Annotated in this window: 55 protein-coding genes (1 of these 55 running past the window's edge); 26 read left to right on the top strand and 29 right to left on the bottom strand. The window is 43.2% G+C overall.

Annotated features, from left to right (window positions below; all coding sequences use genetic code 11):
• Positions 1-602: 602 nt before the first annotated feature.
• The 3 genes from OCU30_RS06330 to OCU30_RS06320 form a co-directional block, all read right to left on the bottom strand.
• Positions 603-2,375: an ATP-binding protein gene (locus OCU30_RS06330; RefSeq protein ID WP_077313018.1), complete on the bottom strand. Its 1,773-nt coding sequence runs from the start codon at positions 2,373-2,375 to the stop codon at positions 603-605.
• A 12-nt stretch (positions 2,376-2,387) separates the two neighbouring features.
• Positions 2,388-3,482 carry an FIST signal transduction protein gene (locus OCU30_RS06325; protein WP_095532895.1) on the bottom strand — a complete coding sequence of 365 codons (1,095 nt, stop codon included), beginning with the start codon at positions 3,480-3,482 and terminating at the stop codon, positions 2,388-2,390.
• Between the two features lie 160 nt (positions 3,483-3,642).
• Positions 3,643-3,999 (bottom strand): hypothetical protein, encoded by a 357-nt coding sequence (locus OCU30_RS06320; protein WP_077313020.1) that lies wholly within the window; start codon positions 3,997-3,999, stop codon positions 3,643-3,645.
• A gap of 467 nt (positions 4,000-4,466) precedes the next feature.
• Here OCU30_RS06320 and OCU30_RS06315 point away from each other — a divergent pair, with 467 nt between their 5' ends.
• The 3 genes from OCU30_RS06315 to ttcA all read left to right on the top strand — a co-directional run bounded on the left by OCU30_RS06315 (position 4,467) and on the right by ttcA (position 7,369).
• On the top strand, positions 4,467-5,216 hold the full coding sequence (locus OCU30_RS06315; RefSeq protein ID WP_077313022.1) for an FNR family transcription factor: 750 nt from the start codon (positions 4,467-4,469) through the stop codon (positions 5,214-5,216).
• Between the two features lie 134 nt (positions 5,217-5,350).
• A complete protein-coding gene (gene uspE, locus OCU30_RS06310) occupies positions 5,351-6,289 on the top strand; it encodes a universal stress protein UspE (RefSeq protein ID WP_077313024.1) in 939 nt (312 codons plus the stop codon).
• Between the two features lie 141 nt (positions 6,290-6,430).
• Positions 6,431-7,369 carry a tRNA 2-thiocytidine(32) synthetase TtcA gene (ttcA, locus tag OCU30_RS06305; RefSeq protein WP_077313026.1) on the top strand — a complete coding sequence of 313 codons (939 nt, stop codon included), beginning with the start codon at positions 6,431-6,433 and terminating at the stop codon, positions 7,367-7,369.
• A 97-nt stretch (positions 7,370-7,466) separates the two neighbouring features.
• Here the strand turns inward: ttcA and OCU30_RS06300 are convergent, their stop codons facing one another.
• Positions 7,467-8,255, bottom strand: coding sequence for a glucosaminidase domain-containing protein (locus OCU30_RS06300; RefSeq protein WP_077313027.1), 789 nt, complete (start codon positions 8,253-8,255; stop codon positions 7,467-7,469).
• On the bottom strand, positions 8,248-9,072 hold the full coding sequence (locus tag OCU30_RS06295; RefSeq protein WP_077313028.1) for a DUF2189 domain-containing protein: 825 nt from the start codon (positions 9,070-9,072) through the stop codon (positions 8,248-8,250). Before OCU30_RS06295 ends, OCU30_RS06300 begins: the two co-directional genes overlap by 8 nt.
• Before the next feature lie 356 nt (positions 9,073-9,428).
• Here OCU30_RS06295 and potA point away from each other — a divergent pair, with 356 nt between their 5' ends.
• From potA to OCU30_RS06275, 4 genes are all read left to right on the top strand, one after another.
• A complete protein-coding gene (potA, locus tag OCU30_RS06290) occupies positions 9,429-10,538 on the top strand; it encodes a spermidine/putrescine ABC transporter ATP-binding protein PotA (RefSeq protein ID WP_077313029.1) in 1,110 nt (369 codons plus the stop codon).
• Positions 10,525-11,385: a spermidine/putrescine ABC transporter permease PotB gene (gene potB, locus OCU30_RS06285; RefSeq protein WP_077313030.1), complete on the top strand. Its 861-nt coding sequence runs from the start codon at positions 10,525-10,527 to the stop codon at positions 11,383-11,385. The genes potA and potB overlap by 14 nt, the downstream gene beginning before the upstream one ends.
• Complete coding sequence (potC, locus tag OCU30_RS06280) at positions 11,385-12,155, top strand: spermidine/putrescine ABC transporter permease PotC (RefSeq protein ID WP_077313031.1); 771 nt, start codon at positions 11,385-11,387, stop codon at positions 12,153-12,155. Before potB ends, potC begins: the two co-directional genes overlap by 1 nt.
• Positions 12,156-12,346: 191 nt before the next feature.
• Complete coding sequence (locus tag OCU30_RS06275; protein WP_077313032.1) at positions 12,347-13,387, top strand: extracellular solute-binding protein; 1,041 nt, start codon at positions 12,347-12,349, stop codon at positions 13,385-13,387.
• 101 nt (positions 13,388-13,488) lie between these two features.
• On the opposite strand, the gene cobB is transcribed toward OCU30_RS06275, so the two are convergent.
• The 3 genes from cobB to OCU30_RS06260 form a co-directional block, all read right to left on the bottom strand.
• Positions 13,489-14,211, bottom strand: coding sequence for a Sir2 family NAD+-dependent deacetylase (gene cobB, locus OCU30_RS06270; protein WP_077313033.1), 723 nt, complete (start codon positions 14,209-14,211; stop codon positions 13,489-13,491).
• Between the two features lie 170 nt (positions 14,212-14,381).
• Positions 14,382-15,599: an ammonium transporter gene (locus OCU30_RS06265; RefSeq protein ID WP_077313034.1), complete on the bottom strand. Its 1,218-nt coding sequence runs from the start codon at positions 15,597-15,599 to the stop codon at positions 14,382-14,384.
• A gap of 310 nt (positions 15,600-15,909) precedes the next feature.
• Complete coding sequence (locus OCU30_RS06260) at positions 15,910-17,358, bottom strand: sigma-54-dependent transcriptional regulator (protein WP_077313035.1); 1,449 nt, start codon at positions 17,356-17,358, stop codon at positions 15,910-15,912.
• Between the two features lie 222 nt (positions 17,359-17,580).
• Between OCU30_RS06260 and mobA the strand changes: the two genes are divergently transcribed.
• A complete protein-coding gene (gene mobA, locus OCU30_RS06255) occupies positions 17,581-18,174 on the top strand; it encodes a molybdenum cofactor guanylyltransferase MobA (protein ID WP_077313036.1) in 594 nt (197 codons plus the stop codon).
• Between the two features lie 97 nt (positions 18,175-18,271).
• The gene (locus OCU30_RS06250; protein WP_077313668.1) at positions 18,272-18,544 is read left to right on the top strand and encodes a DUF2960 family protein; all 273 of its coding nucleotides are present in this window, start codon (positions 18,272-18,274) and stop codon (positions 18,542-18,544) included.
• Positions 18,545-18,661: 117 nt separating this feature from the next.
• On the opposite strand, the gene nagK is transcribed toward OCU30_RS06250, so the two are convergent.
• The gene (gene nagK / locus OCU30_RS06245; RefSeq protein ID WP_077313037.1) at positions 18,662-19,582 is read right to left on the bottom strand and encodes an N-acetylglucosamine kinase; all 921 of its coding nucleotides are present in this window, start codon (positions 19,580-19,582) and stop codon (positions 18,662-18,664) included.
• 39 nt (positions 19,583-19,621) lie between these two features.
• Positions 19,622-20,377, bottom strand: coding sequence for a tRNA-uridine aminocarboxypropyltransferase (locus OCU30_RS06240; RefSeq protein WP_077313038.1), 756 nt, complete (start codon positions 20,375-20,377; stop codon positions 19,622-19,624).
• Between the two features lie 116 nt (positions 20,378-20,493).
• Here OCU30_RS06240 and OCU30_RS06235 point away from each other — a divergent pair, with 116 nt between their 5' ends.
• Together OCU30_RS06235 and OCU30_RS06230 are read left to right on the top strand one after the other, a co-directional pair.
• On the top strand, positions 20,494-21,294 hold the full coding sequence (locus tag OCU30_RS06235) for a sterol desaturase family protein (protein WP_077313039.1): 801 nt from the start codon (positions 20,494-20,496) through the stop codon (positions 21,292-21,294).
• A gap of 129 nt (positions 21,295-21,423) precedes the next feature.
• The gene (locus OCU30_RS06230; protein WP_420856674.1) at positions 21,424-21,948 is read left to right on the top strand and encodes a C40 family peptidase; all 525 of its coding nucleotides are present in this window, start codon (positions 21,424-21,426) and stop codon (positions 21,946-21,948) included.
• A gap of 29 nt (positions 21,949-21,977) precedes the next feature.
• Here OCU30_RS06230 and OCU30_RS06225 read toward each other — a convergent pair whose 3' ends face one another.
• Positions 21,978-22,319 (bottom strand): DUF3802 family protein, encoded by a 342-nt coding sequence (locus OCU30_RS06225; RefSeq protein WP_077313041.1) that lies wholly within the window; start codon positions 22,317-22,319, stop codon positions 21,978-21,980.
• Between the two features lie 331 nt (positions 22,320-22,650).
• On the opposite strand from OCU30_RS06225, the gene OCU30_RS06220 reads away from it, so the two are divergent.
• From OCU30_RS06220 to OCU30_RS06205, 4 genes are all read left to right on the top strand, one after another.
• On the top strand, positions 22,651-23,547 hold the full coding sequence (locus tag OCU30_RS06220) for a fructosamine kinase family protein (RefSeq protein WP_077313042.1): 897 nt from the start codon (positions 22,651-22,653) through the stop codon (positions 23,545-23,547).
• Between the two features lie 125 nt (positions 23,548-23,672).
• Entirely contained in the window at positions 23,673-24,410 is a 738-nt protein-coding gene (locus tag OCU30_RS06215) for a riboflavin synthase subunit alpha (protein ID WP_077313043.1), read from the top strand.
• A gap of 247 nt (positions 24,411-24,657) precedes the next feature.
• Complete coding sequence (locus OCU30_RS06210) at positions 24,658-26,040, top strand: MATE family efflux transporter (protein WP_077313044.1); 1,383 nt, start codon at positions 24,658-24,660, stop codon at positions 26,038-26,040.
• Positions 26,041-26,092: 52 nt separating this feature from the next.
• On the top strand, positions 26,093-27,118 hold the full coding sequence (locus OCU30_RS06205) for a DUF3080 family protein (protein WP_159439102.1): 1,026 nt from the start codon (positions 26,093-26,095) through the stop codon (positions 27,116-27,118).
• Between the two features lie 39 nt (positions 27,119-27,157).
• Here OCU30_RS06205 and OCU30_RS06200 read toward each other — a convergent pair whose 3' ends face one another.
• The 7 genes from OCU30_RS06200 to OCU30_RS06170 form a co-directional block, all read right to left on the bottom strand.
• On the bottom strand, positions 27,158-28,042 hold the full coding sequence (locus OCU30_RS06200; protein ID WP_077313046.1) for a DNA ligase: 885 nt from the start codon (positions 28,040-28,042) through the stop codon (positions 27,158-27,160).
• Between the two features lie 264 nt (positions 28,043-28,306).
• Positions 28,307-29,473 carry a hypothetical protein gene (locus OCU30_RS06195; RefSeq protein WP_420856680.1) on the bottom strand — a complete coding sequence of 389 codons (1,167 nt, stop codon included), beginning with the start codon at positions 29,471-29,473 and terminating at the stop codon, positions 28,307-28,309.
• A gap of 35 nt (positions 29,474-29,508) precedes the next feature.
• Positions 29,509-30,141 (bottom strand): energy transducer TonB, encoded by a 633-nt coding sequence (locus OCU30_RS06190; RefSeq protein ID WP_077313048.1) that lies wholly within the window; start codon positions 30,139-30,141, stop codon positions 29,509-29,511.
• Positions 30,141-30,545 (bottom strand): ExbD/TolR family protein, encoded by a 405-nt coding sequence (locus tag OCU30_RS06185; protein ID WP_077313050.1) that lies wholly within the window; start codon positions 30,543-30,545, stop codon positions 30,141-30,143. The genes OCU30_RS06190 and OCU30_RS06185 overlap by 1 nt, the downstream gene beginning before the upstream one ends.
• Positions 30,542-31,087: a MotA/TolQ/ExbB proton channel family protein gene (locus OCU30_RS06180; RefSeq protein WP_077313051.1), complete on the bottom strand. Its 546-nt coding sequence runs from the start codon at positions 31,085-31,087 to the stop codon at positions 30,542-30,544. The genes OCU30_RS06185 and OCU30_RS06180 overlap by 4 nt, the downstream gene beginning before the upstream one ends.
• 10 nt (positions 31,088-31,097) lie before the next feature.
• Entirely contained in the window at positions 31,098-32,453 is a 1,356-nt protein-coding gene (locus OCU30_RS06175) for a MotA/TolQ/ExbB proton channel family protein (protein WP_077313052.1), read from the bottom strand.
• Positions 32,454-32,457: 4 nt separating this feature from the next.
• On the bottom strand, positions 32,458-33,225 hold the full coding sequence (locus tag OCU30_RS06170; RefSeq protein ID WP_077313670.1) for a DUF3450 domain-containing protein: 768 nt from the start codon (positions 33,223-33,225) through the stop codon (positions 32,458-32,460).
• Positions 33,226-33,416: 191 nt separating this feature from the next.
• Here OCU30_RS06170 and OCU30_RS06165 point away from each other — a divergent pair, with 191 nt between their 5' ends.
• Positions 33,417-33,956, top strand: coding sequence for a lipocalin family protein (locus OCU30_RS06165; RefSeq protein WP_077313053.1), 540 nt, complete (start codon positions 33,417-33,419; stop codon positions 33,954-33,956).
• Between the two features lie 120 nt (positions 33,957-34,076).
• On the opposite strand, the gene OCU30_RS06160 is transcribed toward OCU30_RS06165, so the two are convergent.
• The gene (locus tag OCU30_RS06160) at positions 34,077-35,030 is read right to left on the bottom strand and encodes a lactate/malate family dehydrogenase (RefSeq protein ID WP_077313054.1); all 954 of its coding nucleotides are present in this window, start codon (positions 35,028-35,030) and stop codon (positions 34,077-34,079) included.
• 306 nt (positions 35,031-35,336) lie between these two features.
• On the opposite strand from OCU30_RS06160, the gene OCU30_RS06155 reads away from it, so the two are divergent.
• From OCU30_RS06155 to OCU30_RS06130, 6 genes are all read left to right on the top strand, one after another.
• Positions 35,337-36,629, top strand: coding sequence for an extracellular solute-binding protein (locus OCU30_RS06155; protein WP_077313055.1), 1,293 nt, complete (start codon positions 35,337-35,339; stop codon positions 36,627-36,629).
• A 64-nt stretch (positions 36,630-36,693) separates the two neighbouring features.
• Entirely contained in the window at positions 36,694-37,575 is an 882-nt protein-coding gene (locus tag OCU30_RS06150) for an ABC transporter permease subunit (RefSeq protein WP_077313056.1), read from the top strand.
• A 15-nt stretch (positions 37,576-37,590) separates the two neighbouring features.
• The gene (ugpE, locus tag OCU30_RS06145) at positions 37,591-38,433 is read left to right on the top strand and encodes a sn-glycerol-3-phosphate ABC transporter permease UgpE (protein WP_077313057.1); all 843 of its coding nucleotides are present in this window, start codon (positions 37,591-37,593) and stop codon (positions 38,431-38,433) included.
• Positions 38,423-39,583, top strand: coding sequence for a sn-glycerol-3-phosphate ABC transporter ATP-binding protein UgpC (gene ugpC / locus OCU30_RS06140; RefSeq protein ID WP_420856673.1), 1,161 nt, complete (start codon positions 38,423-38,425; stop codon positions 39,581-39,583). The genes ugpE and ugpC overlap by 11 nt, the downstream gene beginning before the upstream one ends.
• A 23-nt stretch (positions 39,584-39,606) precedes the next feature.
• Entirely contained in the window at positions 39,607-40,386 is a 780-nt protein-coding gene (locus OCU30_RS06135; protein ID WP_205408785.1) for a DeoR/GlpR family DNA-binding transcription regulator, read from the top strand.
• A 12-nt stretch (positions 40,387-40,398) separates the two neighbouring features.
• Complete coding sequence (locus tag OCU30_RS06130) at positions 40,399-41,109, top strand: glycerophosphodiester phosphodiesterase family protein (protein ID WP_077313059.1); 711 nt, start codon at positions 40,399-40,401, stop codon at positions 41,107-41,109.
• 133 nt (positions 41,110-41,242) lie between these two features.
• Here OCU30_RS06130 and OCU30_RS06125 read toward each other — a convergent pair whose 3' ends face one another.
• The 3 genes from OCU30_RS06125 to OCU30_RS06115 all read right to left on the bottom strand — a co-directional run bounded on the left by OCU30_RS06125 (position 41,243) and on the right by OCU30_RS06115 (position 44,934).
• Positions 41,243-42,778 carry a methyl-accepting chemotaxis protein gene (locus tag OCU30_RS06125; protein WP_077313060.1) on the bottom strand — a complete coding sequence of 512 codons (1,536 nt, stop codon included), beginning with the start codon at positions 42,776-42,778 and terminating at the stop codon, positions 41,243-41,245.
• Between the two features lie 172 nt (positions 42,779-42,950).
• A complete protein-coding gene (locus tag OCU30_RS06120; protein ID WP_159439103.1) occupies positions 42,951-44,450 on the bottom strand; it encodes a bifunctional NUDIX hydrolase/phosphatase PAP2 family protein in 1,500 nt (499 codons plus the stop codon).
• Between the two features lie 7 nt (positions 44,451-44,457).
• Complete coding sequence (locus tag OCU30_RS06115; protein ID WP_077313062.1) at positions 44,458-44,934, bottom strand: GNAT family N-acetyltransferase; 477 nt, start codon at positions 44,932-44,934, stop codon at positions 44,458-44,460.
• 532 nt (positions 44,935-45,466) lie between these two features.
• Between OCU30_RS06115 and OCU30_RS06110 the strand changes: the two genes are divergently transcribed.
• On the top strand, positions 45,467-46,717 hold the full coding sequence (locus OCU30_RS06110) for a dicarboxylate/amino acid:cation symporter (protein ID WP_235861824.1): 1,251 nt from the start codon (positions 45,467-45,469) through the stop codon (positions 46,715-46,717).
• Between the two features lie 76 nt (positions 46,718-46,793).
• Here the strand turns inward: OCU30_RS06110 and OCU30_RS06105 are convergent, their stop codons facing one another.
• The 7 genes from OCU30_RS06105 to OCU30_RS06075 form a co-directional block, all read right to left on the bottom strand.
• Positions 46,794-47,270, bottom strand: coding sequence for a DUF2947 domain-containing protein (locus tag OCU30_RS06105; protein WP_077313064.1), 477 nt, complete (start codon positions 47,268-47,270; stop codon positions 46,794-46,796).
• Positions 47,271-47,347: 77 nt separating this feature from the next.
• Positions 47,348-47,908, bottom strand: coding sequence for a ribosomal protein S5-alanine N-acetyltransferase (rimJ, locus tag OCU30_RS06100; protein WP_235861825.1), 561 nt, complete (start codon positions 47,906-47,908; stop codon positions 47,348-47,350).
• A 17-nt stretch (positions 47,909-47,925) separates the two neighbouring features.
• Positions 47,926-49,464, bottom strand: a complete 1,539-nt coding sequence (gene tyrR, locus OCU30_RS06095) for a transcriptional regulator TyrR (RefSeq protein ID WP_077313066.1) — start codon at positions 49,462-49,464, stop codon at positions 47,926-47,928.
• A 111-nt stretch (positions 49,465-49,575) separates the two neighbouring features.
• The gene (locus OCU30_RS06090) at positions 49,576-50,595 is read right to left on the bottom strand and encodes a YcjF family protein (protein WP_077313067.1); all 1,020 of its coding nucleotides are present in this window, start codon (positions 50,593-50,595) and stop codon (positions 49,576-49,578) included.
• On the bottom strand, positions 50,592-51,968 hold the full coding sequence (locus OCU30_RS06085) for a YcjX family GTP-binding protein (protein WP_077313068.1): 1,377 nt from the start codon (positions 51,966-51,968) through the stop codon (positions 50,592-50,594). Before OCU30_RS06085 ends, OCU30_RS06090 begins: the two co-directional genes overlap by 4 nt.
• A 143-nt stretch (positions 51,969-52,111) precedes the next feature.
• Complete coding sequence (locus OCU30_RS06080) at positions 52,112-52,297, bottom strand: hypothetical protein (protein WP_077313069.1); 186 nt, start codon at positions 52,295-52,297, stop codon at positions 52,112-52,114.
• A gap of 128 nt (positions 52,298-52,425) precedes the next feature.
• On the bottom strand, positions 52,426-53,949 hold the full coding sequence (locus OCU30_RS06075; protein ID WP_077313071.1) for a fumarate hydratase: 1,524 nt from the start codon (positions 53,947-53,949) through the stop codon (positions 52,426-52,428).
• Between the two features lie 186 nt (positions 53,950-54,135).
• Here OCU30_RS06075 and pabB point away from each other — a divergent pair, with 186 nt between their 5' ends.
• The 3 genes from pabB to OCU30_RS06060 all read left to right on the top strand — a co-directional run.
• On the top strand, positions 54,136-55,512 hold the full coding sequence (gene pabB, locus OCU30_RS06070; protein ID WP_077313072.1) for an aminodeoxychorismate synthase component I: 1,377 nt from the start codon (positions 54,136-54,138) through the stop codon (positions 55,510-55,512).
• A gap of 27 nt (positions 55,513-55,539) precedes the next feature.
• Positions 55,540-56,157: a CoA pyrophosphatase gene (locus OCU30_RS06065; protein WP_077313073.1), complete on the top strand. Its 618-nt coding sequence runs from the start codon at positions 55,540-55,542 to the stop codon at positions 56,155-56,157.
• Between the two features lie 221 nt (positions 56,158-56,378).
• Positions 56,379-57,671, top strand: the 5' portion of a protein-coding gene (locus OCU30_RS06060; RefSeq protein ID WP_077313074.1) for an L-serine ammonia-lyase. 69 nt of this gene lie beyond the right edge of the window; only the first 1,293 of its 1,362 coding nucleotides appear in the window; its start codon is at positions 56,379-56,381; its stop codon lies off the right edge, out of view.

Genomic DNA, 57,671 nt, shown 5'->3' with positions numbered 1-57,671 from the left:
CATATTAGGCTACTTAACTAACGACTAGCACTGAACCAGCAACGAAAATAGTGGCGCGACAAGCACACCGTTGAGTAGATAAAAATTCACTAATCGCGTAATAATAACTGCAACTGAAAACTACAGTTCAGAAGACTGACATAGAGTCGTGGTAACTGATAGACAAAACCAATCGAATATTTTTTAGGACTCAACCATATTAAGTTTTCGTTCATTAGCTAAAGAACGAATCCTGGAAGATACGGATGCATACGATTTCTTTAGTAAGGGTCATTATAGGTACCAAAAAATTTTAGTTTAAATTCATAGTAAGTAATAAGTTTGAGCTAACGAGTACGTGTCAGTATAGACACCAAAGCTAGTAATCAATAACAGCGCAAATCAACCTAAATCTCTTAACCTGTCTATATTATCTTTAGTTCGCATTATGTATATTATGTTAAATAATGTTGATTTGGACGACATCCTCATGATGATTATTCCCTATTATGGTATTTAATCCCCATGTCTATTAAACATAACTATTTACCATAAAATACCTAATAACCATATTTATCATCTTCGATTAAAAATATGGTTATTAGGAAAACTAAGCACCGAGCTTAATGTAAATATTGATTAAGTATCGTTGTGAGATCTTGAGTACGTATTGGTTTCATCACAAAGTCATTCATACCAACATGCATACAACCGTCTTTTTCTTGGCTCATCGCATGCGCGGTCAATGCAATGATTGGAATTAAAATGTGTTTTTCACGAATCAAACGTGTGGCTTCCATACCATCCATGACTGGCATCGATAAATCCATAAATACTAAATCGTAATCATGATCACTTGATAATAAGTCGACGGCTTCTAATCCATTATTCGCTAAAGAAACCTGATACCCTAAACGTGTCAACAGTAGCTTAATCACCATCTGGTTGGTTTTCGTATCTTCGACCACTAAAATGTGATGCGGTTGTTTCTTGTTTTCAGCAATATCAGAAACAAGTGACTCTATGGAATGATTCGCGCTGGCATTCGGTATTTGACCCATCGTTAGATTATCAAAAACCGCCTCTATCGATGGTTTCTGTGACTGTAATGGAATACGAATCGTAAAACACGTCCCTTGACCAAGGTGACTGTCGATGGCGATGTCGCCGTCCATCATATCCACTAAGTACTTGGTTATAGTAAGTCCTAAACCTGTGCCACCGTAATTGCGTGTAATCGAATTATCCGCTTGAATAAATGGATTGAATAATTGTTCTAATCGCGATTGTTCAATACCAATACCAGTGTCTTTAACGACAATCTCCAAGGTTTCTTGATTATGCGTGGTTAATTGAATCGATACTTTACCTTCAGAGGTAAACTTGATTGCATTGCCGACAACGTTATAAATAATCTGTGTTAGTCGGGTTGGATCAAGCCAATAACTTGATATAGCATCGACAGATTGTTCAATATCAAACTGAATATGTTTTTCTGTGGCAAGCTGCTCGTGATATGACAAGGAATGACGCAGGTGTTTGTCTAGATTTATCCAGTTACACTGTAACTTAAAGTGTCCGAATTCAATCCGACTTAAGTCCAGTATGTCATTAATAATAATTAACAACAGTTCTGCCGAATTTTCCATCTGTTCAAGCAACGTACATTGCTCAACGTTACTTTTCTGCCGGAGAACATCTATCAAACCCAACACTGCATTCAATGGTGTGCGTAGTTCATGACTCATCATGGCCAAAAATTGAGATTTAGACTCATTGGCTTGTTCTGCTTGCTGTTGGGCGATCGATAATTCTCGTGTTTTGATATTAACTAACTGCTGCAACTCTTCTTTATACTCGATATCACTGATGGCACGTTCGAGCAAAGGTCGAAATCGTAATAACGTCGCCTTCGTGTCAATACTGAACTGCCCTTTTCGAGTTCCTGTTAGCAACAATACAGAATCGCTCGCTTCTGCACGAATCCCCGTCATTAATACCGATTTTAGCTGTTGTTGCAGCTCAACACTTAAATAGCGAAATTCTTCTTGCTCTTCGGGCTCAAAAAGAATGATGCCTTCACCATCCAGAACACGTTGAAACTTTTTAGTATGACGCCACTGTTTACCTTCAAAATCCGAGTTAGACGTAAGAAAGGTAAAAAAAGACGAGCAACTTTTACTTTTAGAGATCACGACAAAGTTATCAAATTCAATATAACGACTTAACGACTTTTTTAATTCTTCAAAAATTTGGTACTTGTTGTCGGCATTACTTAGTGCCGATAACGTCGCTAAAATGACGTGATTTTCTTCTGCTAAACGTTGTTCACGCTCTTTACTGCGTTCGAGCTCTAATAAGGTTTCATTAAGTAACTCAACTTTTTCTGAATTCATAAGGCGATTACACTATTCTGAATCATAAAAAATTACTGAAGAGATCATAAGGTTGCCATGAGCGTTCTCTCCACCAATAAAACGGCCTTGCTCACCAAAGGTAAATGGACAAATAAAAGGTTGTCCATTCATTTGGGAAATAAGTTTTTGGTAGACTTGTTGGATTTCATCTCCCAACCGAAGCATCGAGCCAGCACAATGAATAATGATAGCGCCACAAACTAACGATTCGTGATAATTTTGTATATTCGCTTCTTTGACTACCCGTGAGGCTCGGGAGATCAATTGATCAAGTGAGCCAGTCATCAATTGAATTTCTTCGCCAGTTTGCATTTCAGCAAAAACTTCAATCCAACCATCTGGATGAAAACATAAAGGATGAGTAAGTTTAAAGTATGGTTGTTGATGAATAGTACCGGCCATTACCCCGATGGGAAAACGTGCAATATGATCGAAAATATATTGTTCCGAAATATTTTCTCCAGCGTGATCGTTTATCCATTGCTTATAGACATCCTTTGCTGGCAAACCATCTATTTCAAAAATAGTGCGTTCTTTTGCTAAGGTAATTTCACCTTTAAATGTGGTTGGGGAATAGCCTGCACTGAACCCTGTTGTGAGCGGTTTACTGGTAAAGAACAATTGTAGAGCAATCCCATTTTGACTGATTCCTTTATCTGTAATCAAAGACCAGTGGTTTTGAATCTTATTATCCGCAGCACTTCCGCCAATAATTGGGATGTGAGTACCAAATTTTTCATCAATCGCGTCCATATACAATTCTTCATAGCCTGGCGTAGCGTGCAGAAGAATCAAGCTTGGGATTTCCCCTATTCTGTCGGCATCTTTTAGTGCATCTTCGATGAGATTATTGATTAATTTAGGATAATCATCACACGCGTCTAAATTGACCAAAGCCGATCCATAAGCACAGGCTGATTGGTCGTAAATAAATAAGACTCCAACAACCGGCCCTTCATGATACCCCTTATCTGTCATGATACCTTTACATGAAGAACAGCCAATAAAAGGCACGTTCGGCAGCCTCGATGTGAGTTCATTTGCTAACTCTTGAGCGCAATACGATTCGGTATAATAACAAAGCATTGCTGCTGGTTTATAGCTTCCGGTTTGCGCCAAAATAGTCTGTATTGCTACCTTAATATCTTGTGAGTGAGAGAAGGCAGTCAGAAAACGCATAGGTTTGTTCGGTTGCTCAAATAACAATCTTGTTGTCCTCGAAATGATAAATGGTTAAGGTCATTTCTTAAATTGAAATCTGCATACGGGTTGTGTCATTTAAGACAACGTAAATAGGTTGAGCTAATTGATTAGGGTTTATATTCATTGACCACTTTTGTGGCGCTATTTGTGTAAATTCACCTTGCTGTGACGTTAACATCCAGCCTTTGGGTACTTGATTAATCTCATAGCTCGACATGCTGGTTTTGAAGACTTCAATCATTTGAGAATCCACTTGAATACGGCATTGTTCATGGCCTTTGCACGACAGCGTTTTTTGCTCATCATAAGTCCAACTACGCCACGTAAACGCCCCAATGAGCAGTAACATCATTATAACGATTTGCATTAGTCGCTGTTTAGTGAGCTTTTCAGCAGCCATGTTTTATACCCTCGAACTCGTGTATCAATTTATCATTACATCAGTACTATATTATAGGAGTATTCTACTGTAATTAGTGATAATGATACATTGCTGCTAGTAAATAGTTACCATTTACTTTCTAACATCCCTATAACTAATGTGACACTACACAATAAATTGACCAACAATACAGATAACGCTCTCGAATTCGTGAGATCATCAGTTTAAATAATTTACGTACCACTTTTTATCCATTACGGTAGCGATACCAAAATTGTTATCATTTTGTTAATCGGCATCTCATTTATTATGTAATTTTGTGCCAATAGATAGACATAAAAGCTTTGATTTTATAACATTATTATCAATAAGGGTATGTTTAAAAATATAAGTTAACGTCATGTTTTTAAAGGGTTTATTTATCTACCCTTTGTTTCGAATGAGTGTTAACATACTCGCGTACATCAATTTAGTGAAAGGTTATTATGATATCTGACAAACCAGCAGCAAAGCGTATTCAATCCGGTGGTTGTGCTATTCATTGCCAAGAGTGTAGTATCAGCCAACTTTGTATCCCTTTTACGCTGAATGAATCAGAACTCGATCAGCTTGATCAGATTATTGAGCGTAAGAAACCGATTCAAAAAGGACAGGAGCTTTTCAAAGCTGGAGATGAGCTTAAGTCGCTCTATGCGATCCGCTCTGGAACCGTAAAAAGCTACACCATAACAGAACAAGGCGATGAGCAAATTACCGCCTTCCACCTTGCAGGAGATATCGTCGGCTTTGATGCTATCATGTCAGATGCCCATCCGAGTTTTGCACAAGCACTAGAAACCTCGATGGTATGTGAGATCCCGTACGAAATTGTGGACGACCTCTCAGGTAAAATGCCAAAGTTACGTCAACAAATCATGCGTTTGATGAGCAATGAAATTAAAGGTGACCAAGAAATGATTCTGCTACTTTCAAAAAAGAATGCAGAAGAGCGCTTAGCCGCCTTTCTTTATCATCTTTCTACGCGATTTTCCCAACGTGGTTTCTCTCAACGTGAATTCCGTTTGACGATGACTCGTGGTGATATAGGTAACTACTTAGGATTAACAGTAGAAACCATCAGCCGTTTATTGGGGCGTTTCCAAAAATCTGAATTATTAGCCGTAAAAGGGAAATACATTACTATCTTAGATCATGACGCTATCAAAGAGTTAGCCGGCGTTACAGATAGCAATTAAATCGTTTCCAGATGATGTAGCTTCATATCGAGCTACATCATACTTTCTGCACTTCTCTGTTTGACTTACTGTCCCTACCCCTGTATTTGCGCTAGAGTATCTATAGCTCGACGACATTGATAAGGGGTTCGTTTATGAGTATTTACAGTAATATTCTCGCCGTCGCAGACGTTAATCGAGATGAGCAAGTCGCACTTGCTCGAGCGGCGAAATTAGCCGCGCATAGTCGCTCCCGCAGCCAACTCACCTTCTTCTTATCTATCTATGATTTTTCTTATGACATGACCTCAATGCTCTCCTCCGAAGAGCGAGATGCGATGCGCCAAGGTGTGATATCGCAACGAGAGCAATGGATGAGAACAATAGCTCAGCCCTACTTAAGTGATGACTTCGATCTACACATTAAAGTTGTATGGCATAACCGACCTTACGAAGCCATTATTCATGAAGTCTTTGAAGGTCATCATGACATTGTGATCAAAGGGACACGTAAACACGATTTATTAGAATCGGTACTGTTTACCCCGACAGATTGGCATTTATTGCGCAAATGTCCAACCCCTGTTGCTTTAGTGAAAAATGCCCACTGGCCACAGGGAGCTAACATTATTGCTTCTGTTCATGTGGGTTCTGAATTAGAGACTCATCAAGATCTCAACGATCGTATGGTCGAACAAGCCATGAGTATGAGTGAGCGTTTAAATGCGACCCCTTATCTTGTTAACGCTTACCCCGCGACACCCGCCAATATCGCCATCGAGTTACCCGAGTTTGATCCCAGCGCTTACTCCGATGCGATTCGCGGTCATCATTTAACATCCATGAAAGCGTTAAGACAAAAACATGGGATTGCTGAAGAACATACTCTCGTTGAGCAAGGATTACCTGAAGAAGTCATTCCCAAAGCGGCCAGCTCTCTTAATGCCGGTATTTGTGTGATAGGGACAACGGGTCGAACTGGCCTGTCCGCGGTTTTTCTTGGTAATACCGCCGAACAAGTTATTGATAAAATAGGTTGCGACATACTGGCACTCAAACCCGAAGGTTTTGTGAGTCCACTTGCTCCAAACTAAAGTATCAACCTATTGAAATTTAAATCCCTCGTGAATTATCACGGGGGATTTACGTTTCATCGCCCTAAAAACTGGAATATCTAGCATTTATGCGTATCATACGCACTTCATTTTGTTATCAAGATAAAGAGCGCAAGCTAAATGACCGAGCAAACTCAAGAGCGTACCAAAGCGCAACAATACAATTTCAATAAACTTCAAAAACGTCTGCGTCGTAATACGGGTCAGGCTATTGCTGACTTCAACATGATTGAAGAAGGTGACCGCATTATGGTGTGTCTGTCTGGCGGAAAAGACAGCTTCACTATGCTTGATATTCTGATGAGTTTGCAAAAGAGCGCGCCGGTCTCTTTTGAACTAATCGCGGTTAACTTAGACCAAAAACAACCAGGGTTTCCTGAACACGTTCTGCCAGCTTACCTAGAAAGCTTAGGTGTACAATACAAAATCGTGGAAGAAGATACCTACTCGATTGTTAAAGAAAAAGTACCTGAAGGCAAAACCACATGTTCACTATGCTCTCGCTTACGTCGCGGTATTTTGTATCGTACAGCTAAAGAATTAGGCGCGACAAAAATCGCGTTAGGGCATCATCGTGATGATATTTTAGAAACTCTATTCTTGAATATGTTCTACGGCGGTAAAATGAAAGGTATGCCGCCAAAGCTAGTGTCGGATAACGGTGAACATGTCGTCATTCGTCCTTTGGCCTATTGCCGTGAGAAAGACATCATCAAATTTTCTGAAGCCCGTGAGTACCCTATCATTCCATGTAATCTATGTGGTACTCAGCCAAATATGCAACGTCAGAACATTAAAGCAATGTTGAACGGTTGGGATAAACAATTCCCTGGTCGTATTGAAACCATGTTTAAAGCGATGCAAAACGTGGTACCAAGCCATTTAGCCGATCATAATTTGTTCGACTTTAAATCTATCGATAGTGATTCGGGAATCATTGATGGTGGCGACATTGGTTTTGATAAAGATAACTTCCCAACCCAACCTACTGATTTTGATGAAAGTGTAGCGTTTGATGTTGATCCAGCAATGACATTGAACGTCACTAACCTTTCTTAATGTCACTAAGTTACACCGTCACTTAGTGAGTGGGGAAATAAAAAAAAGGCTACGTTACCGTAGCCTTTTTTATGCTCATCTTATTATAAAACAATACTTAATATTCCCAGTATTGCTCGTTATGATTAATCATACCTGAAATAATATTAACGTATTCTTGTCCCCGCTCAGAATAGTTCTTCAAGCCTTGCACTAACTTTAGGGCTGCCGCTGTACTCAAGATTTTCTTATTCTGTTGGCGTCGTTCATACCGAATTTTACGCAATGGCTGATACGCTTTATTACGATTAACATTCATAAAGTAGCGATGGATTGATTCACTAACCGATGAAAACTTAGCGACTTCATGAGTCATGTCCGCCCCTCGCTGTTTGGGGATTAATCCACATCCGGCTTTATAGCACCATTGACCAAAATAGTTATTAGCTTGGCGAGCAAAACGCGACATTCCCCAAGCGGATTCATTGGCCGCTTGTGACAGAGCAAGCGCTTCAGGAATGACATCGGCCCGGCGTAACATATGGTTGACCCATTGTTTGTTAATCGTGTCATCAGTGACTTTCAAATTATACAATTCACCCAATAGCTTGGCTGTTACCTTATTCTCATTAGATAACGGTTTGCCTTTATCTAAGGCTTGTTTAATTTGTTTAAGTTGTTGGCGCTCATGAAGAATACGTTGATTCTCATTTTGAATGCCTTCACGAACGTAGTCGAAAAAACTCGCTTTACGATCAGCGATATTATCAATCGCTGAAAAATCTGGTGGCGGGCCCATACGCTGATAGGCAGCTCCCTTTGATTCACTGCCCTGAGTGCTCGTGACAAATTGATAGCCGCAACTGGCTAAAACCGCTGCGATGCCAGCAATAACAATGTTACGCATTAAATACCTGACTTGGTTTGTCGTTATCACTTTCTCCCCCGTCACTATTATCATTGTCGTCGTCATGATTGGTTGCGACTACTTTGAGGCGTACACCAAACATATTACGATAAATGATCCCTTTAACATGAAAGAAAAAAGGAAGTACTAACACTAAGCCTATGCCATAAAACATTAATGCCGCAAGAAATAAACCCATAATAACGGCATAAATGACGGATAACTGCAAAAGCTTGCGGTTTGCCGCACGTAAGGATAGCCACAAAGCAGTAAAAGGACGCACTCGTTTTTCACATACCAATAAACTTGCATTAGTAAATGCTAACGACAAATACAGTGAAATAACGGGTAGAAGTAAATTAGCGACGCCTTGCAGCACAAGACTGACTAACGTCACGATAATGACTGAAACCGTATATTGTAAACCGCTGCCTATCTGCTTGGTGGTTGTACTCAAACCTGCAGCATGGCTCATCGCCATTAAAGACACACCGGCGTAGAATGGCGCACTCACGACTTCGTAGCTAAAGTTCGCGATATATAAGGAGCGCATAAAACCATCAGGAAATGTCCCGTTCTTCGCAAAGTTTTCAAATATCCCTGTGACATTGGATACTTGAAAGTGCAGTGCAATAAAGAAAATAGCAATCTGCAAAATAGCTAATAAGATGATGGCAGGGCTAAACGACAGGAAGTGCTGAATAGTACAATCCCAAGCTTCTTTAAACACTTTGGTAATGCTCAGTTCGTACTGTCCAGAAAGTGCAGTATCAATACTGCCCCCCAAATTGAAATCTTTTTCTGTTTCGTTATTCATTACACTACTCTAGAAGGCTGAATGGGATTGAAAATCGTCTTCTCTATCAAGATATCTTCAAACACGGTTACGCGTCATTATTTCACAAATATTGTCAGTTATTATACGGTAATGTTTGTTAGTACAAAAACAGTAATGTGACTTGTGTGTTGTTTTCGAATGAATAGTGCACATTCTGCCTAATTGCGGCTGTCCTAGCAGGATTAAATTGTTAGTGTATATTACGAAATTTTTGCCCTAACACGCTAAAATACTTTGACTTCCAGTACGCGATGATTATGATTCGCGACTTAATGTATTACATATGGTCACAATCAAGCAAATTGCGCTAGGCCCAGGTAGGAGAAAAACAGACGTTGAATAAAGAGCATTGCGTTGCAAATACAGTAATCAAACTAACTAACGTTACTAAAAGTTTCGATGGTAAAGAAATAATTTCGAACTTAAACTTAAACGTCAATCACGGTGAATTCCTCACTATTCTTGGCCCTTCTGGCTGTGGTAAGACTACCGTACTAAGAATGATCGCAGGCTTTGAAAGCGTCGATTCTGGCTCTATCTTACTCGATAAGAATGATGTGACAGAAACCCCGGCTGAAAACCGCCATGTGAATACTGTCTTTCAAAGTTACGCTTTATTCCCTCATATGACCGTATTTGAGAACGTCGCTTTTGGTTTGCGCATGCAAAAAGTAAGCAGTACCGAAATCGAATCTCGCGTTATGGAAGTATTAAGCATGGTGCGCTTAGAGCATATGGCGCAGCGTAAGCCCGATCAACTTTCTGGCGGCCAACAGCAACGTATTGCTATCGCGCGTGCGGTGGTCAATAAACCAAAAGTTTTGTTGCTCGACGAATCTTTATCGGCGTTGGATTATAAATTACGTAAACAAATGCAGACCGAGCTTAAGCAACTGCAGCGTAAGTTGGGCATCACGTTTATTTTTGTGACTCATGATCAAGAAGAAGCGTTATCGATGTCTGACCGCATTATTGTCATGCGCGATGGCGTAATAGAACAAGATGGCAGCCCAAAAGCGATTTATGAAGAGCCGAAAAATCTCTTCGTTGCCCGCTTTATTGGTGAAATTAATGTCTTTCCAGCCGTCGCAAAAGAGCGTTTGGATGAAGAACGTATTTTAGTCACTATCCATGGTGTTGCGAATACGGTGTATTATAAAAATGCCATTCAATCAGGCCAACATTTGCAGGTACTACTTCGCCCTGAAGATTTACGTATTGAAGAGATTTCACAAAGTGAATCAAAAGGCTTAGTGGGCTATGTGCGCGATCGAACCTATAAAGGTATGACATTGGATTCAGAAGTAGAAATGGAATCCGGTGACATGGTCATGATCAGCGAGTTTTTCAATGAAGACGATCCTGATGTCGACCACTCTATTGGGCAAAAAGTGTCCATAACTTGGGTCGAAAGTTGGGAGGTGATTCTCGATGATCACACGTAAGTTTAATCTACAAAAAACCATTGTGTTTCTCGTGGTTGGTTGGCTGACGCTATTTGTTTTAGTTCCTAACTTAATGATCATCGGTACCAGTTTTTTAACCAAAGACGACGCCAACCTACTGAGTTTTACGTTTACTTTGGATAACTATGTTCGCTTGGTCGATCCCTTGTATGCCAAGGTGCTTGGACATTCTTTTTATATGGCGATCCTCGCTACATTGTTTTGCCTGCTCCTTGGGTATCCGTTCGCCTATGCTATCACTAAGATGCCAGCGAAATGGCGCAGCTTTATGTTGTTCTTAGTCATTATTCCATTTTGGACGAATTCGTTAATTCGTACCTATGGTATGAAAATGGTATTAGGAACGCATGGTGTGCTCAATTCACTGCTACTATCGCTCGATATTATTGACCGCCCGATTCGCATCATGTATTCAGAAACCGCAGTAATGATTGGCTTGGTTTACATTCTGTTGCCTTTCATGATTTTGCCGCTTTATTCATCAATTGAAAAGTTAGACAAAACCTATTTAGAAGCTGCCAGAGATTTAGGCGCTAATAAAGTACAAATCTTGCTTAAAATCGTGTTCCCATTGACGATGCCGGGCATCATTGGCGGGTGCTTATTGGTACTGCTCCCCGCTCTTGGGATGTTTTATGTTTCTGATTTACTTGGCGGCGCCAAAAACCCATTGGTAGGTAATGTCATTAAGAGCCAAGTGCTGAACGCCCGCGATTGGCCATTTGGCGCAGCAACCAGTATTGCATTGACGATAGTGATGGCCTTACTGATGTATGCATATTACCGAGCAAGTAAGCTACTCAACAAGAAAGTGGAGCTAGATTAATGGGAAAATCAATTAAATTTAGCTTTGTCGGCCTTATATACGTTTTTTTATATCTGCCGATTGTGGTCTTGATTGTGAATTCATTCAATGCAAGTCGCTTTGGTTTACGTTGGCAAGGTTTTACCACCAAATGGTATGAATCGCTGATTCATAACGATAGTTTAATGCAGGCTGCTTGGCATTCACTGACTGTCTCGGTAATTTCAGCGACTGCAGCAACCCTGATTGGCACCTTAACTGCAGTTGCGTTGTATCGGTATCAGTTTAAAGGCAAAGCGATGGTCAGTGGCTTATTGTTTGTCGTTATGATGTCTCCCGATATTGTTATGGCGATTTCTTTCCTTGCTCTATTTCTCGTGTTGGGAGCTCAGCTTGGTCTGATGACGCTTTTGATCGCCCACATTACCTTTTGTTTGCCGTTTGTCGTGATAACCGTATATAGCCGATTAAATGGCTTTGACGTCAAGATGTTAGAAGCAGCAAAAGATTTAGGTGCAGGTGAATGGACGATTCTTAAAAGTATCATTGTTCCTCTCGCTAAACCGGCGGTTGCTGCGGGTTGGTTACTGAGTTTTACGCTGTCATTAGACGATGTGATCATCAGTTCGTTTGTGACTGGTCCAAGCTATGAAATTTTACCTTTAAAAATTTACTCCATGGTACGCATTGGATTGTCTCCAGATGTTAATGCACTGGCTACTGTCATGTTAGTATTATCACTGTTGCTCGTCTTATGTTCACAGTGGCTCGCACGAGATCCCAAACCTTAATCCCTTCCTAATCAACTATAATGATGAGAGTAAGTCATTGGCTCTCATCATTATTCGATACATCTTCATGGCGTGTTTGCGCTGAGTCATTCAGTTAACGCACCGCTATGAAATGATGAATCACAACCCTACTCATCATATGAGTATCATCACTAGGTCAACTAGCAAATACACTAAGACATGGAAACGTAATGAAAAATAAATTATATGCTGGCGTATTATGCGCAACGGCACTATTCAGTGGTAGCGCCATGGCACAAGACGACAATGTGCTTTACTTTTACAACTGGTCCGAATACATCCCTCAAGAAGTTCTACAAGACTTTACTAAGCAAACGGGTATTAAAGTCATTTATTCAACTTATGAATCAAATGAAACGATGTATGCCAAGTTAAAAACCCAGAAAACAGGATATGACTTAGTTGTACCATCCACGTATTTTGTATCCAAAATGCGCAAAGAAGGTATGATTCAAAAAATCGATCATTCTAAGCTTAGCCATTTTAAAGATATCGATCCTAACTACCTTAACAAATCATTTGATCCAAAAAGCGATTACTCAATTCCTTATGTTTGGGGAGCCACTGGGATTGGTGTTAATACTGAATACTATGATAAGTCTAAATTTACCAGCTGGGGCCAGCTATGGAATAAAGACTTTGAAGGCCAGCTGATGCTGATGGATGATGCGCGAGAAGTTTTCCATATAGCACTGGTTAAATTAGGTTATAACCCAAACACCACGGATCCAAAGAAAATTCATGAAGCGTACGAAGAACTGAAAAAGCTCATGCCAAACGTGTTGGTTTTCAATTCAGACTTCCCTGCTCGTCCGTACATGGCTGGAGAGGTATCTCTAGGTATGTTATGGAATGGCTCAGCATATGCAGCGCATAAAGACGGGGCGCCGATTGAAATGGCTTGGCCAAAGAAAGGGGCTATTTTTTGGATGGATAACTTGTCTATCCCAAGCGGTGCGAAAAATGTCGATGCCGCCTATAAAATGATTGATTTCTTATTAAAGCCAGAAAATGCTGCGAAAATTTCAGAAATGACAGGTTATCCAACCCCAGTGAAAACAGCGTATAAATATTTACCTAAATCTTATAAGAACGATACTAATGTTTTCCCACCAGAAGACGTGATGAAAACTGGTGTGTTCCAAGACGATGTGGGTAAAGCCTCTGCGCTTTATGAAGAGCTGTTCCAGAAATTGAAAGTGAGCCAGTAAATGGAATAGTTAAAAACACGCTACTGAGTAGATGTGTTAATGATAAAAACCACTTCTAAGGAAGTGGTTTTTATATTTAGATTAATATGAATAAGAATCTGTTACGGACATTGTAAGTCAAGTAGCTCTGCAACCAGCTTAGGTACTTCCACACTTGCTTTACCATAGCGTTTTTCAGCAAACTCTGTTTGCACTGCACTTGGTTCAAGGTTGATTTCTATCGTGTGTGCGCCTGATAGTTTCGCATCATGCACGAGACCAGCGGCCGGATACACGACCCCCGAAGTGCCGATAGAAATGAACAAATCGGCGTCTTGGATGGCTTGATAAATTTCTCCCATCGATAATGGCATCTCACCAAACCACACAATATGTGGACGCATTTGAGCAGGCATTTGGCAGCAATGGCATAAATCACCAGTATGAATGTCTGTCAATTGTTCAACCGTTTGTTGTGACTCGGTGCAACGCGCTTTAAGTAGCTCACCATGCATATGATAAATATGATGACTTCCACCACGTTCGTGCAAATCATCGATATTTTGTGTCACTATGGTTACGCTTCCTTCAGATTCCTGCTCTAAGCGCCCTAACGCTTGATGGGCAGCGTTTGGTTGAATGTTTGCTTGTTGAATCTCTCTACGACGCTGATTATAAAATGCTTGCACTAAATTGGGATCTCGCTCAAAACCTTCCGGCGTTGCGACATCTTCGATACGGTGCTGTTCCCACAACCCATCTTCACTACGAAATGTTTGAATGCCCGATTCGGCCGAAATACCGGCTCCGGTAAGTATCACGATATTGCGATAAGGGAACTTCATAACTGATCCTTTACTGACAGATTAATGTGCAGGGAATTTATGTGACAATGTCACTAATAATATCGGTTTTATCTATCATTGATACCGATGTAATGCTATGCATCAGTTTAAATAAAAATACGTATAAAAAAAGAGCCATAAGGCTCTTTTTTCACTGTAAAATAATGATGTTAATCTTCATTGGTTGAGGAGATACGATGAATCGTTAAGTCCGCGCCATTATACTCTTGCTCTTGAGTTAAACGTAACCCAGTAACACGATTTAGCGTACCATAAACCGCCCAAGAGCCAAGTAGTGCCACCGTGATGCCAAGTAACGTTCCGAGGCATTGCACGATAAAACTTACGCCTCCTAGACCTCCCAATGCACTTTGACCAAAAATACCAGCGGCTATGCCACCCCAAGCGCCGCACACACCGTGCAAAGGCCAAACGCCGAGTACATCATCAATACGCGTTTTCTGTAATCGAGTGAATAACCATACGAATAAGCCCCCGGCTATGGCACCTGTTATTAACGCGCCAATAGGATGCATTAAATCCGATCCCGCACACACAGAAACTAACCCTGCTAATGGTCCATTATGAATAAAACCAGGATCGTTTTTACCCACAAATAGCGCTGCAAGAATGCCTCCAGCCATCGCCATTAAAGTATTCATCGCAACCAACCCACTAATACCTGTCATGCTTTGCGCCGACATAACATTAAATCCAAACCAGCCGACACATAGAATCCAAGCACCTAAGGCAAGAAAAGGAATGTTGGACGGGGCGAAGTTCGTATGCTTCCCAGCCCGTACGCGCCCTTTACGCATTCCCAGAAAATGAATCGCCACCAAAGCAATCCATCCGCCAACACCGTGTACAACGACGGAACCGGCAAAATCATGGAATTGGGCATCAAAATGTGCCATAAACCATGTTTGTACTCCCCAATTGCCATTCCAAATCATCCCTTCAAAGCAAGGGTAAATGACTCCAACCGTAAAGAAGGTCGCAATTAATATTGGATAAAAACGCGCTCTTTCAGCTATCCCCCCAGAAACAATGGCTGGAATTGCTGCTGCAAACGTTAATAAAAAGAAGAACTTCACTAGTTCATAACCATTATTATTTGCAAGTTCTGTTGCACTACCAAAGAAGGTATGTCCGTAGGCTACCCAGTACCCAATAAAGAAATACGCTAAGGTTGACACGCCGAAATCCGCTAAAATTTTGACTAAAGCATTGACTTGATTCTTCTTACGTACTGTTCCCACCTCCAGAAAAGCAAAGCCAGCATGCATGAAAAAAACCATGATGGCACCAAGCAGCAAAAACAAAGTGTCTGAGCTTTTCGTCAGTAATTGAACTGCACCGCCTACTTGCTCTAAAGTTGAATTCATCCTTGTTGTCTCCTTTACTCTATGCGCACCAATTGAGTGCCACATAATCCTAAACTCACCAATTTGGTGATATTATTGTTATGCGCAGCTTAAGCAAAAATTAGACCAGAAAGATATTTTGAATCGAAAAGCAGTAAAAGGTAAGGATTATCTGAAAATTGGCGGGTAAATGGGTCGATCTGTGCCATGTAAAGAAACAAGGCATATAAAGTGACTAACTGGACATGCACCATAATGATCTTTTTGGTCATATATGGTGCATGGTAGTAATCCACGAAGACCACAATTTTAGAGCAGGTTATCGATACTCTTAATGATCGTCTTCCCATTCTTTAAATTTACGTTCTAGCGTTTTGCGGTTAACCCCTAAGGCACGTGCCGCTGCCGAGCGATTCCCTTCACATTCCATAACGATTTTCTCAATGTGATGACGCTCAATCTGTTTCAACGTCCAGCTGGGCGGATATCCTTGCGTTTGATAGTACGGCTCTAAACGAGGATCATCGTTGAGTGTTGGTATACTTATGCCATTAGACACCGTCACGGTGACCGGCGTTTTATGTTGTATATGATGAGTACGCTGCCAATAGTCTGAAGGCGATTGTTTTAGTAAAATACAATTTTCTACTAGGTTTTTCAGTTCCCTCACATTACCTGGCCACTGATAATCACGGATAATGGTAATATCTTCTTCTGTCCATGTGGGTAATGGTAGACATAAATCACGACATAAACGTTTCGCTAAAAAAGGTAGTAGCATTTTAAGATCAGACTTCCTCTGCCTAAGTGGCATCACCGAGATCCGGTCAGGATATAAACGAGCTAATAATGGCGATGGATTATTGGTCATATGACTCTCATCTAAGAGCGGACGATTCGTTGCCGCAATCACGCGAACATCAATAGGAACATCGTGCTCAGCTGCCACAGGACGAATCTTTCCGGTATCAAATACACTCAGCAAAGTTTGCTGAATTTGAATAGGCAAATCCTCTATTTCATCGATATATAAAGTGCCACCATTGGCCTGCTTAAATAGCCCTGCTACATATTCCCGCCCATTCTCTTTATTCCCTCGCTGTCCATAGAATGTTTTCTCTAACGAATCTTCCAGCGACACGTGCCCACTCAGCGTCATAAAAGGCCCATTACGTCGGCTATGTCGGTGTAACTGCCTGGCAACAAGCTCTTTACCCACGCCAGGCTCTCCTTCAATTAACAGCGGTGTAGTATCATGGCAACGTCGATTAATACTGTTTTTTAGCGCCACAGTGCCCTCTGATTCCCCAATAATTTCATTAGAATGATGACGGCAGAAGTCATGAAGCAGAGCTGAGTTCATATTACGTTGTAACAAATCTTGCATGCTTAGCTGAATGACATGACTAGCTTGCGCACGATCAAGCGGATCAATAATGATAGATAATGGAGAAATATGCCATTGGCTTACCACCGACGGTAGCCTATCATGGTGTACAATCAGTAACACTTGGGATTGTTGCGCCCGCCAAAGCGCAATTTGCGTTAACGCTTCGGTGGTGTTGGGAAAAAAAGTATCATCAATGATAATCACATCATAATGGCTTTGGCTTATCATTCGTTGGGCTTGCTCATAACGGCTGACTTCAACCAATGAGCTAAACCAAGCATCATTAATAAAATATTGACTGAATAACTCTTTTGTCTGTTTTGATTCACAGGCCAGCAGTACAGAATAAGCATGATAGGTGAAACCTTGGTTTACTTCATTTTCCAGCATCAATCGTAATACCTTCTTAAACAGGAAACGCTTCCTGTTTTAAAAATAGAACGGAATAGAGAAAAGGCGAGTTTATGCGATAAGATGGGTGAAAAAATGCCCCAACGGTCGAATAATATAAGGCTCTCGCCTATCGGTTTGCATGAAGTCAGTATGATTTAGGATCAAGGGCGACTTGATCTTAAGCATTCACATAATAGTTTGACTAGTAAGGTCTTAATCATGATTGAGGAACAAGAGATAACCTGGATAATTCTCGCTGGTGGTCAAGCACGTCGCATGCACGGCAGGGATAAAGGGTTAGTACATTTTCAAGGGCGCCCTTTAATTGAGCATTGTCTCTTTCAATTGCAACCACAGCTGTCATCCCCCTTATTGATCAATGCCAATCGTAATATCGAGGACTACCAGCAATATGCGACGGTCATTCAAGATATATGGAAAGATTATCCTGGCCCACTCGCGGGGATACACGCAGGGTTAACTTACGCCACAACGCCATGGGTAGGATTTTCACCGTGTGACTGCCCATTTGTGCATAGTGAGTTAGTACAGCGTTTTCGATCTCATGACAAAGGTAATGATCGCCAATATTCTTGTGAGGCATTGGTAGCTACTGATGGTCATCGCCCGCAGCCGGCGTTTTTAATGCTGAACCGTAATGTTATCCCTAAGCTCGAAAGCTATCTTTCCAGTGGAGAACGTCGCTTGATGGGATTTATAAAACAATTGCATTATCACAGCGTATTACTTGATGATGAGCCACACGCTTTTACCAATATTAATGCGCCGGAAGATTTGCAGGCCTATACGTGAATAACACAGACCGCGATAAGCCCATAATGAATGCGTGACAATTCGCTTACTTCAAGGCAAAATTCGCCGCTCACATCAGAAAGCAAGAGAAACTAACATGTCTCGTACTATTCTTTACACTTTTAACGACGAAGAAAAGACATTAGTCTTCTCTTATCAAGAGTATCGCTCTGCCCATGAAGCCGTCGCGGCTGCAGAAGGGATTGATTTAACGAGCTACCTCAAAATGGAACAGCAGATCGAAGCTATTTCAGATACGAAAGCAATGCGTAACTATCGCGATAACCACTTTCGTAAGCTAGGTTTTAGTCACATTACTCTTAAACCGAAAGAAAACGTCGGTATTGGCAAAAAGCCAACAAAACAATAACACACCAGCATGTAGCTTTAGCTTTTAAAGACTAAGGGGGACGATAACGCTCCCCTTAGTCTGTTAGCGAGAACGGTAGGTCATCAGTACACGCAACGCCTCAACATATCTAACGGGTTAGTCGTCAGTGAGTGGTAAATTAAGGAAAGCCGCACCACGAACACCACCAGAATCACCATAGCGCGCTTTAATGATTTGCGGACATGAGGCGACAGACATGAGATAACGCGGGATACGCTTGGGCAATTCTTCATACAAGGTATCAAAGTTCGATAACCCCCCACCAATCACAACAACCGCAGGATCGAGTGCTGTGAACAGCCCTCCAAAGCACATCGCCGTAAACTCCAAATACCGGTCCACAAACTCCTTCGCTTGCATATCATCACAATGGTAAGCCGTGATAATGTCTTGAGCTGAACATTTCTTATCGTAGAAATGCGTATAGAGTAGTTCAAAGCCGCGTCCAGACAGGTAATTATCTAAACAGCCTTGTTTACCACAACCACAATCAAGTAAAGGTGGGTTATCCCCCAACGCCAACCAAGCATCAATCGGCACACGCGTATGGCCGACTTCGCCAGCAACATGATTACTGCCAGAAATGACTTGTCCATTTATGATAAGGCCCCCACCGAAACCTGTTCCCATAATTAAACCTAGTACGGTACTTTTTCCTTGAAATTCATCATCCCATGCTTCAGACAACGCAAAACAATTCGCATCATTTTCGACACTGACCTTGCGTTTGAGCTTGTCTTGGAGATCTTGGCGTAATGGTTGGCCATTTGCTGCGGGTATATTGACGGTTAACATCGTGCCATCTTTCGCATTTTCCATACCTGGTAGACCAATGCCGATTGTGCCTTCTTCGCCAAATTTCTTATCATGCTGCTCTACCAAATCGACAATAGAATTAATTAGTTGCTCATAATCCTCGGTATTCGTCGCTATACGCTCTTTTGCAACACGCTCTAATTTTTTGTTGAAAGCACCAAACTCAATTTTAGTACCACCAATATCCAATCCATAATACATGAGATATCCTCTTATTATACGTCACGCTATTATTGCAACTTATCTGGTATCGCGTTCATCTGCTCGGGTAATACTGTCTTTCCATTGTAGATATAAGGACAGCTGAGGTCGAGACTCATCCTGCAAACCTCTGCTTTTCGTCATTAAATAGGTTTCTTTAAAGGCATTGAACCAATAACGTAATGTCTTGGCTGCCTCAGCTTCCCCTACGCCTTGTAACACCAATGAAGCGACTTCTGCCGTTGCTAAGTATTGTTCATTTTCCGATTTACGCATAATGTAATCGGAGACCGTTTCAGGCTGCATCGATAATAAAGGCAGTGATTGTAAATATGCAGATTTACGATAAATACGTCGCGCTTCTCGCCAGCTACCATCAATGAAAACCAATAACGGCGTTTTATCGCTATCCGTGACATTTTGCGTTGTTACGACCTTAGCATGATCGTCAGCACTGGTTGCAGGAAAAACCAAAACGGGAGCGTAATTGTGATTCTCAAGTTGTGATAACATCTCTGCCGGAGGATTTGTCCTATGCCACTGGAAGACATGTGTATCTTGAATCGTATCAGCGATTAATCGCCCCGTATTGCTGGGTTTGAATATCTCATTGTCTGATAAGATCAACATTGCTGCGACCTGAGTCTGAATATTGGGTTGATGGGCACACAGACAATAAGCTTTAGCCACACGGCAATATTCACACCGCTCAACCTGAGACCCTCTTGCAACAAAAGGTTTGGTTGATTGTTTGAGCCTTAGTTGATACAAATGATGGAAACCGTGAATTCTCATGAAATGCTTAAATAAAAAAACAGAACGAGAATTCTACGTTCACGGTGTACAGTTCGCTAGTAAAGTTTGATTATTTGCCGAATAAATTCCCTCGGGGCGGCATAAAAGGAACCATTATGAATGACTATAATGCTTGGCTACAGTGGGGATTCTTCTTGCTGGTTTTTTTAATACTTGCAATATGGGAGTCAAATAGACCTCGTCGCACATTATCACAAGTCAAACGGTTACGCTGGCTTAATCATTTCTCTCTGTGCGGTATAAACATTACACTGTCACATTATGTTATCCCGTTTTTTGCTATTAGCTCTGCATTATGGGCTCAAAATCATGACTTTGGTATTTTAGTGACACTCGATGTTAATCACTATATTGCTATTTTTGTCACGATATTAGCGCTTGATTTAGCGTTGTATATTTTTCATGTCTTGATGCACCGTTTACCGGCTTTATGGCAATTGCACCAAATACATCACACTGATACTGATCTGGATGCATCAACCGCATTGCGTTTTCATCCACTCGAATTCTTATTGTTGTTATGGATGAGAATCGGTGTCGTCACTCTGCTTGGGGCTCCCATACTTGGGGTGGTAGCCTATGAGCTGATATTTATTGGCATGCTTGTTTTTAACCATTGTAATATCAAATTACACCCATTACGTGAGCGTCAACTGCGCTGGTTATTGGTCACGCCAGATGTTCACCGCATACATCACAGTCTGAACGAAAAAGAGCACAATAGTAATTTGGGGTTTGTTTTTTCCTTTTGGGACCGACTACTGGGTACCTATATTGCTGAACCATTACTCGGTCACCCAGCCATGCGCTTGGGGCTCGCCTTTGGCAGAAACAGTCGTGAGCAGTGGCTTGATCGTTTAATTGTTATGCCCTTTCGTCGACGACTTAAAAAGTAACGTATTGTCGATAACTTGATGGCGCTTTATTGTTTAACAGCTGACTTAGAGTGGAACGTTTATTGACATACAATCTATTTAGTTATGGTGCACTAGATAATGAGGAATACATCTATCAATAAGGGAACTATGCCAATATTTAGTATGCCACCAGCTTTTACCTCTGTTGCAGGCGAAAAGTGGTCATTGTGGTTATTAACGTTAAGCTGTTTAGCAGGATGTAGTACCTCACCAACACCATCCAATCCACCAGCTAAAACGCTACGAGATCAAAACGGAACATTGAACCAAACACGGCCGCTCAAAGATTTCTACGACAAATGGCAAGGCGTTCCCTATCGCTGGGGAGGAGCTACCCCGACAGGCGTGGATTGTTCTGCCTTGGTGCAAATAGCTTATGCCAACACATGGCAAATTGCATTACCAAGAACCACAACTCAACAAAGTTCAGTGGGTAGACGTGTTACACCAAGTCACGCACGTTACGGTGATTTGGTGTTTTTCCATATCACTCGCCAAGAGAAGCATGTCGGCTTGTATCTAGGCCAGCAGAAATTCATTCATGCATCATCATCCCAGGGCGTTATGATATCGAGAATGGATAACCCCTATTGGGCGTCACACTTCTGGCAATTTCGTCATATCAAGAAGTAAAAGCATAATACCCACTCTCTGCGGGCGTATTAATCGTATGCCGCCACCGCTGAATCAAATAAGTTTTTCAATAATGCTACGTACTCATCAAGAAAAACGATTTGCTCGTTAGTCGCACGTTTCTCCCATACGCCAGCCAAGACTTCGCCTAAATCTTCTACCACCGCATCGGTTTCTTTTAGTAATTTAAAGCGAACACTTGAGTGTAATTCAGGATTTTGCTCAAAAATGGCCATAATGTTACTTGCAACCATATCTGTTACTACATCTTCGATACTTTCTTCACCGATATCCCCATCTTTAGTAAAGATATCAAGGTTAAAAGAAAGGTGTTCGATCAGTGCTAGGTAACCATCGGTATCTACAACCACTTTTATTCTCCGCTTTCAAATGCTTGGACTAAACCATGTTTCAACATACTAAGCGATGACGCCTTGCTGTGACAATGCTTTACATCGCTTTTTATCATTTTTCGCTTGAGCCTCATTCACTTTTTGCATACAGCTAACCGTATTGCTTCGTGTTCGCCATATTATAGTCAAGCGTGACGAGAAATGCCGCACGAATGTCTGGGTCTCAATAAGCAGTGAAATATCGACGATATAGTTGCTGAACTCATCGCTTTTCAACGAATGGGTTTCGGATCACACGCACATTCACTACACTCTCGTTATCATGTCAATTCCAGTTGGAGAAAAGACTATGTGGGCATCCATTAGAGAGCAACTTTCACTCGTTTTAGGGTATTCTTTTACGATTAAGGACAAACAGACGCTAGACGGTGGTAACATCAGTCACGTCTATCTCATTAGTGATGGCATTGAGCAGTATGTGGTAAAAACCAATAGCCGTGATTTTTTGGTGCAGTATTTGGCCGAAGAGCACTCGTTATCGAGTTTGCATCACACCCACACGCTCACTGTCCCTAAAGTCATTCTGACCGGACAAACGAAAAGTCATGCTTTTATCGTCTTACAATATCTACCGACGACACCTCTGCGTGCTGAGCAAACAAGCTACCAGTTAGGTCAACAGCTTGCCCAACTGCATCAATGGGGAGAGCAAAAGCAATATGGCTATGATGATGATAACTTCATCGGAGCGACCCCTCAACCTAATACTTGGACCAACAAATGGCATCAATTTTTTGCGGAGCAGCGTATTGGTTGGCAATTACAATTGCTCAAAGAAAGAGGCATAGAATTGGTGGACATTGACCAATTCGTCGCACTGATCAAGCAACGCTTAGCTAATCATCATCCCAAGCCAGCGCTACTTCATGGCGATCTATGGCAAGGTAACGTCGGAGAAACAGAGACTGGCGCGGTATGTTATGATCCGGCCTGTTACTGGGGAGATCGCGAATGTGATATTGCCATGACCGAATTATTTGGAGGATTCCCGCAATCTTTCTATGCAGGTTATCAGTCTATATGGCCACTTCATCAACATTATGAACAACGCCGGCCAATTTATCATTTATATCATGTCATGAATCACTGTTATCTCTTCGGCGGCGAGTATTTAGTACAAGCTCAAGCGCTTATTGACGAGATCCATCATAACCATTCGTTGTGTGTCGATTCATCCACAAAATAATCGGTAAGATTGGCGCGACTCAGTGTCAGTCAGTTGCCAACCACAACCGCGCACAGGTAATATAGCAGTCATGATTCAGTATTTAACTACATGAGTGGCTTAAGCCATATTGAGGATGACACATTATGTTCACAGGCATTGTTCAATCAACTGCACAAATAGCATCAATTCGCGATGAGAACGGAATTAGAACGTTCGAGATTGAGTTTGAGGCTGGGTTTTGCGACGATTTAACGATTGGCGCCAGTGTTGCCGTTGATGGCGTATGTTTGACCGTCACTGCACTACTCACTCCAACCCTTGTCAAATTCGATATCATGTTCAAAAGCTTAGAAATTACAACATTAAGTGAATTTGAGTCTGGTCAATACATTAATGTAGAGCGCGCCGCGAAAGACGGCGCAGAGATAGGCGGACACCCTTTATCTGGGCATATTGATTTTACGGCCTATGTTCGCGATATCCAACATATCGATGACAACTATCGTATTCGCATTGATGTAACCAAAGAGTGGTTAAAATATATTTTCCCGAAAGGGTATATTGCCCTAAATGGAGCCAGTCTGACCGTCTCAGACGTCAACAAACAAGAGGGTTGGTTTGATGTATGGTTAATTCCAGAAACCCGACGGATGACGACTTTTGAATCTAAACAAGCAGGTTCGGCGATTAACGTAGAAATTGAACGAGGTACGCAAGTCGTGGTCGATACGGTACGCGATGCCATAGACGAAAAGTTAGGGCCAGTATTACCTCTTTTAAATGCTCTATTAGCCGCAAACGGTGAGAATATTGACTCACTTACGCAGCAAATACAACTGAGCGTTAGTCAATCACAAAATAATCATAATAGTAAGACCTAACCATAAAGCCAGACGATAAGCCTCTATTAAAAAGCATCGTCTGACGGTGCTTTTTTTTATGCTATTCATAGTGATTTTTCTTATGCTATGTGGTTCATTACTATTACCACGATGATATAAGCAAAGGAGCAACGAAAGTACACAAATGACTGGCTCTATGAACGACATTTCATTATGATTCGATTCCAAAAATCATCATGAAAAGATTATAGAGATATCCACCTATTAGGTCTGTTGGGAGAACTGAGTGCAGCACTACAAACAAGAAACGTCGAACTTAATCAAGTTAGCATCGCCAATATTGGTCGCTTCGATCGCACAAACGGGTATGAGTTTTGTTGATACGATCATGGCTGGCGGAGTCAGTGCTACTGATATGGCGGCCGTCTCTGTAGCGGCAAGTCTTTGGACCCCTATCATTCTATTTGGGGTCGGCTTACTGATGTCTTTGGTCCCGGTTATCGCGCAATTAAATGGCGCGGCACGACAGAAGAAAATCCCATTTGAAGTTCAGCAAGGGATCGCGATGGCATTGCTATTGAGTATTCCTACCATTTTATTGCTACTTAATGCTGGTGTTGTGGTTGAACTCATGGGCATAGAATCAACCATGCAAGAGAAAACCATCGGCTATCTGTATGCGGTGGTGTTTGCCGTCCCTGCCTTTTTACTATTTCAGGCGTTTCGAAGCTATACCGATGGTATGGCACTAACCAAACCCTCGATGGTCATTGGTTTTCTCGGCCTACTGTGCAATGTGCCGTTAAACTGGATTTTTGTTTACGGAAAATTTGGCGTTCCTGCCTTTGGTGGCATTGGATGTGGCATTGCGACCGCCATTGTTTACTGGATTATGCTCGCGCTGATTGTCTTTTATGTCATCACCTCTAAAAAACTGGCGCATATCAATGTGTTCAGTGAGTTTCATAAACCACAATGGAAAACGCAGTTCAGTTTGTTCCGCTTAGGCTTTCCCGTCGCAGCATCGATATTTTTTGAAGTAACACTATTTGCCGTGGTGGCATTACTGGTTGCCCCATTAGGCCCGATGGTTGTGGCTTCTCACCAAGTCGCCATTAACTTTTCATCGATGATATTCATGTTACCGATGAGTATTGGAGGCGCGGTATCTATTAGAGTTGGAAGTAAGTTGGGGGAAGAAAACTTACGCGGCGCAACCATTGCCTCTAACGTAGGATTAATCGTCGCGGTCAGTACCGCTGTTATGACTGCCGCTATGACTGTGCTATTACGTGAAAACATTGCCGAGTTATATACCGATAATCCAGAGGTTATTACGCTAGCGATGCAGCTACTATTATTTGCCGCGATTTACCAATGCGCAGATGCGGTTCAAGTAGTCGCAGCCGGCGCCCTGCGCGGTTATAAAGATATGAATGCTATCTTTATTCGTACCTTCTTTGCTTATTGGATTCTAGGACTACCGATTGGGTTTATTTTAGGACGTACCGATTGGCTTGTACCCGCGATGGGAGCAAAAGGCTTTTGGTTTGGTTTTATCATCGCCTTGGTCGCCGCAGCATTGTTACTTGGTAAACGTCTACATTGGCTACAAAAAGCTGGGGGCGCTGAAAAAATGGGCTATGGGCGTAATGAACCAGAGTCCTAAGTTTATTGATTGGATTAACCTAGTCTATTGAATGAGAAAGGAGAGCCGAGCCGTGAAATATTCACAACGTATTGTCTGTAGCTTATGTGCTCTCCTACTCTGCGCCTGTCAATGGCAAGATAAGCCCCAGATAAAGGGGCAGTTTGAGACGTACTTAACACGTATTGCGAGCGTGCAAAACGTTCACTCGTTACCCAGCCCCAAGACAATGGCCGTCACTCTTCCAGAAAAACGGCAAACTCACCAGTTGATTCCTTCTGTTTCTATCGGATTACTGGATAGTTATCAGTTTCGCCAATGTGAATTGTTTCATTTAATTGCTGAGCGCAATTCAATATTGGGCAAAGTCCAAGATGAGTTTCGCAACCTCGATTATCAGCTTTTGATTCTGCACGGTTTACACCAATGCCAGACAAACCCGGCCATTACTGATGAATTTCGTCAAAAAATTCAAAAGCTAATTGCATTCAAACAACGTCATATCACACAACACTGGCACAATTTCTTATATACCAGTGAGTCTATGCGACACCAAATGACAACACAACAGTGGTACCAAAGCAATCGTGACTACGGTAAAACCCCTGCCGCACTAGTACGGCTCAATCACATTCACCAATGGATCGACAATAGTCAGTGGCAACGCACACCGGCGATGATCGCACCATATCAAGAAACATTAGACAAACGACCGCTCATTGGCGATTTGATGTTTTCTATGCTCAATGCCACACAGTGGTTAAATATTATTACCGAGCAACTGACACATAATGATGCACAAATTTGGTGTGGGCCCAATACTAACAGAACTCGTTTACAACACTTACGGAATGTTTTTCAACGCTTTTTTATCGGAGATATACAGCCTTACCTTGCTAGTGTTGATGGCGCCTATTTAGAGATAGAGAAACCATTAACGCTATTCGCTCCTCTTAAAAGACCTCATCCTGTTACGGCACAAGTATATCGTCTACCTATAGATACTATTCATCGTAACTTTCGCCAAGCTATTGCGCGGCATATCGCTTATTGGCAAACACTATTCAAACGCTGCTCTGTAAACGTTGGCAACCGTTAGTTTTCTTCGTCTGAGAATCACATATTAGGTATTAGAGTGCTACTCTGGCATGCGTTCTCGCAAAAAGCGGGCAAACCTTGGCGTCCCTTTATAAGTAAATCCATTATGACGAAAGGTGACGGAGCTTCCGATCGCCGGCGGATGACGACGTTGTTGTTCACTTAAGCCACTACCCAGGAAAAACACTTGCCCTTTATTGTCACGCACTTTTAACGACCCTACCATTCCCTTCCATCGCCCTTGTCCAGGTTTATACCCAATCACTGTCGCTTCGGCATCCGCGACGCTTTTTAGTTTTAATAACGCATCACTACGGCCTGCGCGATAATCATCCGTGACTGATTGAAGCATAATGCCTTCACCTTGCTGATCATCAACCTTTGCGAGTGTCGTTAATAATTGTTGATGAGAGACAACTGGCTGATAATCAACAAGCCTTACATGTGAACGTTGAAATACAGTGACCCAATGGGACAACAGTGCATAACGCTGAGGATAGACACCAGCGGCTTTTGGCATATCAAATACCATCCACTGAATGTGGCGCCAAGCGCTACTATCTGGTTGATGATCAAGCACTGTTTTTTGCACTGTATGGAAATTCCCCCTTCCTGCCCATAGTTCCCCTTCAATCCAATCATTAGGCAATCCAGCGGTAAACCATGACGGCGCATAAATGGGGTTTCCGGTTCGCGTTATCAGTTGCTGACCATTCCAAATCGCGCGAATACCATCGTATTTTTCACTAAACCAATAGCGTTTAACCACGATCGATTGACGGTAATCATTAGCCAAGGCGACAGGCGGTAAGCCTTGCTGGTGACCATCTCGGCTCGAATTAGCATAAGCAAAGCTTGGAAACAAAGACCAAAACGATAATGCGAACACCGCTTTTGGTGTCATGGTTGTTATGAAATGTCTCATCTCTATGACCTTTTAATCGGGGTAAAAAGTCACTATATAGATATCGAATTTAACTCCTCGACCGCTAATAACAAGCGCTACGGCGCAGCTCTCGATATCTTTCATTACATGACACGCCATCACCTCGTATTTTGGGGGCGACTTCGCATTAATGACAGCGCAAATATACCCCTATAAAAAAAGCCAATCACAAGTAAGCGATTGGCTTTTTAACATCTATCTCATTACAGGGACACATTCATATTTCTGTATGCTATTTTCCCCTTAAGAGGTGCGTTTTTTCGTCATGCGTTGCAGTTGTTTCAGGTATTTTATCCAACTTTTCGCCTCTGCTGAAGGCTGTAAATGATTCGCATAGTGTGCTTGTTTGAGCGCGTGATCGACTTTATCTAACTGATAAAGAGCACGCGTTCTCGCTAATGCCACATCCACTTGGCGACTTGGATCCTTGATGTTATCGAGTACGTGTAATGCGGCGCGATATTGTCCTTGCTGTAACATCAATTGTGCGACATTCCAATGGTACTTCTCATCGTGCTGCGCGGCGAGTTGCCAAGTATCAATCGCCTTATCCCATTCTTTAGCGCGCTGCCAATATTGCGCTTGAGAGACCAACAATGCCTTATCATTCTCAGCACCTTTGAGTGTAGACATCACTTGCGCTGCACGCTCTGGAATACCATTTTGTGCATAAAGTTGCGCTAATAATCGTGTTTCTTGCTGGTTAAATTCAATGCCCTGTAATTTTGCTAACGCCAGCGAGTCTAACGCATCATTTTGACGCTTCACGCGCATTTCAAGATTGACTAACTGCATCCACCAGCGTTTTTTTTGCGGTTCAAGCAACAATAATTTTTTCAGCGTCGGAATCGCCGATGTCCATTGAGACAATTGTAACTGCGCGCCTACTTTTAGTGAGAGCGGCTGTACCGCATCCGGCATCCCCAATTGGTGATAGCGCTGTATACTCGATAAGGTTTTAGACCAATCTTCCAATTGATAATGAATTTGACTGATACGTAACCATAACTCTGCTTTATCCTCGTGACTTTTTGACTTTGGCTGCGCCTTAACGAGTTGAGAATACTCAGTTAATGCCGGCTTATACTGCTGATTCATCAATAGGATATCCGCGAGCATACGTCTGGTTGACCAAGCTTGTTCCGGTTCGAGTTGATCGCCGCTGACGGCTAAGCGTAGCGCTTTGATTGCTGGCTTAATTTGCTCATTTTGCCAATAAAAAATACCCAACATTCTCGCCATATACGCTTTATCGTAGGCTTGCTTTGGTAAAGGCGTCAGTACTTCAATGGCTTTATCGTAATGCTTCTTGTCGGCTAACTTTTTCGCTTTTAACGCTTTCGTCGCAACCGCTGGGCTCAATGTCCCGGCCATCACTGGCATTACTCCCACCAAACTGGCACTGATCATTAGTAAAGTAGAGCGTAACAATCTATATGATTTCATCATTTCGTTAACCTAAATTCTAACTTAACCGTTTGTCCAGGCTGAGAAACGGCCTGACCCCCCACTTCCTTAGGCTTATATTTCCAACGCCGTAATGCGCGGCGAGCTTCGCGCTCAAACATATGTTTAGGCTTCGCTTTGATTATCTCAATATCAACCGGATGTCCCGATGCATCAATCGTAAACTTAAGGACGACAAACCCTTCAATGCCACGACTTTGCGCTCTTGATGGGTAACGAGGATTAACTCGATACATCGGCATCGCTTGTTGATTGGCCTTTATATCACCAATCGATGGTGCATCCACGTTAATCCCTGTAATAGCCGTATCCAAACCCAGTGATTTGACCGATACAGGAGACGCCTGAGGGCTGACATCAGGCGAAGATGCGGTTTGCTTTTGATGCGTCATTTTTTGCTGTTTGGGTGGCGTTGGCGCGTCGGGTTTTGGAGGTGGCGTGCGATCTCGGCGATGCACTTTTTGTTCTTTTTCCACCATCATCATATTAAACCGTACAGGGTCACTTTTTTCGGGTGCTTGTGCGCCATTATGGATCATCCATGCCATCAGCATGAATAATCCAAATGCTATCGTTAAGGCAACGGGTATCGCGATAAACAGTCGACGCATTATTTCTTCTCCGCGGCCAACGCTATCTGTTTAATCCCCGCACCTTTGGCTGCATCCATCACTTTGACAACCGTACCGTTGTACGCATGCTCATCCGCTTGAATCACCAAAGACGCCTTGGGCTTATCAGACCGTAATTGCTCAAGGGCGGCTTGTACCCGTTCAATATCGACTCGGCGCTTATCAATAACCACATCATTGGCATCGGTGATCGCAACAAATATCCCTGCACTCTTCTGACTCGCAACATGCGAGGCGGTTGGTCGATTCACTTCAACCCCAGACTCAGTGACAAAAGAGCTGGTTACGATAAAGAAAATGAGCATGATGAATACGATATCCAACATCGAGGTCAAATCAACCTGTGCTTCTTCTTGCTTAGATGGTCGTCGACCCAGTCTCATCGTTGACTCCTTAACGCCTTTTCTAATTTAAATTCTGTCAGTTGACACTTTTTCACTAATCGCGAGTGAGCAAATAGCCCAGAAAGTGCGGCAACCATGCCAGCCATCGTCGGTAACGTGGCAAGAGAAATTCCTGACGCCATAAGTTTAGGGTTGTTACTACCAAGATTTGCCATGACATCAAACACAGAAATCATTCCGGTTACGGTACCAAGCAAGCCAAGCATGGGACATAACGTGACTAGCACTTTAATAAAGCTTAAGTTTCGCGTCAGAGCGATATGTGCTTTATCTAGCCATGCGGTGCGGATAGCTAATGCATACCAAGAGTCGTGATCCTGACGTTGCTGCCATTGTTCAATCCATTGCTGACGTTGCTTAGGGAAAGCGCACAGTAAAAACACCACGCGCTCCACCACAAGTAACCAACAAATGACGACGACTGCAGCTAGCCACCACAACACCACCCCACCTTGAGACATAAACTGGTCGAGCGGTGCGAGTAGGTGCTGAACAGATAACAAGATATTGTCGTTCTCCATATCTGTTTCCTTACGCTGTTTGTGCCGCAAGACCGTCTTTTTCAGCTTGCTCAGCTACCATGCCAATCCCTTGTTTTTCCAAGATATTTCGAATAATCTCAGACTGAGAACTTAACACATTATGACTAAGCAGCAACGGTATTGCCGCGACCAAACCAAGTACAGTGGTAATCAATGCCATTGAAATACCTCCCGCCATCACTTTCGGATCGCCATTACCAAACTGGGTAATCACTTGGAAAGTTTCAATCATGCCGGTAACGGTGCCTAATAATCCAAGCATCGGCGCTAATGCTGCCAGTAGTTTCAACATCGATAAACCACGCTCTAGCTGCGCTTGTTCATCGACCACGACTTCCAACAGACGTAGTTCCAGCGCTTCAACACTGCGTTGTTTCTCTTTGTTGTACACAGACAACACTCGGCCCAATGGATTATCGGTTAATGTCTCTGGATGCTGCAGCTGATGATTAATTTGTCGACGAGCAATAGTTAACAAAATACCGCGGTAGCCGGCAATCCCAAGACCAATCACAAGTAACGCGATAATCACATTACCGACTGCGCCGCCTGCTTTGATACGATCCATAAGCGTCGGTTCATTCGCGAGCTGTTTAATCAAGGTTCCTTGCGAAGGATCTAAGGTCATCATATTAACGTGACCCTGTAACACATCATCCGCTGAAGATAATGTCGGGCCGTTTTCTGGCTGACGGTCATAACCTAGGGCATCGTGCTCGGTATTATTCCAATTCACATAACCTTGATCAGTGAGCAGCGCGAGCGCTCCCAAACGCACCGCTTTGGTTTTGACGGTTTTCCCTTCGCCATTAACATAATCAATAGTGACTGGAGCAATATGGCCACTGGCCTCAATTTGCGCTTGCATCGCATGCCATAGACCGGTTAATTGCGGCATTGATGGCAGTGATTTTGCAGCAACAATGGCATCGACCAATTGCGCGTTGTGTTGTCCATCAACTCCTGTCACTGAGTTGGCAAGATCTTGCTGAACTTCTTTGGCATTTTGTCGTACAACGCCAAACACTTCACCAAGTGAGCCTGTCGCTAAACGGAGCTTTTCTTCACGCTTTGCAAGTTTGTCTTCATTTTGGCTAAAGGTTTGCGATAAATTATCAGCTTGCTTTTGTAAGCGATCGCGTAAAGCCGCCAATTGCAACTTTTGCTTTTTCAGCTTTCGCTCTTGCGCTTTAAAGTCATGCTCACGGTGCTTATTATGAGCCTGTTGTTGACGCTGCTCAGTTTTTGCTTTAACTGATAAATCGTCTGCTGCTTGTGTTGTAAAAGACGCTGTGGCAGTAACACCTGCTAGCGTGATTAACGTAATCAATGATTTGACTGTCATAAAATTACTTCGCCTCCGCAGGAGTTAATGAAACAGGTAACGATAAAAATGTTGGCGCTACTTTCTTATTTGCAACGTCAAAGGCATTATCAATGCCTTCTTTGGCATCACTATCGAGAACCTGCCATTGGTGTGAGTGCGCATTCCAAGTCCAATATTGGCTACCGGCTAAATTACGGGCAACGAGAGAAACGCGGCCAAGATACAAGATTTGCGCTTCAATTTTCGTGTCATCGTTTAACGTAATACGCCCTTGATAAGTTCCCAGCTTGGTCCCGTAATCCATTTCGATTTGATACGCTTCTAAAATACGTCGAAACTTCTCAGCATCTGAGACATCTGCTCGCGGCATGAGTTTTTTCAAGGCATCAACGCGTTGCACACGAGCGTGACGGCGTAAGGGTTTATCGTGCTCAATCTGGTGTTCCAGCGCCGCTAGCATATCGTACATCAGTGGTACTATACCTTGGCGCGTCGTTTTAATTTCTGCAATCTGATTATCAAGGCTCGTCATCTCCTGCTGCTGGCTCTCGACCATACTATTTAGGTGATCACGATATATTCGTAAGTTTTTCGTCTCTTGTTGCAGTTGCTCAATTTGAGCTTTCAGTTTGATCGTCGCTTCTGCGCTACGGTCAATATGCTGCTGACTTTTAGCAGAGGCGCGGTTCGTATGGTGCTCAATTGATTTGGCACTATCAATGGAATTAGCCAAAGAGGGAAAGGCATAGGCTAGCGCTACAATGGCTAAAGTCGGTTTCATCATGGTCATCATTTGGTTGGTTACCGTGTCAGTCCTTTCTATGTGATATTGATAAACACTCTCATTATCAACTGGGTTTCGATTCTAGCGTGTTTTAGAAAAATCTACAATAAACCTTTATACATTCGTATTTCTATGCCGCAGATCGCTTGAAAACTTGCCCAACTCGTTGATAATGGCTGAAACAAAGGAGCTCTACGATGAATGTGTACAAGACGATCAGCCTTACCCTATTTAGTCTACTTTTACTGGCTGGATGTACCGGGAAACCCGATAACATCGATCCCGTAACCAATTTCCAGTTGGACCGTTACTTGGGACACTGGTATGAAATCGCACGACTCGATCATAGCTTCGAGCGTGGATTATCGAATGTCACCGCGACTTATCGTATCAATAACGATGGCAGTGTCGGGGTGATTAATCGAGGTTACAGTAAAGAAGATCAGGAATGGCAACAAGCGATGGGAAAAGCCAAGTTTGTTGAAAGCAAAGATGTAGCGCACTTAAAAGTGTCATTTTTCGGGCCATTTTATGGCAGCTATATCGTGTTTTATCTTGCTCCCGATTATTCAATGGCCTTGATTACGAGCTACAACCGTGATTACTTTTGGCTGTTGTCACGTACCCCGACTCTATCAAAAGAAAAAATGGCCAAAGCACGTGAGCTTGCAGAACAAGCCGGCTTTGACCCTAGTCAGTTTATTTATCCATCACAAACCCCGATTACTGGCCAATAACAAGTAATCGTAGATCAATAAACAACAATACCGAGTGCCAAGGCACTCGGTATTCCTGCAACAATCAGCGGTATAAGTGACTCAGTCTAATCCGCTATACGTAATGATGTCTCTCTATCTCTACATCGCAAGACCGGTGTTTTTCGCCACCAGCAGCATGTTCTCGTGCATGTCTTGGGCAATTGCCAACATGGTTGCGTTTTCTTCCTCAGTAAACGGATGGATCAAGATTTTTTCAATCCCTTGTTGACCGACAATAACGGGTAAGCTCATAACGACATTATGAATGCCATACTCTCCCTGCAAAAAGGTGCCAACAGGCAACACAGAACGTTCATTAATGACAATCGCTTGAATAATCCGAAAGACACTCGCGGCTATTCCATGCGTTGTATTGTGCTTACGGCGAAAAATCTCATACCCAGCTTGTTTGACTGACTCCAATAATTCCTCTGCATCAATCCGGCTAAGATGATTGGCATCACAATAATAATCGGCCGGTTGCCCCGCGATACTAATGAGACTTTTGGGAGCAAAACAGCGACTGCCATGTTCTCCTAGCACATAACCAAACACGTTTTTTGGATCAAGGTTGACGCGCTCTGCAACAATCGTCATCAAACGGGCCGTATCCACGACACATCCAGCAGAAATTACCCGCTCTGGAATAAAACCAGTGTTAGTGATGATGCTATGAGCCACAATATCACAAGGGTTAGACACAATAATCAACACGGCATTAGGCGCAACACGCTCAACTTGTCTGGCGATATCCACACCAATCTTGCTATTAACGTCGGCTAAATCACTACGGTTCTGTCCCTCTTTGATTTGTGCTCCTGCGGTAATGACGACAATGTCCGCGCCAAGAACATCCATATAATCATCACTAGGCGTAATGTGGGTATTTTTGGTAAACGTCAGAGCTGCCGTATGGCGAAAATCGAACACTTCCCCTTCAGCTCGAGCTATATCTCTATCTAATAAGACCAACTCGCTAATACTGCCAAGCGTCAATAAATAATTACAAATCCCAACCCCAACAGCTCCAGCACCAATAATCCCTATTTTCATGTTTCACTCTCCTTTGCGAACGATTCCTTCTTGTATAAGGATAGCCTGTAACTCCATACTACACCCAACGAATATCTCAATTTATTACAATATTTCAGTGTTTTATTTCCATAAAATGCATCGATATAGTGCGTTATATCCATGTGACTCACCAACACAGTGCAATACGTGGTTTTTAAATATCATGTATTACGCACTGTCACGATTTAGACATATTTCAGCCATAGAAGCGTCATGTTGTTGCGTCATTGTAGGTAAGAACGAAACATAATCGTATTCGATCGAAACTTAATAAGGACGCAAGTTATGAACAAGCTATGGGTAGCCGGATTACTCTCTACTATGGTGTCAGCACCAACGTTTGCCACAACCAACATTACTTGGTGGCATGCCATGGGCGGTCAATTGGGCGAAACCGTCAATAAAATCGCGCATGATTTTAATGACTCGCAAGATGACTATAAAATCACGCCCGTATTTAAAGGTACCTATAACGAAACGTTAACCGCAGGGATTGCAGCTTATCGTGGTGGAGAAGCACCCAATATTCTTCAAGTATTCGATGCAGGCGCCGCCACCATTATGAATGCCAAAGGCGTTGCCATTCCTGTTCAAGACATCATGACTCAATCGAGTTATCAATTTAATAATCAAGATTATATTGCAGGTGTGCGTAATTTTTATGCCAATGACAATGGTAAAATGGTTGGCATGCCATTTAATAGCTCCACCCCGGTTTTGTACTACAACAAAGATATTTTAGCCAAGGTCGATGCTAAGCCACCAAAAACTTATGAAGAACTCGAGACGCTTGCGAAACAACTAAAAGCCAAGGGATACGCCACTTTTTCTGAATCTCTTACCCCCTGGACAATGTTCGAAAACTTTAAGTCACGCCAAAACTTGCAATTAGCGGACAAAGACAACGGTTATACAGGACTCTCTACTAAAATCATGATCAACAGTAAAGATGTCGTCATGCATTTTACTAAATTGCAGGAATGGGCGAAAAAAGGCTATTTCAAATACTACGGAACAGATTGGAACGCTAACCAAACGCCGTTTGAGCGCCAAAAAGTGGCAATGTGGGTCGGCTCATCAGGCTCTTTTGGTGGCTTACGTGAACGTGTCAAATTCAATATGGGCACAACCTTCTTACCTTACTGGAAATCGATTACGTCGAAGGGCTACCATACGTTTATTGGTGGTGCGGCATTATTTGCGCTCAGTGGCCACGATAAAGCGCAAAATAAAGGCGTGGCCGCTTTTTTCCATTACCTCACTAGTCCAAAAGTACAAATGTACTGGCACAAAACAACTGGCTATGTACCGGTAACCAAAGCGGCATATCAAATGACTGAAGATTCTGGCTACTATAAAACAACGCCAGATGCTCAAGTCGGTGTCGAGCAGCTGTCTCTACCGTCAGGTCAATGGACAAAAGGCTATCATTTAGGATTTTATCCACAAATTCGAACTGAGATGGAAAAACAGTTTGACCTGATTTTCTCTGGTAAAGCCGATGTGCAAACTAGCCTTGATAAAGTAGAAAAACAAAGCGCTGCATTATTGAACCGTTTTAAACGTACCGTTCAATAAGTATTCTCCTCAGCCCAGTGTCGCTAAGACGCTGGGCTTTATTTATGCGTTAAGGACAATGCCCGTGGCTCGACGTCAACAATTCTTTCATTCACCACTGCCTTATTTACTGCTCCTGCCACAAATCGCGATCATTATTGCATTTTTTGTGTACCCAGCAATTGAGGCCATCTATCTTTCGTTTCGCTTAGAAGACCCTTGGGGACTGAACTCAAACTTTGTGTGGTTTGAAAACTATGTTCGCCTTTTTACCTCTTCAGATTATCTCTCTTCATTAAGTTTTACTCTGATATTTTCTTTCTTCGTGGCCTTATTTTCTCTCAGTATCGCGTTGCTGCTGGCAGTGAAAACCAACAATATTTTACATGGTAAGGGCGCATATCGAACGACCTTGACTTGGGTCTATGCCGTAGCACCAGCCATCGCCGGGATTATAGGCAGTTTTATGTTTGATCCTAGCATCGGTATTCTTACCGATTTCTTACGCCATTTAGGGTGGGAGTTTAGCTTACAAACGGATCCTTTTGATGCCATGTTTGGCCTGATACTTGTTTCGGTTTGGAAACAAGTGCCGGTCAATTTCATCTATTTTCTGGCCGGCTTACAATCCATTTCGTTAGCGATCAAAGAAGCCTCGTTACTCGATTGTGCCAGCGACACGAAACGCTTTTGGACCATTACCTTTCCTTTACTTGCCCCTACAGGATTTTTTCTCCTCGTGATCAACTTAACTTATGCCTTCTTTGAAACCTTCGGTGTCATTGACACCATGACCGCGGGTGGCCCAGGTGGCAGCACCACATCCTTGGTATATAAGGTCTATCAAGACGGTTTTATTGGCGCAGATCTAGGCGGCAGTTCCGCTCAATCAGTGGTTTTGCTGCTCCTCGTTCTGATCCTGACCATCATCCAATTTCGCGTTGTTGAAAAACGCGTCCACTACTAAGACACGGAGGACAATATGCGTAATAAACAATGGATGGATCATCTCATTTTAATCTTGGGCGTGCTGTTTATGCTCACCCCTATATGGCTGGTCTTTGCCAACTCCACTCATAGCCCCAACGACATATTAACTCATGGGCTGCAATGGGGGCTTGGCGATAACTTTATTCAGACCTATTCCGAGGCATGGGATCGCACACTAGGCTTCACCGGTGGGATCACGGCGAAATCCATGGTGATTAACTCGCTTATCATGGGACTGGGGTTTTCTCTTGGCAAAATTTGTATTTCGATGCTCGCGGCCTATGCCTTAGTCTACTTTCGTCTGCCCTATGCCACTGCGTGGTTTTGGCTTATTTTTGTCACGTTACTTTTACCTTTGGAAGTGCGTATCATTCCGTCTTATGAGGTGGTGTCAAAGCTTGGTTTACTCAATAGCTATACCGGGCTTATCGTGCCGTTAATCGCTTCCGCGACCGCGACTTTTTTCTTTCGCCAATATTATAAAACAATTCCAGATGAACTACTCGAGGCGGCGCAACTTGATAATGCCGGCCCTATGCGCTTTTTTATCGATATCCTTGTTCCACTATCGCGCACTATGATGGCCGCTATCTTCATTATTATGTTTGTCGTTGGTTGGAACCAATATTTATGGCCAATTATGATCACGACCAATGAGGATTACTACACCATCGTCATGGGCATCAAACAGCTATTGAATAACATTTACGATACCAGCACCCCTCGATTCGACTACGCGTTTGCTATGGTTATTATCGCCATGTTACCCCCTATGCTCGTCGTCATTATATTTCAACGTTGGTTTGTTAAAGGACTCGTAGAAAGTGAAAAATAACGCAACTATCACCACGCACATGGAGAGTGGAAATATGCTCGAACACAACACAGCCGAAGCGAAGTTAGACATACGCCAGTTAGTAAAAACGTATGATAACGGGCACCAAGCGGTCAAAGGCGTTGATTTAGCCATCCAACCCGGCGAGTTTATTGTATTAGTGGGTCCATCTGGCTGCGGTAAATCATCGATATTACGCTCGATTGCTGGCTTAGAAAGCTTAACATCAGGCGAGATTCATCTGGCGGGACGTCGCGTGGATACCGAAAAACCATCACAGCGTGATATCGCAATGGTATTCCAGAACTATGCCCTATATCCACATATGTCTGTGTATCAAAATTTGGCCTATGGACTAAAAAATCGCGGGGTCGATAAAGCCACGATTGATGCCAAAATTCAACATGTCGCCACCATTCTAAAAATCGATGAGTACCTTGATAGAAAGCCCGCTAAATTATCCGGCGGACAGCGGCAGCGTGTCGCCATGGGTCGAGCCATCGTGCGAGATCCACAGTTGTTTTTATTTGATGAACCGTTATCCAACTTAGACGCCGCTCTACGCGCACACATGCGTTTAGAGATCAAAAAAATTCAGCGGGAGCTGTCTGTCACGAGTGTCTATGTTACTCATGATCAAGTAGAAGCGATGACGTTAGCGGATAGGATTGTCGTATTACGCAGTGGCCAGATTGAACAAATCGGCGCACCATCTGATGTCTACCACTACCCCGCGAGCACCTTCGTTGCGAGTTTTATTGGTAGCCCGGCCATGAATTTTGTGCAAGGCAGTATTGTCTCCGGTACATTACACTTGTGCGGTCACAGTGTGTATCTTGCAGATTACGCCCACTTAACATGTGACAACGTCACAATTGGTATTCGTCCAGAGCATGCGCTTCTAGCCAGTGAAAATAAAACCGGTTTATCGCTCCCTATAGGCGTCAATGTAGTTGAACCTCTTGGTCCTAATCAATTGGTACACGGCGTCTTAGCTGGGCACGAGAGTTCACCATTTATTGCTTTGACACCAGAAATGCCCATCACAATTGGCAGCCAATTGTTGCTCAGTGTGTCCGCTAACCACATTCATTTATTTGATCAACACGGTAAGCGTATTGCGAACGCGCCAGAGCGTGTCGTGGCATAAGGGATAGTATTGCATAGGGAATCATCGTGAAACTCACTCAAAGACAAAAGCACATAATGCAATGGCTACAAACGTCCAATAGCATATTGCCGAGCGGTTTAATGGCCGAGCATTTTGGTGTTTCAGTGCAAACGATTCGTAAGGATATGAATGAAATGAGTGATCTTGGACTCGTACGGCGGGTACATGGCGGTATCCGTTGTCCCAGTGCCAACGATAACCTGTCATTTACTAATCGCGAGCTCCTGCACTTTGCTGCGAAGGAAAACATTGCTTTGCAAGTCGCGAAAGCACTGCCAGCTAATACGAGTGTGTTTCTAGGCATTGGCACCACGCCCAAACAAGTGGCTCAAGCGTTAATCGATCATGTGGGCTTAACAGTTGTCACCAATAATATTAATGTGGCTTTGATACTCAGTAGAAACCCAGAAATACAGGTTCACCTCGCAGGTGGATTAGTGCGCTCGTCAGATGAAGATACCGTCGGTGAAGAAAGCACGGCTTTTTATCGCCGCTTCAATATACAATATGGTATTTTTGGTGTCGGTGGTATCAGTCATCATGGTCGCTTATTGGATTTTTATCCAGAAGAAGCCCATCTCAACCGAGCGATCATTGAACACAGTCAGTACTGTTGGTTAGTGGCCGACCAGCATAAATATCAACGCTACGCCCCTGTGGTCAGTGGGCAATTATATGAAATAAACCGTCTATTTACCGATGTTGCGCCGGCCGAATTAGTCACGCTTTGTCATCAACATCAAGTAGACATCATCCAAGATAGCACCATTGAATTCACATAATAAGGAGTGATCATGTCTTATACTATCGTCGGACACCGTGGAGTTGCCGGCCACTACCCTGAAAATACTCAAGTCAGCGTGCAAGCGGCGATTGATATGGGATTACAATGGATTGAAGTCGATGTACAACCGACTAAAGATAATATTTTAGTCATTTTCCATGATCATAAAATCAACCGTTGCAGTAATGGTCAAGGACGTGTTGATGAACTGACCTATGAACAATTAAACCAAAATGATTTCGGGGCTTGGTTTGATACACGGTTTAGCCATGAAAAAATAATGACGCTTAGTCAATTGCTAACCCTTGCCGCAGACCATCAATTACGCCTAAATCTTGAGATCAAAATTGATCGCCATGATCCCAAATTAGTGGTCGATTTACTCGCACAGCAATTAATTACTAGTCCACTTAAGCCAGACGATATTTTACTGTCAAGTTTCAGTCATGACGTAATTCGCTATGCCGCTCAGCAATGTGCTCAATATAAGCTTGGAGTACTAACCGAAAGACTGACAAATAAAGATCGTAAATTACTCGATGAGGTGAATGCTTTCAGCTGCAATGTGAACTATCGGTGGTTGAAAGAACGTCACTTACACGAATTACATCAAGCCGGACGAGAAGTGTGGTGTTATACCGTCAATCAACCAGAAACCTTCGCACTACTCGATCAAGTCGATGGTGTATTTAGTGATTTTCCAGAACGTTTTTTCGCTTAAACTGCCCCATAATTGATAAGCAATGTTAAGCGCTGTTCTGCCACTGTTTATCGACAACCGTTGTTATATCGCCCTTTTAAAAAAATCCGCAGTATCTAAGATGCTGCGGATTCAAATGGATGGAAAATAATGATTAATTAAACGTTTTTCCTAACGTTGCTAAGGTTTGGGCACCTTTTTCAACATCTTTTGCCAGCTCATACACATTATTAGCATCTGATAAGGTACTGCTCGAGGCATCCTTGATATTCGAAAGGTTTTCATTAATTTCTTTTGCAACAACGCTTTGCTCTTCAGCTGATGTCGAAATTAAGGTCGCAGCATCATCGATAACATTCATTGCATCAGAGAGCTCACCAACACTATCCTTGGTCATCGCCGTTTCGCTAGCACAACTGCTGGCTGCCTCTTCTCCTGCCGCCATTGTTTGTTTTAATGATACTAACGTGGTTGCAACATCTTGCATCGACTTTTGAATGTTCTCTGTCGCATCATGAGTACGCTGACTTAAGGCTCTTACCTCATCAGCAACCACAGCGAAGCCACGTCCTTGCTCGCCTGCTCGTGCTGCTTCAATAGCCGCATTGAGTGCCAATAGATTCGTTTGTGACGCCACACCTTGAATATCAGCCATCACGTTACCGATAGATTCGATTTTTCCCTCGAGCTCAACGGTTGCTTGAGACGAACGGTTCACTTCACTTGCCAACATAGCCACTTTTTGCTCGGTTGAACCAATGTTACTCATAACACGTCGACAAATATCGTTCGCAGAGCTAACTTGTGATGACGTCTCCTGACTATGCCCAGACACTTCATTAATCGTTGCCACCATTTGCTCCACAGCAGCCGAGATTTTCTCTAACTCAATAGACTGCGTTTCAATACTGCTTTCACTATTTTTGGCTAGTAATTCCATCTCATGGACTTGTTCGAGTAATTTATTACCACTGTCTGCCGTCCGACCAATAATGGTGCTCACTTTGCCCGATTGCATTTTAAGATGAAACTCTGCATGGTTTTGCGGACTATCACAATATACCCAACGGGAAATACTATCGTAACTGTTTTGGAGCTGCTCTGAATATCGCGGATGACGAACCACATCGCGATAAAACAACACAAGAAAAACAACCGGTAAAAGTAATGAAAAAAATGAATTCAACCAGATAGTGGACGCCAATAATACCAATGAAGCAACAAAGAAAGCACTTAAACGTTGGGTCACATTCAATTGGAAAAGTGGTAATGCGCGACGGTTGGACACTAACTTTGTATACAGCGTTTCCGCACGCTGGCGTGTCGCGGGTAATAAACGACGTCGTACCGATTGATAACCAACCAATGCATCATCAAGATAGATCGGCGTCACATACGCATCTACCCAATAATAACGCCCGTCTTTACAACGGTTTTTTACCGCACCACGCCAAGGTTGATTAGCTTTTAAATGTGCCCACATATCCTTAAATGCTTCTTTGGGCATATCTGGATGACGTACAAGATTATGATGCTGATTAATCATTTCTTCCAGAGTAAAACCGGCTACGCGGCAAAACTCTTCATTGGCATAAGTAATAACACCTTGCGTATCAGTTGTGGACACCAATTGTACGTTATCAGGAAAGGTAACTTCTTCATCAATAATAGATGGACTTGCTTTATTCATAATAGCGACGACACCATTGGTCTTTAATTAGAGTAAGTGTAGACACAAACCGCCATAAGTTACGTACTTTTTGTGGCATTTTGTATCAGAAATAAGCCGTTATGTGTATCCGCTGCCGTTTATACTTAATCATATATTCGCTAGATTGCGCGTGTGCGGATAAATTTCGAGTTTACGAAGATAAGTTTTTATAGTGAATCAACGACATCAATTGCGAATGAACGCGGTGTAAACTAAGCCCATTAAACATGAGCGCAAATAAAGTAAATGTCATGACACCATAATGCATAAATGACAAAGATAAGCACCAATCGGTACTGTAGGAAAAATGCTCTAATGCCAACTTAAATACCCTATCTTGGCAAACTAACACACCCACACAAACGACAACTCGCAGTAACGTCGGTTTAGTCTCAAACTGACGCACAAAAGCTAACGCGAGAATAACGGCGGTTAATATCGATAACCAATGGCGAAATCCTGGCGTCGCCCATAAATAAGTCAGCATGCCCGTTAACAGGAGTAACCCAAGCCAGATCTTGTACGAGCAAAGTAGCCTCGTAAAATCAACACTGGTGCGGCTTTCAAGCTGATAAACATTCCAAGAAACGATTGCGCCAAGCACGGCGCCAACAATGCAGTCGGTAATAAACATATCACCGGCTAAAAACTGCCCTAGCGTCTGCCAAACAATGATTACCGTTAAAGTGGGGGTCCAATAAGGCCAGGTGATGTTTTCTCGCTCTTGCCATAATACAAACGCACTGCAGGTTAATATGGCCGTCACCACGCATGGCATACTATATCCGGATTCAGATAACGGCTGTATGGTCGGTAAATACACATATGGTCGCGGTAATGCCAGCCCACGCTGCAGCAGATGACACATTAAACTGACGAACGCCATCGATACAAATAATTTCAGCGTAATACGAGTACCCACAAAGTACATGAGAAAAGGGAACACTATCCAAGCCATCATGGGATTGGCGAAAACGTTACCGATTGCAACAATGCCAAGCACCGTTTTGCTGGCCCATTCAGGCATCTTTAGTAACGCATTTTGAAATTTAACTAAGAAATGTAATTCGTATTGTTGGAAAAAAGGGGCAACAGCAATCAAATCATCGACTTTACGAACCGGTTGATCAGTCGCCTGCTTGAACATCGCTTTCAATGTATGCCATTGTGCTGGAAAGCGGTAATCGGTCGCAGCGACGCGGCTAGGCTCTATCAACATACCATTAATGGTTTCGATACCGAAATCTGGAGCCACCCAGACCGGTAGTGTGTTTCCACCAAACGCATTATCAGGTTTAAAGGCAATGACATCAGATTGGCTAACACAATCAAAAACATAGGCTGTCTGTGTGCGGCCTAACTCTTTGTTCACTTCAACAACTAATCCTGTTTCTTCCCAGGCTTCTCGCTGAGCAGCTTGCTCAGGTGTCTCTCCTAGGTTGATGTTGCCGCCCGGCACAGATAACTTGCCAGTGATGTCTTCGCGAATCATCAAGAGCTGATTATTGACTCTTGTCAAACAAATCGCGCCGCGCTTCTCTATATTATGTTGCTTGGCTTCTTGTCCAAACACACCACCGGAAGTCAACATGACCACCAATGTTGCAACAATAATTAATAAATGCTGATACACCTGTTTCGTCCTAATCACAATCGATTCATTTAATCGACTTTCGGAGCCAATGAATATGCTGAGTAAAACCGCTATTCTGGTAAAATGTCCGTGCACCAACATTAAAGTCCCACACTTCCACGAATATTTCTTTTATGCCGTATTGCTTAAATACTGACTCTACACGGTCCATTAAATCTCCAGCGATACTTTGATGGCGACGCGCTGGTTTGACATACAGCTCATCGATACTCCCCATCATAAGAGGTTGACTCACTGGTGATACTAACTCACAAAAATGCCCAGAAACAAACCCGACAATGTCCGAATCTATTGTTGCAACGAACACCAAGCATTCAGGATGATCTAAATATTGCGCAATACTTTTATCTGCCTCAATATCTTCTGCAGATTTAAAATAGTCTGGGCATTGAACATGATGCTCATTGTGCAAACAAAACATTAATTCATTGAGATGCTCTAAATCTTCACTGCATGCCGGTCTAACGATGATCTCGGTCATTATATCGCGTCCATAGTTTATAAGTATCCATCGCATGCGGTGGAATGATGGCTTAATACCTGTGTTTTCATAGGCTAACGAACTCAACCATCATATTGGACGATAAATTATACGGGCTAAAGTTTACACTTTAAACAATTTATTGACAAAATCATGACAATAGCGTGTTTTGTATACAATTTTATGGGGAGTCTTGGCTATTTTGCATAGCGTCGCGACATCATTTATCGTTACGCTTACGTTTTCTTGCGCTAAATCGTTAGGTTACTAAGAAAATTTTCACAATATTAGAGGGTTAAGGTCGTTAATCCGCGACTAACTCATAAATTCAGATTAGCATTACGTGTTGCTCACACTGTGACTGGCCACGCACTGAACCTACCGCGATGGCATCATATCAATCCATCGACGCCAAGAGCTTGTATGTTAAAGCGACACATAGTGATCCATTCATCAATATTTTGAATTTTAATCTGCAAAACCAAAATTTTTTAGTGTAAGTTACTGTTTTAATCAAACTGGAATGTTGACTATGAATTTACACACTCCATTAGGCCTATGGTCACGAATGGTTCTTTGGAAAAAAATTGGCATCGGTATGGTCTTAGGGATCATCGTAGGGGCGCTTATGGGACCTGATGCCGCTATTTTTAAACCAATTGGCTCTCTGTTTATTAATGCCATCAAGATGCTGATTGTGCCGCTCGTTTTCTGTTCGCTTATCGTGGGTATTACATCTATGAAAGATACGCGAAAAATGGGCCGTATTGGAGGTAAAGCCATTGTCTTATATATGGTAACGACGGCCATCGCGATTGCGATTGGTCTTGGCTTGTCGGCTATCATTCAGCCGGGTGCGGGGTTAAATATGGCTGTCGATCCGGCGAAATCAGCACAAGCAGCGAAAGATGCCCCAACGTTAATTCATACCTTATTAAATATGGTACCTAAAAACCCTATTAATGCCCTCGCGGCGGGCAACATATTACAAATTATTGTTTTTGCATTAGGTCTCGGTATTTCTTTAGTGTTAATTGGAGAAGAAAAATCAGCGCCTGCGGTTAAATTATTCAATAGTTTGGCAGAAGCCATGTACAAGCTCACAGAAATTGTGATGAAGCTTGCTCCTTACGGTATCTTTGGTTTGATGGCATGGGTATCAGGCAAGTACGGTATGGATGTATTGTGGCCATTAATTAAAGTCATCGGTGCTGTGTACATTGGTGCATTACTTCATGTCTTAATATTCTACTCAGGGATGCTCACGTTTGTTGGGCGCTTAAATCCAATGCGTTACCTAAAAGCGATCAGAAATCCTGCCGCGGTATCGTTTACCACATCAAGTAGTTCAGGGACGTTACCTGCCACGATAAAAGCAAGCCGAGAAGAAATGGGCGTGTCTGAAGGTGTCTCTGGTTTTGTATTGCCACTGGGTGCCACAATTAATATGGATGGCACGGCCCTCTATCAAGGTGTATGTGCCCTCTTTATCGCTCAAGCTTTTGGTATCGATTTAAGTATGGCAGATTATGCAACGATTATTTTAACCGCTACCCTAGCATCCATTGGCACGGCCGGCGTTCCTGGTGCGGGTCTTATCATGCTGTCATTGGTATTGAGTACGGTTGGTTTACCTATCGAAGGGCTTGCTATTGTCGCTGGTATTGATCGTATTTTAGATATGGCGCGTACCACAATTAATGTGTGTGGTGATATGATGGTTGCAGTATTGATCGCGAAAAGCGAAAAAGAACTCGATCACGATGTTTACAATAAAGCTTAATGAAGCATTCACTAAGTTTAGTAACAAAAAATGCCAACGCCACTGCGTTGGCATTTTTGTTTCTGTTCAGTACAGATTACTGACTGTGCTGACCTAAACTTACCGTGCCATTAGTATGAAACCACAACGCTTGCTTACGTCGGCGTCCAAGCAAGATTGGACCATCATCATAGAACAGAAAGTTCTTCCAGTGGCGCTTAAAAATCGACCACTTAGTTTCGATAATGTTGTATTTTTCATAACAAAAATACACGGTGACATCGTCCTGCCAATCCAGATGCTCTAATATTTCTGCTGGTAGTGCTTCTTCATCGCTCTCCCACTCTGGCATCCAGTTAATGGTCTTGGCCCATGTGCCTTTACGGCTTGGCCAATCTTGCGAGCTAAGGCGCTCTGAGTCTGGACTCTGCGCACTAATATTATCTTTCCAAAACTGCGCAGCTCGCTGCGCGGTCATTGGTTTAATGTACGCCAAATCCTCTTCTGGAACTGGCATGGATTGATGAGTAAAAATCCACTTTCTTTGGTATTCGTCCAAAGGTAAAAATGACATGAAGCGTCCTTTATAGATTGATGTGTACTGCTGCACAGTAACAATAACGACTCATAAAAATGGGGATATATTCAGTCTTACTCAGCGTGCCAATGCGGGTTGAGTAAGGCGACTAAACAATGGTCTCGCCATTGACCATCGATTAATAAATACTGAGGCGCAAAGCCCTCTTCAGCAAATCCAATTCGCTTTAATACGGCGGCGCTGCGCTGATTATGTGGCATATAAGCGGCATTAATGCGATGCACGTTACATTCATCAAACATATAATCACATGCCATCGTCAGCGCGCGACTCATGATGCCTTGCCCTTGAGCTTGTTGAGCTAACGAATATCCCACCGAGCAAGAATACAAAGGGAATTTCGCCAAATTACTAAAAGAAATTGTCCCCAGCATATGACCCGTGACTTTATCAATGATTAATAAGTAATACGCCATACCTAAACGATGCAGTTCATGTAGCTTGACCAATCGCTCACGCCACGAAAACGGGGCGTAAAAAGCCTCGCTTCTTTCTGGCTCCCAAGGTTTTAGGTACTCTCGGTTATCAGAAAAGTATTGGCTAATTAATACCGCATCATCCACTGTGGCGGTGCGTAATACAAAATCATCCGCTATTTTATTAACGTAATACAAGGGAATACCTTTATAACTTAGCGCTTTTTAATGCCATATTCACGTAACTTATTCGCAATAGACGTATGTGATACATCAAGGCGTTTAGCCAACTTACGACTGGAAGGAAATGACTGATAAAGGCGATCCAGCACCTGATGCTCATAGATTTTCATTATATCATCTAATGAGCCATCTAAAACTAATGGCCCGCTCATACTACCACTCGTTTCATTATGAGGTAAATGAAAGTGCTCTATGGACAAGGGATCATCTTGGACTTCCGTTAAAGCTCGTAATACCATGTTGTCTAACTGGCGCATATTACCAGGCCAATGATATTGCGTTAAGTGATCCAATAACGTGTCATCAATTTCTGGTCTTATGATTCCAAGATTAAGGCAGTGCTTACTCATGAATAATTCAAGTAACGGCGCAATATCACTAGGTCTATCGCGTAATGGTGGAATTCGTAACGTTAAAACATTCAGTCGATAATATAAATCTTCACGAAAACTGCCTGCGTCAGACAACGCCAGAAGTTGATGCCTTGTTGAAGCAATAACACGTACATCTAAATGAATTTCTTGTTCTTCGCCGACCCGACGGAACGTACCGTCTTGCAAAAAGCGTAACAATTTAATCTGCAGGTGTGGGCTCATTTCACCGATTTCATCAAGGAAGACAGTACCACCATTCGCCAGCTCGAAAATACCTTTATTGCCGGGCTCAGTCTTGCCTGGGATGCGGCCAAACAACTCAGTTTCTGCCACATCGTCGGGCATAGACGCGCAGTTAACCACCAAAAATGGCTGTTCACTACGCTGCGAACGCTGATGACAGGCTCGAGCAAGCATCTCTTTGCCCGTCCCCGTCTCACCTTCAATCAATAACGGTTGATCTAATCCCGCCAATTTCTTGGCTTGATTTAGCAGTGTTTTATGACGATGGGATACCCCCACAAAATGCTCAAAACCTAATAACGATTCTAAAGGCTGTGTATCATCAAATGGCGACGACTCTTTAAGCGGGCGTAACATCATCATGGCGCCAGCCAGTGTTGATTCTTTCGATTCACCCGTAATATAAACAGGCATGACTTCCAGTTGGTAATCAAGGCCCTCTAATACAAGGTGATCGCGCAAGCGCGACTTACTGCCTTCAATCCAGCGCGGAAAGTTAAACGTTGGAACTAGCTGAGCAATCGGCTGATTGATCACTTCATTTGCCGGTTTATTCAAGATAGAAATAGCACTTAAGTTGGCCATATCGACTTCACCTTTCAGGTTAATCGACAACACACAATCAGGCAGATTATCGAGCAATGAAATGAGCTCAGTATTGTGACGTTCCATTGGCATGAATTGAATTTTACGCACATCTTTAACGCCAGTGATACGACGGATCTCCGTCATCAATTCACTGAATGTGGCAAAATCACTATCCGGGCAATTTAAATAAATAATACCGCTGATATCAATTTCAATACCACGCAGATCAATATTTCTCGAGGCGAGAATATCCAGCAGTTCACGGGTTAGACCGAGTCTGTCTTCACATAAGACTTCAAGACGCACGATGCTCTTTCCTATCAAGTGTCACGAAAAGTTGACAGTAGTGTCTATCAAGCAACTCAGTGCGTCAAGTCATCTCTGTTCTTATCGTATTGAATGTTCGGCTTATCTTGGTTATTTAACCGCTACTGCCGCCACTTTAGCCAAAATATGCTTGCGCACTTGTGATAGTTTGACTCGGCGTTGTTCAACCCAAGGTAACGGGCGGAGTAAGGCCATGGCTTTGATGCCTAAACGAGCAGTCAAAATACCCACACCAATGCCTTGTCCTGCTCTGGTCGACACTTTTCCAGCTAAATCCATCGAAAGTAGATCAACGCTCGCATCCACAACCATTTCACTCGCCCCCGCGGTGGCCATGTTTACTAACACCGCTTTAAATAGCTTTAAACGTGACCAATAACCAAGCTCGATGCCATACAGATCCGCAAGTTTTTCAATCATTTTAAAGCTACGCCACCCCACTAAGAGCATATCAGCCATCGCAAGTGGGCTCACAGCCACCAGCGCCGCTGCTTCGGTGGCGTAACGCGTCACAATATCCAGCGCCTGCTTGTCTTGCTGTGCGATCACTAAGGCATCATATAAATCAATGATTTCTGCATCACTATGGCTGGTATTAATGCTATTTTTCCAGCGCTGATAACCAAGGTTACCCGCCGTAATTCCACCATATTCCGCCAATTGACCACAAAACGCTTCACCTTGACCTACACGATTGTTTTGAATTAATTCTTCAGCATGCTCTTGTACAGAAAAATGCCGCTTGAGTTTACGTAAATGCCACAGCTCTTTACATATTGCTCCAACCCCGACCGCCGCGAGTCCGGCAATGAAGCCACTCCAGCCAACACTCAGCCAATCCCCAGTCTTAATTGCTGTCCAGACAGAATCGGCCGTTTGCCACGTCACTAAAGCGCCAAATACGAGCAAAACTGTGCTCATTTTCCATAGTCGCCCCGTACGTGGTCGAACGACGGTATCTAACGTCGACTCAATCTCGGTGTCATCGTCAGTATTCTCTGCCGGAATAAACATTTCTGCTTGTGTAAATGCTTGTTTACTATTGAGTTCAATATCTTCTTTTGGATATAAGTCACTATCAAAGAGTGTTTTTTGTTTGTAATCACTCATCGCAATTTATCTCCCAATAGAATATCAAGGGCTTTATCTAAACGGATGTGCGCGAGCGGCGCATCTCGTTCTGCTTTTAATGGTCTAAATTCACTGAAATCGAAGCGGTGCTTGGTAAAGTAATCTGGATCAGGCAGTTTTGCTGGTACATCGCCTGGATACAAGGTTTGCTCACCACCAGACAGCAGAGAACCTTGAATCGCAGCATGCTGAGAATCTTTAAACGGAATATAACCCGCTTGCGTTGCACGGACTGACGCCATACTGATGCAGTTCATATCGATATTTTCAAACGCGGCATGTTGCCACGCTGGGTGCACCATTTGCTGGAGTAAGCTGACTAAATTAACATGCTGATCGGGAGTAATATGATCCGTTTTTGTCGCAGCAAATACCACTTTATCAATTTTGGGAGCAAATAAACGGTTTAATAAACCAGCACGGCCATAGCGAAAACTGTGCATTAACTGCTCTAAAGCACTGCGCATATCCATAAACGATTCAAATCCCGCATTTAAGGGAGATAAGCAATCCACCAATACAACCTGACGATCAAACGTAGAAAAATATTGCTTATAAAAACGTTTAACCACTTTGTTTTGATATTCATGGTAACGTGCTTGGAGCAATGCTAAATAGCTCCCTGCTGGCGCTTCTTGCGAAGACACGTCTTGATTGACGGGGAAAAATTGCAAGACAGGGGCTCCGGCCAATTCACCCGGAAGCACAAAACGTCCCGGTTGCACCCAATGTAAGCCCGCGTCTTTACATGCATGTAAATAATCCGTGTACACCTCAGCGATATCCGCCATGACTTGCTCATCTGCTTGGGCGTGTAAATCCAAATTCGCTAATTTTGCTAACCAGGGCCCCGCTAACTCTTTACGCTGACCATGCAGAGCCTGCATTTGTTGCTGACTCCACGTCAAATAATCCAGTTCAAGTAACGGCAAATCCAATAACCACTCCCCCGGATAATCAATGATATCGAGATATAACGTCGCTTGCGAGTTCAATAGGCGCTTGGTGCGTTTCTTAGGGCGATAACGAATGGCTAAACGGATTTCACTGACATCTTTGGTTGGCTCAGGCCACATTGGCGGCTGGGAATATAGAGCCGATTCCGCCTCATCATAAGCAAAACGCGGCACCATTAAATTCGTTTGCGGCACACGTCGTGCTCCAATTAACCGGTGATCGCGTGCGGCGGAAAATAGCGGTAGATTATCGTGTGAACCACTGTGGATTAATTGATTGACTAACGAAGTAATAAACGCGGTTTTACCTGCTCGTGATAATCCTGTTACCGCCAAACGAACATGGGAATCGGTACTTCTATGAACAAATTGGGCCATTTCTTTGCGAAGTGACATCTTTTTGACTCCTGAGGGCCGAGGAAAGGTCGCTAACCTTATCAATACAATATAAATAAGTAATGGTGGTGATTGTGCCATTAAACAATGGAAACACCGCTACGTTAGCGGAATTTGACGAGCATTTAACATGAATGCCTGTGTTAATCGTCTTCCGTTAGCTTATAAATGACCCACAACGCCAATTCCAACATTAAAACAAGTAAAGTACTGACAATCACATATTTATTTTGGAAAATATTAAGCCCAACAAATAAAAAATCATACGCTAAGAGAGCGCCAAAAATAATCAATACCGCCCATTGTAGAACCCGAATGAAACGCGACATAACACCGCTCCTATTAGTAAAAATATAAAAACAAAGCCATTCATCTCTCAAAGATAAGCGTTAAATCAATACTATACAAACAAAAAAGCGCGACTTCAGCCGCGCTTATATTCTTTTCTATCTAATGCTTACGCTTTTTGCTTGGCTTCTTGGATTTTAACCCGCCACGTATCAGGGCCTGAACGATGAACATTCGCCCCTGTCGAATCTACCGCAACCGTAACAGGCATATCTTCCACTTCAAATTCATAGATGGCTTCCATTCCAAGATCTTCAAACGCCACCACGCGCGCTTTTTTAATAGCCTTGGCAACGAGATACGCCGCACCGCCGACTGCCATGAGATACACGGCTTTATTGGCTTTAATCGACGCAACCGTTTCATCACCACGTTCCGATTTGCCGATCATGCCCATTACACCAATATCCTCAAGCATCATGTCGGTAAACTTATCCATCCGCGTTGCCGTTGTCGGACCTGCTGGGCCGACCACCTCATCACCAACTGCATCGACAGGACCAACGTAGTAGATGAATTTATTTTTAAGATCGACGCCCTCGGGTAACGGCTCACCTTTATCACGCATCGCTTGAATGCGTTTATGCGCCGCATCGCGTCCAGTCAGTATTTTACCGGATAATAAAACGGTTTCTCCGCTACGCCAGGTTTGTACTTCTTCTTTGGTAATGGTGTCCAAGTTCACACGGCGTGTATTACTATTTATTTCACGTGCGATTTTTGGCCAATCTTCCAATTTTGGGGGTTCTAATTGCGCAGGACCTGTGCCATCTAACGTAAAATGAATATGACGAGTGGCCGCACAGTTAGGGATCATACAGACTGGTTTTGACGCTGCGTGGGTCGGTGCGCTTTTAATTTTCACATCAACGACGGTCGTTAATCCACCTAACCCCTGAGCACCAATTCCCAGATCATTTACCCGGTTAAAAATATCTAAGCGCAGTTCTTCTTCAGCATTTTGTGGACCACGTTCAATTAAATCTTGAATATCAATATGTTCCATTAATGATTCTTTGGCCAGCACCGCCGCTTTTTCCGCTGTACCACCAATACCGATACCCAGCATTCCTGGAGGGCACCAACCGGCACCCATCGTTGGGAGCGTTTTTTCTACCCACGCGGCAATATCATCCGATGGGTTGAGCATCACCATCTTACTTTTGTTTTCACTGCCGCCGCCTTTCGCCGCGATACGCACATCCACTTTATCCCCTTTGACCATATTAATGTGCACGACGGCAGGCGCATTATCTTGCGTATTAATTCGCGCGCCTGCGGGATCTTTTAAAATGGACTTTCGCAATGGGTTATGTGGATTGCAATAAGCTTGACGAACTCCTTCATCCACCATTTCTTGTACTGTCATGTCGGTGTCATCCCACTGCACTTGCATGCCAATATCGACAAAACACGTCACGATACCAGTGTCTTGGCACACAGGGCGATGCCCTTCAGCCGACATACGTGAGTTAATCAAAATTTGTGCGATGGCGTCTTTCGCCGCTGGGTTTTCCTCACGTTCGTGCGCACTTTCCAATGCTTTTACGAAGTCCACAGGATGGTAGTAGGAAATGTATTGAAGGGCATCAGCTACACTGCTGATGACATCTTGCTTGCTTATTACCGTCATTGCATGCCTCATTATTATCGTATGCGTCCAGTAAGGATGGTTGAACGAGTGCGGTTTTGCGAGCCCACATTCACACTCATTGATAATGATTAACCATCCTCAATTTTTATTATTTTATGATACTCTTGGATATCTAAATACGCTATGTAATCCATTGTTTTACCGGTCATATATCAAATAAAGCCCATGAATCACTCAAAAAACACTCATATTGATACCAAAGAACTCGCTTATGCTCCTAAGCTTGCTGAGCAATTATTCCAACCAATACAACATCTTCCGTGGGCGATGTTGTTACGATCATCATCCGAGAACCATCAAGATAGCCGATTTGATGTCCTCGTGGCTCAGCCTCTCGTCACATTAACGACATTTGCAGGTCAAACCACCGTCGTCACGCCACATACGTCTGAAACCAGTGACGAAGACCCCTTTGTTCTCACTTCACAATATCAAGAGCACTATTTACCCGATCTAGAGTGTGAGATAGATGTCCCCTTTGTCGGTGGTGCGCTCGGTTATTGGGCGTATGATCTAGGGCGACGCATTGAAGACTTACCCGCCACGGCGGCACATGATATCGATATGCCAGATATGGCAATCGGCTTGTATGAGTGGGCGGTGGTGGTTGACCATCATAAAAAAACCGCGCAAGTCGTGGGAGCGCACATCGAAGCCGCATGGGCTTGGTTGCAAGCACAAACTCCCCAGCCCGCCACACCTTTATCATTGGGTGGTTGGCAATCGAACATGACCAAACACCAATATGCCGAGAAATTTGCAGCCGTGCAGGAGCATTTACTGAGTGGCGATTGCTACCAAATCAACCTCACACAACGTTTCAACGCACCTTATCAAGGCGACGAATGGCATATTTATACACAGTTAGAAAGCGAGAATAGTGCACCGTTTTCGGCGTTTATTCGCTTAGAGCAAGGTGCCATTATTAGCCTATCGCCAGAGCGTTTCCTGCGTGCGAACCACGGAACTATTGATACCAAACCTATCAAAGGAACGCGTCCGCGTAGTGCCGATCCCGCACAAGACCGAGCCCTAGCGCTTGAGCTGGCAAACGCTGAGAAAGATCAGGCCGAAAATCTAATGATTGTTGATTTACTTCGCAATGATGTGGGAAAAGTCGCCAAACCTGGCACTGTGCGTGTGCCGCATTTATTTGCAGTCGAATCCTTTCCCGCAGTGCATCACTTGGTTTCCACGATTACCGCCGAATTAAACGATAACTACACGATGGCGCAACTACTTAGAGCATGCTTCCCGGGTGGCTCAATTACGGGCGCTCCAAAAATTCGTGCCATGCAAATCATCGAGAAGCTCGAACCCCACCGCCGTAGCCTCTATTGTGGTTCAATTGGTTATATTAGTCGGCACGGACGAATGGATACCAGCATTACGATTCGTACTCTAATTGCCTGTCAAAATCAGTTGTATGTTTGGGCTGGTGGTGGCTTAGTTGCGGATAGTCAAGTGGATGATGAATATCAAGAAACATTAGATAAACTGTCTCGTATATTGCCATTGTTAGATAAAGCGCATTACGATTAATGATTCAATGACTAAAAGGAATATGCCGTGTCCCCCTTATCGAAGAACGACTTTTTAAATCATTTCGTGCTTACACCGCCGGCGGCATACCCGACACCAAGAAAACCGTCGCTCATCCCGTCTGGGCGTGATGACGTAGCCCTTCGCCATGCAGGTGTGCTGATCGGATTAGTCGAGCGAGATACAGGTCTGCACGTCATCTTTACTCGGCGAGCCGCGCATTTACGCCATCATCCCGGACAAGTGAGTTTCCCGGGAGGCCGCTACGAGCCCAGCGATCGCTCATTGCTCGAAACCGCGCTACGCGAGACCACAGAAGAAATTGGAGTGCCAGCTCAGAATATGACTGTCGTTGGCCAATTACCTCCACTCGCAACCATCAGTCATTTTCAGGTCACGCCGTTTATTGCCTTCATTCCCGACGATTACATGCCCTCTATTGACCCGAACGAAGTCGCTGAAGTATTTGAAGTGCCAGCGCACAAGATTTTTAATCCCATGCAGCTATTTTCTTATACCTTCATTTCAGGTAATCAAGCACATAAAGTGCATGGGATGACCCATGACCATCATCTTATTTGGGGCGTAACAGCCCAAATCATTCATGCCTTACAACGCCAGTTAGCCCTACCTCACCCATCATAATTTCATTATAAATCGTCAATGAACACCTAACTGTGCACATAGCATGCAGGTGGCGATTTTAATCATCAATTCTGTTCGTTATTAGTGGTGTTTCCCTCATGAGTTAGGTAGTCTACGCCGCTCAAACGTTATCAACTTGTTATCGGGATGAACTCTCTTCCCGAGCGGTCATATTCAGCTTCTCTTCCATGCTATCAGGAGCTGTTTTTCGAGGTAAATGCATGATTAGTGTCTTTGATATCTTTAAAGTTGGGATTGGCCCATCCAGTTCTCACACTGTGGGGCCGATGAAAGCCGGTAAACAATTTATTGATGATCTGCAACAAGCAGGAACACTCCACCAAGTCGATACGATTACGGTGGATGTCTATGGATCACTATCACTGACAGGGAAAGGTCACCACACGGATATTGCGATCATCATGGGTCTTTCTGGACAATCACCAGAAACTGTCGATATCGACAACATCCCGACATTTATCGCACACGTTGAGCAATCGGAGCAATTGCCGATAGATGCCTACCAACATCACGTCACCTTCCCTCGTGATGGCGGTATGAATTTCCATAAAAGTAATTTATCGCTGCACGAAAATGGCATGCAGATTCACGCATGGAAAGACGGCGACGTTATATTAAGTAAAACCTACTACAGTATTGGTGGTGGATTCATTGTCGATGAAGAGCATTTTGGCCAATCACTCGAAACCGATGTCGTCTTACCGTATCCTTTCTCCAATGCCGAAACGCTGCTCAACTTATGCCATGAACACGGGCTCTCTATCAGTGCGCTTGTCATGAAAAACGAGCACGCGATTCATAGCCAAGATGACGTCAAAGCGTATTTTGCGAATGTATGGCGTGTCATGCAAAGCTGTATGAACCGCGGTATTGATTCCGAAGGACTCTTACCCGGCCCCTTACGTGTACCGCGCCGCGCCTCCGCGCTTCATCAACAGCTATTAACGTCAGAAAAACTGACCAATGATCCAATGGCCGTGATTGATTGGGTCAATATGTATGCTTTTGCCGTCAACGAAGAAAATGCCGCTGGCGGACGTGTCGTCACAGCGCCCACCAACGGTGCGTGTGGTATTATTCCCGCGGTATTAGCGTATTACGACAAATTCATTCAAACGGTAACCGAGAAAGATTATTTACGTTATTTTGCGACGGCTGGTGCCATTGGCGGTTTATATAAACAAAATGCCTCGATATCAGGAGCTGAAGTTGGCTGCCAAGGTGAAGTGGGCGTTGCCTGCTCAATGGCTGCAGCTGGCTTAGCCGAATTACTGGGAGGCAGTCCAGAGCAAGTCTGCATCGCTGCAGAAATTGGCATGGAGCATAATCTTGGGCTAACTTGCGATCCCGTCGCGGGACAAGTGCAAGTTCCCTGTATCGAGCGTAATGGTATCGCAGCCGTCAAAGCCATTAACTCAACCCGTATGGCCATGCGCCGCTCATCAGCGCCCCGTGTATCGTTAGATAAAGTGATTGAAACCATGTTTGAAACA

Origin of the sequence: Vibrio palustris (genome assembly GCF_024346995.1) — a bacterium.
Lineage (GTDB): Bacteria > Pseudomonadota > Gammaproteobacteria > Enterobacterales > Vibrionaceae > Vibrio > Vibrio palustris.
This window is presented reverse-complemented; position numbering and strand designations above follow the sequence as displayed.

Excerpts from the sequence above, each read along its gene's own strand:
- OCU30_RS06110 (WP_235861824.1), top strand. The coding sequence starts at position 45,467 with ATGAATTTACACACTCCATTAGGCCTATGGTCACGAATGGTTCTTTGG.
- OCU30_RS06235 (WP_077313039.1), top strand. The coding sequence starts at position 20,494 with ATGAATGACTATAATGCTTGGCTACAGTGGGGATTCTTCTTGCTGGTT.
- OCU30_RS06115 (WP_077313062.1), bottom strand. The coding sequence starts at position 44,934 with ATGACCGAGATCATCGTTAGACCGGCATGCAGTGAAGATTTAGAGCAT.
- OCU30_RS06240 (WP_077313038.1), bottom strand. The coding sequence starts at position 20,377 with ATGAGAATTCACGGTTTCCATCATTTGTATCAACTAAGGCTCAAACAA.
- OCU30_RS06130 (WP_077313059.1), top strand. The coding sequence starts at position 40,399 with ATGTCTTATACTATCGTCGGACACCGTGGAGTTGCCGGCCACTACCCT.
- OCU30_RS06330 (WP_077313018.1), bottom strand. The coding sequence starts at position 2,375 with ATGAATTCAGAAAAAGTTGAGTTACTTAATGAAACCTTATTAGAGCTC.
- OCU30_RS06105 (WP_077313064.1), bottom strand. The coding sequence starts at position 47,270 with ATGTCATTTTTACCTTTGGACGAATACCAAAGAAAGTGGATTTTTACT.
- OCU30_RS06075 (WP_077313071.1), bottom strand. The coding sequence starts at position 53,949 with ATGACGGTAATAAGCAAGCAAGATGTCATCAGCAGTGTAGCTGATGCC.
- OCU30_RS06325 (WP_095532895.1), bottom strand. The coding sequence starts at position 3,482 with ATGCTTTGTTATTATACCGAATCGTATTGCGCTCAAGAGTTAGCAAAT.
- OCU30_RS06155 (WP_077313055.1), top strand. The coding sequence starts at position 35,337 with ATGAACAAGCTATGGGTAGCCGGATTACTCTCTACTATGGTGTCAGCA.
- OCU30_RS06185 (WP_077313050.1), bottom strand. The coding sequence starts at position 30,545 with ATGAGACTGGGTCGACGACCATCTAAGCAAGAAGAAGCACAGGTTGAT.
- nagK (WP_077313037.1), bottom strand. The coding sequence starts at position 19,582 with ATGTATTATGGATTGGATATTGGTGGTACTAAAATTGAGTTTGGTGCT.
- OCU30_RS06215 (WP_077313043.1), top strand. The coding sequence starts at position 23,673 with ATGTTCACAGGCATTGTTCAATCAACTGCACAAATAGCATCAATTCGC.
- OCU30_RS06220 (WP_077313042.1), top strand. The coding sequence starts at position 22,651 with ATGTGGGCATCCATTAGAGAGCAACTTTCACTCGTTTTAGGGTATTCT.
- OCU30_RS06170 (WP_077313670.1), bottom strand. The coding sequence starts at position 33,225 with ATGACCATGATGAAACCGACTTTAGCCATTGTAGCGCTAGCCTATGCC.
- OCU30_RS06160 (WP_077313054.1), bottom strand. The coding sequence starts at position 35,030 with ATGAAAATAGGGATTATTGGTGCTGGAGCTGTTGGGGTTGGGATTTGT.
- OCU30_RS06300 (WP_077313027.1), bottom strand. The coding sequence starts at position 8,255 with ATGCGTAACATTGTTATTGCTGGCATCGCAGCGGTTTTAGCCAGTTGC.
- potB (WP_077313030.1), top strand. The coding sequence starts at position 10,525 with ATGATCACACGTAAGTTTAATCTACAAAAAACCATTGTGTTTCTCGTG.
- pabB (WP_077313072.1), top strand. The coding sequence starts at position 54,136 with ATGAATCACTCAAAAAACACTCATATTGATACCAAAGAACTCGCTTAT.
- OCU30_RS06085 (WP_077313068.1), bottom strand. The coding sequence starts at position 51,968 with ATGTCACTTCGCAAAGAAATGGCCCAATTTGTTCATAGAAGTACCGAT.
- OCU30_RS06190 (WP_077313048.1), bottom strand. The coding sequence starts at position 30,141 with ATGCGTCGACTGTTTATCGCGATACCCGTTGCCTTAACGATAGCATTT.
- OCU30_RS06125 (WP_077313060.1), bottom strand. The coding sequence starts at position 42,778 with ATGAATAAAGCAAGTCCATCTATTATTGATGAAGAAGTTACCTTTCCT.
- OCU30_RS06180 (WP_077313051.1), bottom strand. The coding sequence starts at position 31,087 with ATGGAGAACGACAATATCTTGTTATCTGTTCAGCACCTACTCGCACCG.
- mobA (WP_077313036.1), top strand. The coding sequence starts at position 17,581 with ATGATTGAGGAACAAGAGATAACCTGGATAATTCTCGCTGGTGGTCAA.
- OCU30_RS06175 (WP_077313052.1), bottom strand. The coding sequence starts at position 32,453 with ATGACAGTCAAATCATTGATTACGTTAATCACGCTAGCAGGTGTTACT.
- ttcA (WP_077313026.1), top strand. The coding sequence starts at position 6,431 with ATGACCGAGCAAACTCAAGAGCGTACCAAAGCGCAACAATACAATTTC.
- OCU30_RS06320 (WP_077313020.1), bottom strand. The coding sequence starts at position 3,999 with ATGGCTGCTGAAAAGCTCACTAAACAGCGACTAATGCAAATCGTTATA.
- OCU30_RS06315 (WP_077313022.1), top strand. The coding sequence starts at position 4,467 with ATGATATCTGACAAACCAGCAGCAAAGCGTATTCAATCCGGTGGTTGT.
- OCU30_RS06230 (WP_420856674.1), top strand. The coding sequence starts at position 21,424 with ATGCCAATATTTAGTATGCCACCAGCTTTTACCTCTGTTGCAGGCGAA.
- OCU30_RS06200 (WP_077313046.1), bottom strand. The coding sequence starts at position 28,042 with ATGAGACATTTCATAACAACCATGACACCAAAAGCGGTGTTCGCATTA.
- OCU30_RS06090 (WP_077313067.1), bottom strand. The coding sequence starts at position 50,595 with ATGAGTGATTACAAACAAAAAACACTCTTTGATAGTGACTTATATCCA.
- OCU30_RS06265 (WP_077313034.1), bottom strand. The coding sequence starts at position 15,599 with ATGAATTCAACTTTAGAGCAAGTAGGCGGTGCAGTTCAATTACTGACG.
- OCU30_RS06260 (WP_077313035.1), bottom strand. The coding sequence starts at position 17,358 with ATGCTGGAAAATGAAGTAAACCAAGGTTTCACCTATCATGCTTATTCT.
- OCU30_RS06195 (WP_420856680.1), bottom strand. The coding sequence starts at position 29,473 with ATGATCAGTGCCAGTTTGGTGGGAGTAATGCCAGTGATGGCCGGGACA.
- OCU30_RS06165 (WP_077313053.1), top strand. The coding sequence starts at position 33,417 with ATGAATGTGTACAAGACGATCAGCCTTACCCTATTTAGTCTACTTTTA.
- OCU30_RS06250 (WP_077313668.1), top strand. The coding sequence starts at position 18,272 with ATGTCTCGTACTATTCTTTACACTTTTAACGACGAAGAAAAGACATTA.
- uspE (WP_077313024.1), top strand. The coding sequence starts at position 5,351 with ATGAGTATTTACAGTAATATTCTCGCCGTCGCAGACGTTAATCGAGAT.
- potC (WP_077313031.1), top strand. The coding sequence starts at position 11,385 with ATGGGAAAATCAATTAAATTTAGCTTTGTCGGCCTTATATACGTTTTT.
- OCU30_RS06295 (WP_077313028.1), bottom strand. The coding sequence starts at position 9,072 with ATGAATAACGAAACAGAAAAAGATTTCAATTTGGGGGGCAGTATTGAT.
- ugpE (WP_077313057.1), top strand. The coding sequence starts at position 37,591 with ATGCGTAATAAACAATGGATGGATCATCTCATTTTAATCTTGGGCGTG.
- OCU30_RS06080 (WP_077313069.1), bottom strand. The coding sequence starts at position 52,297 with ATGTCGCGTTTCATTCGGGTTCTACAATGGGCGGTATTGATTATTTTT.
- OCU30_RS06275 (WP_077313032.1), top strand. The coding sequence starts at position 12,347 with ATGAAAAATAAATTATATGCTGGCGTATTATGCGCAACGGCACTATTC.
- cobB (WP_077313033.1), bottom strand. The coding sequence starts at position 14,211 with ATGAAGTTCCCTTATCGCAATATCGTGATACTTACCGGAGCCGGTATT.